The 57,671-nt window shown below is 71.2% G+C and carries 50 protein-coding genes (1 of these 50 cut by a window edge); 24 read left to right on the top strand and 26 right to left on the bottom strand.

Features of this window, described 5'->3' with window-relative positions; all coding sequences use genetic code 11:
- Positions 1-296: 296 nt before the first annotated feature.
- The 19 genes from ACQEVU_RS34860 to ACQEVU_RS34770 all read left to right on the top strand — a co-directional run bounded on the left by ACQEVU_RS34860 (position 297) and on the right by ACQEVU_RS34770 (position 23,369).
- Positions 297-743: a MarR family winged helix-turn-helix transcriptional regulator gene (locus ACQEVU_RS34860; protein ID WP_433331179.1), complete on the top strand. Its 447-nt coding sequence runs from the start codon at positions 297-299 to the stop codon at positions 741-743.
- 580 nt (positions 744-1,323) lie between these two features.
- Positions 1,324-2,040: a hypothetical protein gene (locus ACQEVU_RS34855; protein WP_433331177.1), complete on the top strand. Its 717-nt coding sequence runs from the start codon at positions 1,324-1,326 to the stop codon at positions 2,038-2,040.
- A gap of 338 nt (positions 2,041-2,378) precedes the next feature.
- Positions 2,379-3,104 (top strand): hypothetical protein, encoded by a 726-nt coding sequence (locus tag ACQEVU_RS34850; RefSeq protein ID WP_433331175.1) that lies wholly within the window; start codon positions 2,379-2,381, stop codon positions 3,102-3,104.
- A gap of 595 nt (positions 3,105-3,699) precedes the next feature.
- Complete coding sequence (locus ACQEVU_RS34845) at positions 3,700-4,584, top strand: hypothetical protein (RefSeq protein WP_433331173.1); 885 nt, start codon at positions 3,700-3,702, stop codon at positions 4,582-4,584.
- Positions 4,559-4,999 (top strand): hypothetical protein, encoded by a 441-nt coding sequence (locus ACQEVU_RS34840; protein WP_433331171.1) that lies wholly within the window; start codon positions 4,559-4,561, stop codon positions 4,997-4,999. Before ACQEVU_RS34845 ends, ACQEVU_RS34840 begins: the two co-directional genes overlap by 26 nt.
- The gene (locus tag ACQEVU_RS34835; protein WP_433331169.1) at positions 4,996-5,706 is read left to right on the top strand and encodes a hypothetical protein; all 711 of its coding nucleotides are present in this window, start codon (positions 4,996-4,998) and stop codon (positions 5,704-5,706) included. Before ACQEVU_RS34840 ends, ACQEVU_RS34835 begins: the two co-directional genes overlap by 4 nt.
- Positions 5,703-8,378, top strand: coding sequence for a hypothetical protein (locus ACQEVU_RS34830; RefSeq protein WP_433331167.1), 2,676 nt, complete (start codon positions 5,703-5,705; stop codon positions 8,376-8,378). The genes ACQEVU_RS34835 and ACQEVU_RS34830 overlap by 4 nt, the downstream gene beginning before the upstream one ends.
- Before the next feature lie 127 nt (positions 8,379-8,505).
- Positions 8,506-10,002: an SCO6880 family protein gene (locus ACQEVU_RS34825; protein ID WP_433331165.1), complete on the top strand. Its 1,497-nt coding sequence runs from the start codon at positions 8,506-8,508 to the stop codon at positions 10,000-10,002.
- Positions 9,999-11,642: a hypothetical protein gene (locus ACQEVU_RS34820; protein ID WP_433331163.1), complete on the top strand. Its 1,644-nt coding sequence runs from the start codon at positions 9,999-10,001 to the stop codon at positions 11,640-11,642. The genes ACQEVU_RS34825 and ACQEVU_RS34820 overlap by 4 nt, the downstream gene beginning before the upstream one ends.
- The gene (locus ACQEVU_RS34815; RefSeq protein ID WP_433331161.1) at positions 11,642-13,504 is read left to right on the top strand and encodes a type IV secretory system conjugative DNA transfer family protein; all 1,863 of its coding nucleotides are present in this window, start codon (positions 11,642-11,644) and stop codon (positions 13,502-13,504) included. Before ACQEVU_RS34820 ends, ACQEVU_RS34815 begins: the two co-directional genes overlap by 1 nt.
- Positions 13,505-13,574: 70 nt before the next feature.
- Positions 13,575-14,180: a hypothetical protein gene (locus ACQEVU_RS34810; RefSeq protein ID WP_433331159.1), complete on the top strand. Its 606-nt coding sequence runs from the start codon at positions 13,575-13,577 to the stop codon at positions 14,178-14,180.
- On the top strand, positions 14,177-14,731 hold the full coding sequence (locus ACQEVU_RS34805; protein ID WP_433331157.1) for a hypothetical protein: 555 nt from the start codon (positions 14,177-14,179) through the stop codon (positions 14,729-14,731). Before ACQEVU_RS34810 ends, ACQEVU_RS34805 begins: the two co-directional genes overlap by 4 nt.
- On the top strand, positions 14,731-14,991 hold the full coding sequence (locus tag ACQEVU_RS34800; RefSeq protein ID WP_433331155.1) for a hypothetical protein: 261 nt from the start codon (positions 14,731-14,733) through the stop codon (positions 14,989-14,991). The genes ACQEVU_RS34805 and ACQEVU_RS34800 overlap by 1 nt, the downstream gene beginning before the upstream one ends.
- On the top strand, positions 14,988-15,569 hold the full coding sequence (locus ACQEVU_RS34795; RefSeq protein WP_433331153.1) for a hypothetical protein: 582 nt from the start codon (positions 14,988-14,990) through the stop codon (positions 15,567-15,569). The genes ACQEVU_RS34800 and ACQEVU_RS34795 overlap by 4 nt, the downstream gene beginning before the upstream one ends.
- Positions 15,527-16,660, top strand: coding sequence for a M23 family metallopeptidase (locus ACQEVU_RS34790; protein ID WP_433331151.1), 1,134 nt, complete (start codon positions 15,527-15,529; stop codon positions 16,658-16,660). Before ACQEVU_RS34795 ends, ACQEVU_RS34790 begins: the two co-directional genes overlap by 43 nt.
- A 136-nt stretch (positions 16,661-16,796) precedes the next feature.
- A complete protein-coding gene (locus ACQEVU_RS34785; protein WP_433331149.1) occupies positions 16,797-17,534 on the top strand; it encodes a TnsA-like heteromeric transposase endonuclease subunit in 738 nt (245 codons plus the stop codon).
- The gene (locus ACQEVU_RS34780; RefSeq protein WP_433331147.1) at positions 17,531-19,522 is read left to right on the top strand and encodes a helix-turn-helix domain-containing protein; all 1,992 of its coding nucleotides are present in this window, start codon (positions 17,531-17,533) and stop codon (positions 19,520-19,522) included. The genes ACQEVU_RS34785 and ACQEVU_RS34780 overlap by 4 nt, the downstream gene beginning before the upstream one ends.
- Positions 19,519-20,655: a TniB family NTP-binding protein gene (locus ACQEVU_RS34775; protein ID WP_433331145.1), complete on the top strand. Its 1,137-nt coding sequence runs from the start codon at positions 19,519-19,521 to the stop codon at positions 20,653-20,655. The genes ACQEVU_RS34780 and ACQEVU_RS34775 overlap by 4 nt, the downstream gene beginning before the upstream one ends.
- Before the next feature lie 5 nt (positions 20,656-20,660).
- The gene (locus tag ACQEVU_RS34770) at positions 20,661-23,369 is read left to right on the top strand and encodes a TniQ family protein (protein WP_433331143.1); all 2,709 of its coding nucleotides are present in this window, start codon (positions 20,661-20,663) and stop codon (positions 23,367-23,369) included.
- Positions 23,370-23,401: 32 nt separating this feature from the next.
- Here ACQEVU_RS34770 and ACQEVU_RS34765 read toward each other — a convergent pair whose 3' ends face one another.
- Entirely contained in the window at positions 23,402-24,997 is a 1,596-nt protein-coding gene (locus ACQEVU_RS34765) for a glycosyltransferase 87 family protein (RefSeq protein WP_433331141.1), read from the bottom strand.
- A 293-nt stretch (positions 24,998-25,290) separates the two neighbouring features.
- Entirely contained in the window at positions 25,291-26,067 is a 777-nt protein-coding gene (locus ACQEVU_RS34760) for a hypothetical protein (RefSeq protein ID WP_433331139.1), read from the bottom strand.
- Between the two features lie 225 nt (positions 26,068-26,292).
- Between ACQEVU_RS34760 and ACQEVU_RS34755 the strand changes: the two genes are divergently transcribed.
- The 3 genes from ACQEVU_RS34755 (at position 26,293) to ACQEVU_RS34745 (ending at position 29,289) form a co-directional block, all read left to right on the top strand.
- Positions 26,293-27,717 (top strand): APC family permease, encoded by a 1,425-nt coding sequence (locus ACQEVU_RS34755; RefSeq protein ID WP_433331137.1) that lies wholly within the window; start codon positions 26,293-26,295, stop codon positions 27,715-27,717.
- Positions 27,714-28,472 (top strand): hypothetical protein, encoded by a 759-nt coding sequence (locus ACQEVU_RS34750; protein ID WP_433331135.1) that lies wholly within the window; start codon positions 27,714-27,716, stop codon positions 28,470-28,472. The genes ACQEVU_RS34755 and ACQEVU_RS34750 overlap by 4 nt, the downstream gene beginning before the upstream one ends.
- A gap of 133 nt (positions 28,473-28,605) precedes the next feature.
- Positions 28,606-29,289: a hypothetical protein gene (locus ACQEVU_RS34745; RefSeq protein WP_433331133.1), complete on the top strand. Its 684-nt coding sequence runs from the start codon at positions 28,606-28,608 to the stop codon at positions 29,287-29,289.
- A gap of 404 nt (positions 29,290-29,693) precedes the next feature.
- Here ACQEVU_RS34745 and ACQEVU_RS34740 read toward each other — a convergent pair whose 3' ends face one another.
- From ACQEVU_RS34740 to mobF, 3 genes are all read right to left on the bottom strand, one after another.
- Positions 29,694-30,515: a hypothetical protein gene (locus ACQEVU_RS34740; RefSeq protein ID WP_433331131.1), complete on the bottom strand. Its 822-nt coding sequence runs from the start codon at positions 30,513-30,515 to the stop codon at positions 29,694-29,696.
- A gap of 336 nt (positions 30,516-30,851) precedes the next feature.
- Complete coding sequence (locus ACQEVU_RS34735; protein ID WP_433331129.1) at positions 30,852-31,916, bottom strand: hypothetical protein; 1,065 nt, start codon at positions 31,914-31,916, stop codon at positions 30,852-30,854.
- Positions 31,917-32,331: 415 nt separating this feature from the next.
- Complete coding sequence (gene mobF, locus ACQEVU_RS34730; RefSeq protein ID WP_433331127.1) at positions 32,332-36,660, bottom strand: MobF family relaxase; 4,329 nt, start codon at positions 36,658-36,660, stop codon at positions 32,332-32,334.
- A 241-nt stretch (positions 36,661-36,901) separates the two neighbouring features.
- Between mobF and ACQEVU_RS34725 the strand changes: the two genes are divergently transcribed.
- Positions 36,902-37,264 (top strand): hypothetical protein, encoded by a 363-nt coding sequence (locus tag ACQEVU_RS34725; protein ID WP_433331125.1) that lies wholly within the window; start codon positions 36,902-36,904, stop codon positions 37,262-37,264.
- Here ACQEVU_RS34725 and ACQEVU_RS34720 read toward each other — a convergent pair.
- The 10 genes from ACQEVU_RS34720 to ACQEVU_RS34675 all read right to left on the bottom strand — a co-directional run bounded on the left by ACQEVU_RS34720 (position 37,254) and on the right by ACQEVU_RS34675 (position 45,635).
- Positions 37,254-37,394 (bottom strand): hypothetical protein, encoded by a 141-nt coding sequence (locus tag ACQEVU_RS34720; RefSeq protein WP_433331123.1) that lies wholly within the window; start codon positions 37,392-37,394, stop codon positions 37,254-37,256. The genes ACQEVU_RS34725 and ACQEVU_RS34720 overlap by 11 nt on opposite strands.
- Before the next feature lie 358 nt (positions 37,395-37,752).
- Positions 37,753-38,847, bottom strand: a complete 1,095-nt coding sequence (locus ACQEVU_RS34715; protein WP_433331121.1) for a hypothetical protein — start codon at positions 38,845-38,847, stop codon at positions 37,753-37,755.
- A 419-nt stretch (positions 38,848-39,266) separates the two neighbouring features.
- Positions 39,267-39,707, bottom strand: coding sequence for a hypothetical protein (locus ACQEVU_RS34710; RefSeq protein ID WP_433331119.1), 441 nt, complete (start codon positions 39,705-39,707; stop codon positions 39,267-39,269).
- Positions 39,704-40,099 carry a hypothetical protein gene (locus ACQEVU_RS34705; protein WP_433331117.1) on the bottom strand — a complete coding sequence of 132 codons (396 nt, stop codon included), beginning with the start codon at positions 40,097-40,099 and terminating at the stop codon, positions 39,704-39,706. The genes ACQEVU_RS34710 and ACQEVU_RS34705 overlap by 4 nt, the downstream gene beginning before the upstream one ends.
- Before the next feature lie 68 nt (positions 40,100-40,167).
- Positions 40,168-40,926, bottom strand: coding sequence for a phosphoadenosine phosphosulfate reductase family protein (locus tag ACQEVU_RS34700; RefSeq protein ID WP_433331115.1), 759 nt, complete (start codon positions 40,924-40,926; stop codon positions 40,168-40,170).
- 132 nt (positions 40,927-41,058) lie between these two features.
- Entirely contained in the window at positions 41,059-41,457 is a 399-nt protein-coding gene (locus ACQEVU_RS34695) for a hypothetical protein (RefSeq protein WP_433331113.1), read from the bottom strand.
- A 145-nt stretch (positions 41,458-41,602) separates the two neighbouring features.
- On the bottom strand, positions 41,603-42,238 hold the full coding sequence (locus ACQEVU_RS34690; protein ID WP_433331111.1) for a hypothetical protein: 636 nt from the start codon (positions 42,236-42,238) through the stop codon (positions 41,603-41,605).
- Between the two features lie 205 nt (positions 42,239-42,443).
- On the bottom strand, positions 42,444-44,084 hold the full coding sequence (locus ACQEVU_RS34685) for a ParB/RepB/Spo0J family partition protein (protein WP_433331109.1): 1,641 nt from the start codon (positions 44,082-44,084) through the stop codon (positions 42,444-42,446).
- A gap of 322 nt (positions 44,085-44,406) precedes the next feature.
- Positions 44,407-44,877 carry a hypothetical protein gene (locus tag ACQEVU_RS34680; RefSeq protein WP_433331108.1) on the bottom strand — a complete coding sequence of 157 codons (471 nt, stop codon included), beginning with the start codon at positions 44,875-44,877 and terminating at the stop codon, positions 44,407-44,409.
- Between the two features lie 263 nt (positions 44,878-45,140).
- Positions 45,141-45,635, bottom strand: a complete 495-nt coding sequence (locus ACQEVU_RS34675; RefSeq protein WP_433331107.1) for a hypothetical protein — start codon at positions 45,633-45,635, stop codon at positions 45,141-45,143.
- Between the two features lie 960 nt (positions 45,636-46,595).
- Between ACQEVU_RS34675 and ACQEVU_RS34670 the strand changes: the two genes are divergently transcribed.
- On the top strand, positions 46,596-46,946 hold the full coding sequence (locus ACQEVU_RS34670; RefSeq protein WP_433331106.1) for a hypothetical protein: 351 nt from the start codon (positions 46,596-46,598) through the stop codon (positions 46,944-46,946).
- Here the strand turns inward: ACQEVU_RS34670 and ACQEVU_RS34665 are convergent.
- The 11 genes from ACQEVU_RS34665 to ACQEVU_RS34615 all read right to left on the bottom strand — a co-directional run.
- A complete protein-coding gene (locus tag ACQEVU_RS34665) occupies positions 46,907-47,209 on the bottom strand; it encodes a hypothetical protein (RefSeq protein WP_433331105.1) in 303 nt (100 codons plus the stop codon). The genes ACQEVU_RS34670 and ACQEVU_RS34665 overlap by 40 nt on opposite strands.
- A 142-nt stretch (positions 47,210-47,351) precedes the next feature.
- Entirely contained in the window at positions 47,352-47,840 is a 489-nt protein-coding gene (locus tag ACQEVU_RS34660; protein WP_433331103.1) for a hypothetical protein, read from the bottom strand.
- A gap of 13 nt (positions 47,841-47,853) precedes the next feature.
- A complete protein-coding gene (locus tag ACQEVU_RS34655; RefSeq protein ID WP_433331101.1) occupies positions 47,854-50,760 on the bottom strand; it encodes a DUF3560 domain-containing protein in 2,907 nt (968 codons plus the stop codon).
- Between the two features lie 100 nt (positions 50,761-50,860).
- Positions 50,861-51,169, bottom strand: coding sequence for a hypothetical protein (locus ACQEVU_RS34650; RefSeq protein ID WP_433331099.1), 309 nt, complete (start codon positions 51,167-51,169; stop codon positions 50,861-50,863).
- Positions 51,170-51,349: 180 nt separating this feature from the next.
- Entirely contained in the window at positions 51,350-51,916 is a 567-nt protein-coding gene (locus ACQEVU_RS34645; RefSeq protein ID WP_433331097.1) for a hypothetical protein, read from the bottom strand.
- A 251-nt stretch (positions 51,917-52,167) separates the two neighbouring features.
- Positions 52,168-53,379 (bottom strand): DUF932 domain-containing protein, encoded by a 1,212-nt coding sequence (locus tag ACQEVU_RS34640; protein ID WP_433331095.1) that lies wholly within the window; start codon positions 53,377-53,379, stop codon positions 52,168-52,170.
- Between the two features lie 835 nt (positions 53,380-54,214).
- Positions 54,215-54,646 (bottom strand): hypothetical protein, encoded by a 432-nt coding sequence (locus ACQEVU_RS34635; RefSeq protein ID WP_433331093.1) that lies wholly within the window; start codon positions 54,644-54,646, stop codon positions 54,215-54,217.
- Positions 54,636-54,845, bottom strand: a complete 210-nt coding sequence (locus tag ACQEVU_RS34630) for a hypothetical protein (protein ID WP_433331092.1) — start codon at positions 54,843-54,845, stop codon at positions 54,636-54,638. The genes ACQEVU_RS34635 and ACQEVU_RS34630 overlap by 11 nt, the downstream gene beginning before the upstream one ends.
- A gap of 174 nt (positions 54,846-55,019) precedes the next feature.
- A complete protein-coding gene (locus tag ACQEVU_RS34625) occupies positions 55,020-55,688 on the bottom strand; it encodes a hypothetical protein (protein ID WP_433331090.1) in 669 nt (222 codons plus the stop codon).
- Positions 55,689-55,974: 286 nt separating this feature from the next.
- Entirely contained in the window at positions 55,975-56,748 is a 774-nt protein-coding gene (locus ACQEVU_RS34620; protein WP_433331088.1) for a hypothetical protein, read from the bottom strand.
- Between the two features lie 161 nt (positions 56,749-56,909).
- Positions 56,910-57,671, bottom strand: partial view of a methyltransferase gene (locus tag ACQEVU_RS34615; protein ID WP_433331086.1) — the 3' portion only. It continues 273 nt past the right edge of the window; 762 of the gene's 1,035 nt are visible here — the last part of the coding sequence; its start codon lies beyond the right edge, outside the window; the stop codon is at positions 56,910-56,912.

The following is a 57,671-nucleotide window of genomic DNA, read 5'->3' as shown; positions in this document are numbered from 1 at the left end:
CCTTCGGAGCGGGTTCATCTTCCGGATCACTGCCGGCAACGGTGTGACGGCTTGGCCCGCGGTGGGAAGTGACGGATCCGGATCCAGGACTTCCGGCAGCAGATGCTTCATGGTCATCGGCTTCGCCGCGTTGCACACTGCCCCTGACGCATCTGCAGCACTTATCGTCAGGAGACGTCGTGCAGCCACGCCAAGGCAGACCTGCTGCCAAATCTGCGACAGCCAGGCAGTCGACCGTCAGAACCTTGCAACCTCAGCTGGCGGCAACTGCCGCTCCAGCCACAGCTCCGGCACTCGTGCCGCTAGACCTGACAGCGGCAATGAACGCCTCACCCGCATCCGCCCTGATTCCGGCACTGGCACGGGTCGCCCAGGTCGCGCAGAACGAACTGCAGAAGAAAGTGCTCACGACCTACGGGCTGGACTGGAACGAATTCCAGGTGCTCCGCGTCGTTGAAGCGTTCCCGATGATTCGCAGCTCACAGGCCGCCACCAAGCTTGGCTTGCATCGCGCCACCCTCAGCGGCGTCGTCGCTCGACTTGAGGCCCGCAACATGCTCCGGCGGCTCGAGTCCGAAGATCGTGTCCGCGTCGACCTCATCCTCACACCACGCGGGTCGGACATATGGCGTCTCGTCAGCGCTGCCGTCTCAGAGCACGAGCGGGAGTTCGTCCGCAGGCCAACCGCGCGCCGCGCCCTCGTCGCCTTGTCACGCCACATCGGATCAATCACATCAAAATAGTCAGCGGCGAAGCAAAGCAGGATCCCCGCCGAGGGCAGCACCGTCGACTCGCCGTCCACGCCCTCGCCGTGCGCAAACGGCAGCACCTGCTCCAACACGGTCATCATCGCGGCGACACAGACCAGCCGCCGGACATATGTACGCAAGTCGATGTCGTCGCCGAAGGTGGCATTCACGAACCGCTTTCACGCCTCACCCCGGCGGCCGAGGTCGGGGCCGACCGCAGTGCTGCACCTATGCTGGTGCGCGCGGTACGGACGGGCACAAGCTGCCGGTGCGCAGCAGATCGACGATGCCGCGCGGAGTGCTCAACTGAAATCGGTGCGCGTCGAGCTCCGCCCAGCTGCGCGAGTTGGAAGACCCCGACGCTGTCGCCACACGGCGACGGTGATGTGGACGGGCAGCGTGCCCGGAATGCCGCGGGCCGGCACGTTCTACGGTGCGCATCCAGCATCTCCTTGTGAGTGGATTGCCGAACGTCCTGAGCCGTTGCGGCAGCGGCCGATAGCAACGCTCGCAGGCGCACCGTCACATGACACGGCCTGACGCGTCCAGTTACGTCCCGGCACGTTCCGCTGGCATGCGTCCGGCCGACATGATCGAAGGCATGGACCTTCTTGCACGGGAACTGCCTACCGGCTGGTGGGGCAGAGACTACGAGGCCGGTGTCGTCGACGGCATCCTCGAGGCGGCTACTACCGCCAACGGATGCGTACAGGCGTTCGCCGCCGCCTACCACGCCGAGAGCGCCGGCAACCAGGAAATCCAGGAGGCGCTGCTCGCGGCGGAGCGCAGTGTCACGGCTGGGATTCGACGCGCAGCTGCCATAGAACGCTACGGCGCGCTCACGTCCTACAGTGACGCGCTGCTGCGAGCCTGGGCGCGGATAGCGCTGCACCTGACCAGGGTGACGACGACGGCATGGCACCTGCAGGCCGCGGACCGCGCTGCCGCCACCGACGGCAGCCAGGCTTGGCTGCGAGAGGTTGAGCCGGTGTCCGCGTTGTACGCGACCCCGCCGCGGCTGCTCAGGTCGTTGGCGCCGATGCCGCCGTCGCCGGGCGACGCAACTGACGACTGGGACGCCGAACGTGACCTGCACATGTCGTACCAGCGGATCGTCGATGCGGTCCAGATCGGCCATGCGCACCGCACACCGCCGGAGCTGTTCGACCATGAGCTACCGGGCGAGTACGACGCTGTCGCCGGTCTGGGCCTGCTCGACCTAGCCGAAGCGCTACATGACTACGGTGCGCAATCGCTGTGGCTGCTGGCGGCGCAGACCACCATCCGATAAGCGCGCCCGACCAGCGGTACGGCTGGCCGGTTGTGCGAGCTATGACCGGCCGCGTGAGCACGGCACCGGCGAGGCCGAAGCTCTCAGGGTGGATGCCAACGCTCGTAGAACGAGGCGTTGGATGCGGTGAGGTCGTGCGCCGCCTCACCCCCTGAAGCCCACGACGATGTTCCGGCGCAACGGTCGCGGACGTGCTACGGCATCACAGGCGGCATCGGCCGACTGGACAAGCCGCGGAGCAGAGCACGGGGACCGATGCGCGCCGCGCGGCTGGTGACACCCGGCCACACGGGGTGGCACCTTCTGCGCCGGGCACGGTGCAGCTGACGTTCAATCACATGAACACGCATCTGTGTGACTGTCTGGCCGGCGTGTGGGGCACCTTCTTTGAGCGTGGCCTCGTCGATCGGCTGCTCGACGCCGCCACGGCGGCACGCGACACCGCTGAGGCGGTCACCGCCGCCGAGTCGGCGGTGTGTCGGTCGGACCGACAGGCCCAGCAGGCTGGGCTCGCGCTGGGTCGCGGCGGCCGGACCGCCTTGGCGTGGTCCGCCGCGCGGCAGCGACGTGCCAGCGGCCGTGCTCATCTTGCCGACCTGGCCGGGCAGTGGGGCGTGCACGCCCTGCACCTGGCTCGCGTCGCGGCGACCGCGCTGCGCATCGTCGTTGCCGACCCCGCAGCGCCGGTCACCAGCCGGCAGGTCGGCTTCGGATCGCTCGTCGCCGTCGCCGCCCTCGTCGACGATCCTGGACTGCTGCCCGCACCGCCGGGTGCGGTCCTGCATGCCGACCCTTCCGATGCGGCGACCCCGCCTTCGCTGCTCGTGTCGTACCAGCACGTCCTGGACGCCATCGGCGGTGGACCCGCCAGGCTGCCAGGACACCGGGGCTGTGCCGCCCCGTGCCTCGAAGCGTCGCAGCCGGGCGCACCGCTGCGGTTGGCCGCCGCGGTCCATGCGTACGGGTTCGAGGCGTTGCGCCAGGTCGCGTTGGTGACCTCGACGCTGGAGGAAGTCCGCCACTGCGCCGCCTACAGGCCAGCGCAGGGTCCTGACCTGCGCTGATGCGGAAGGCCACACCCCCGGCCACGTGGTGACACGTTCCGGTCGGGCGCCGTGGGCGGCAGTGTCGATGACGTGATCGCTGCGGGAGCGTCCGCGTCGCGGTAGCCGACCTGGCTGCTACGGGGGATGGCGGCCGCTTCCTGGCATGGCGACTCCGTTGCGCCGGGCCACCGGGGCCCGGCCGGTTGACCAAGCCGTTCGTCACCCGACGGCAGCGATCCGGCCCGCGCGGGGCCCACCCTCCCCGGCGTCCCGCGCGGGCCAGCCCGCAGTCCCTGAACTCCGCGACCGGCAGGCCGGTCGCGGTCTGGAACGTGCGCGCCGTGGCGATGCGCCACCCCGAGCGTCGCGGCCCGCACCTTCATTACCCCTTGATCCGGCCAGTGAACGGAGTGAACCGGTGGCATCGAGCACGCGCCGCAGTGGCACGCCAGGACCGCAGCCGGGCCGGTCGGCGGCAGCGCCGCAGCCGGTACCGCCGGTCCTCAGGCGGCGACCGGCCGGCGGCTCCACACGGCCGTCCGGCCTGGCACCGATACCGGCCGGGCCGCTGCCCGCAGGTTCTGTAGATGCGGCACGGCCGGCGACGGTGGTCGTGCCGCACGAGTTCGGTGGTGGAGCGGCGGCCGAACGGCTGTGGCTGCACGCCGCGACCTTGCCGCTGGGCAGCTGCCTGATCGGCGCCACCTCCGCCGACGGCGGGGTCGGCCGCTCCACGCTGATCGCTGCGCTCGGCGGCGTCCTCGCCCTCGCCGCGCCCGGCCCGGTGCTGGCGCTGGACACCACCGGCCGGTCATGGAGCGGACTGACCGAACGCACCGGCCCCGGTGACGGCACGCTCTGGGATGCAGTCCAGGCGCACCAGGCCGGAACCCTGTCCGCGGGGTTTGCCCCTGCGGTGCCGTGGACGCGGCGCGGCCCGACCGGCCTGCACGCGTTGACGGCCGAGCCGCAGCGCACCGCCACTCGTCGTCCGCCGGTCCTTAACGAGAGCGTCCAGGTCATCAGCGCGCTCGGCCCGCACACCAGCGCGGTGCTGGCGGAGCTGCCGGTCGCGGACGTCCGTGGCGTCTGGCAGTACCTGAGCGTCGCCACCTGTCCGCTGCTGGTGGCCCGGGCCAGCGTCGACGGCGTCCGCCACGCCCTGCACCTGCTGTCCCAGCTACGGGCCGGCGGTCTCGGCGCGGTCGCCGACCGGGCGGTTCTGGCCGTCGTCGCCGGCGTGCCGAAACCGTCGCGGGACGTCCGTGCCGCCTGCCATCAGGCCGCCGACCAGGTCGCCGCGCTGGTCCCGGTGCCGTGGGACGCCCACCTGGCTCGCCCCGAACCGGTCGACGTGCGCCGCTGCCGGCGGATCACCCGCCGCGCCCTGGTCGAGCTCGCAGCCGCCTGTCTGCCGCCGAACCCGCACGCCGGGACCCGCGAACAGCCCATGTCCGCCACCGCCCACCGCGGTGTCAGCGGCACGCCCACCCTCTGATGTGAAGGAGTTGATGTCGATGTTGTCCTACGCGGGGGCGTGGATCGCAACGGCCATCACCACCGGTGCTCCACAGTGGACACTGAGACTCGCGCCGACGCCAACCCCCACCACGGGAACGGATCCCGGTGGCGGGTTCGACTGGACGCGGGTCAAGCCCGACCCGGGCGCGGTGCCGAACACCGACATCTTCTACACCCTCACCAACGCCACCCTCTACATCGGCATTGTCGCCGCCGTGTGCGGTCTCGTCGCCGGTGTCATCGCCTTCGGTGTCGGCCCGATCTTCGGCGCTCATGTGGTGTCCGACCGCGGCAAGAGCATGATGTGGAAGGCCGGGCTGATCGCCATCATCGTCGGTTGCGGCGCGTCCACGATCGCCTGGCTGATCCAGACATCGGCGGTCCAGCAGTGACCGGATTCAAACCCGCCCGGGCGCAGCGCCCCGCCTGGCCGCGTACGCTGCTCGCCGTCGTCGCAGCGCTGGCCGCGGGGGCGGTCCTGCACGCCTGGCTCCGCCCGTCACCCGCCACGGTGACGTCGCCGCCCCCCGCCGCAGTGCCGGGCGACGGGATCCGGGTGGTGGATGGGGTTCCGGTCGGGTTCCCCGCGACACCGCGCGGCGCCGGTGACGCGGCCGCCAGGTTCGAGACGGCGCTGTCCACGGCCGGTGGCCTGACCCGGCAGGACGCGACCGCGCTGATCCGGCGGCTGTACCCGGACGCCACCGATGACGAGCTCGTGCAGCTGCTGCCGACGTTGCCGCGCGAGCAGGCCGCAGGGATCTGGCAGAGCACAACGGTGCGGGTATGGGCCGAACGCGCCGACGACACCGCCGCGGCCGTGCCCATCGGCGGGACCGTGCGGGTGCAGACGCTGATGGTGTCGCTGTTCGGGCCCGGCACGGACGGGATGACCGGCGTCGGCGACGGTGGCCCGGCCGGGATGTGGACGGTCCACGACCTGACGATGCGCTGGACCGACGGCGGGTGGCGGCTCGCCGGGCTGCAAAGCCCGGTGCCGGTCCCGCCGCCGGACGTGGCGGGCACCGTCCGGGACGGCACGCCCCGCGACGGACAGCTCCTTGCCCGTGTCCTCGGCCCCGACAGTTGGGCGCCGTGACCATGACCATGATCGTCAGCACGTCAATTCACCGGCCCATGGCCGACCCGGCGCCGCCGGTCAGCGCGACCGGCCCGCACGGGCTTCGGCAGCTGCCGTGCCGAGTGGTCGGGATGCTCCTCGCCGCCGCGGTGTTCGCGTTCGTCGCCGGCCAGCCGCTCACGGCCCGGCCGCCCCGCGCCCTCGCCGAGCTGCTCGCCGACAGCACCGCGACCGGCCACAGCGGGACCGGCAGCGACCGGGTGCAACTCCACACGCCCGCCGCGGTGTGGGCTGGCGCCGCCGGTCTGCGGCTGGCCCGGACGCGCCGCGTTGCCACTGCGCCGCCGCGGACACGTACCGGCACGCCGGCGGGACGTCGCCGTCGCCGCGGTCCCGAGGAGCCGCTCCGTGCTGGGGAAACGTCGGCGACCGAGACGGTGCGGCCGACGTGGCGGCGGTGGCTGCGCAGGATCGGGATCTGCGGTGCGCTGCTCGCCGGGCTGCTGCTCGTCCCGGCAGTGGCGCACGCCGACCCGACACCGGCACCGCCGTCGCCGAGCGCGCCCGCGCAGCCACCGACGACAGCGGCGTGCGGCGGCGGGGATCTGCCCGCCGATCAGCAGCGATGGTGCTTCGGCTGGGCCGTCTACACCGCAAACCCGGCGAAGAACGCCGTGTCGCACTGGACGACGGCATGCAGCCGCACCAAGTCCCCCGACGAACTCGCCACGTGCCAGACGGTGTCGCTGGAGTTCACCAGCAAACCCAAGGACGGTGCTCGCGCCACCCTCGCCGACGTGCCGGTCGGGACCAAGCCGGTGAAGGACATGGTCGGCTGCAAGCAGTTCACCGCCGCCGCGCAAGCTGCCGGTCGCAACAACCGCGAGGGTTTGCAGGAGATGCAGGTCTGGCTGGCCATGGCCAGCCGCTGCGACGCGATCGCCGCGGCGCTGCTGCCTGCCCTCGGCTCCACAGTGGCGCCGCCACCGCCGAAGGCCGACGAAAAATGCGACGTCTTCGATCAGCAATGCAAGATCGACAAGGCGGTCGGTGGTGCGGTCGAGCGGGGTATCGACGCCGGCATCCAGGGCGTCATCAACCTGATCGTGCAGGGTGTCGCTGTCGTGCTGGCGTGGCTGGCGTCGCAGGTGTTCACACAGACATCGATCGGCGCCCCAGACGACGCGTTCTACCTGGTCTACAACTCGACCGCAGGCATCATGTTGATCTTCGTCTTCGTGCTGTTCATCATCTCGGCGATCATCAACACGCTCCGCTTCAACGGCGGACCCAGCCCTCTCGCCAGCGTCGGCGGCCTCGTCCGCGCCGTCATCGGCATCGTGTTCGCCGGCGGGATCGCGTGGCTGATCGTCACCGCCTGGGACCAGGCGACCAACGCCCTGCTGGCGCAGAACGACAGCACCGCCTGGGACGCATCGATCTGGATCACCGCGCTCACGAACCTGTCAGCCGGGGCAGGCACCGGCGCCATCGCGCTCGTCGCTGGACTGTTCTCGCTGATCGGGCTGCTGTTCCTGTTCATCATCATGTTGTTCCGGGGCATGCTCACCACTGCCGCGGCCGTGTTCGGTGCCGTCGCGATGGCCGGCCAGGCGTCGCACGAGACCCGCTCCTGGGGCCGCCGCTGGTTCTGGACCGTCAACGCCCTGGCGATGAGCAAGTTCGCGATCGCCGCGTTGTGGATCTACGGCACCCGGGCCGCGTACGGGTCCAACGACATCACCACCGTCCTGCAGGCAGTGCTGATCATCTGGCTGATGGTGCTCGCCCCGGGCATCCTGCTGCGGCTCACCGCGATCTGGGACGGCTACCTCGCCGACGCCAACGGCCGCGGGTTCGCCACCGCAGCCGCCGCCGGGATCGGTGACCTCGCGGGCCGGGCTGCGGACTCGCTGATGGACCGCCGCAACGGCGGCGGCGACAGCAGCGGCGGCAATGCTGCCGAGGTGATGGCCGACAACGTCGCCGACATGGACGATGCCGGCAGCAACACCGACACCGGCGCCGACGACACCGCAGTCGAGGGTGCCGCCGACACTGCCGGTGAACTTACCGAGGACGCCGGGTCGAACGAGTCGGGCGAACCGGTCGGCGCCGTCGACAGCAAGGGCGGACCGGCCGCAGGCGACGACGGCGGCACGGCGAACAGCGACGAAGCCGACGCGATCGCCGACAACGCCGCCGGCGCCCAGACCGATGTCGCTGCCGCCACCCATGACCTGTCCGAGGCCGGCAAGGGCGGCGACCAGGACGGCAACGGTGGCGGAGTGCAGGTGCCGACGGACCCGACCGGTGCAAGCGGCACCGAACAGACACCCGGCGCCGACGACACCACCGGCAACGGCACTGCCGACCCGAACATAGCCGGTTCCAGTACCGGCGCGGCGGACGCGCCGTCGGGCGGCCAAGACGGCGCGGCCAGTCCGCCCAGTGCAGGTGACAGCTCCGGGCCGGCCGGCGCCGGCGCCACGGACCCGGACGGTGGTGCGTCACCCGCCCAGCCTGCCGGAGCGCCAGCCGGCGCGGACGGCGGCGGCTCGGGCAGCGCCACCGATGCCGGTGCGGGCGCCGATCCTCCAAGCGGCGGCGCACCTGCCGGCGGTGAAGGCGCGGCTGGTGCGGGTGGCGCCGGGGGCGGCTCCAGCGCCGCGGCTGCGGCCGCGGTCTGACACCGGCGCACCTGCCTGCGCAGACCACCGGCCGATCGATCCGGCCCGGCCAGCACCCATCAGCGACCGGCGTACGCCACACGGCGCGCCCCGCCAACACACGGACAAACGCACGGGGGAAGTACAGATGACACAGTTCAGTTTCCCGCCCAGGTCAAGCCGCGGGGCGGTACTCGGATTCACGTGGGCGCAGATCGGCACGGTCGTGGCCGGGCTGATCGTGGCGGTGATCGGGATCAATCTGCTCGCCGCCGGTCACTCCTGGTCGGCGACCGCCGCGTTCGCGGCGGCCGTGCTGCTGTTCGTCCTGGCCCTGGTGCGGCTGCGGGGGCGGCGGATCACCGAGTGGGTGCCGGTCATCGCCGGGGCGCTCGTGCAACGGGCGACGGGGCAGGACCGCTACCGCGGCGCCGTGTTCGCCGACGGCGGCGTCGAGCGGCATATGGACCTGCCCGGCCCGGCCGCCGGATACGCGTGGCTGCCGGCCATCGCCGCGGACGGTACCACCGCGGTCGGGTTGCTGCTGCACCGGCGCGAGAAGACGGTCACCGCCGCGCTGGCCTGTTCGGGCGCGAACTTCATCCTCGCCGACCGCGACGATCAGAGCCGGCGCCTCGTGGACTGGGCGCGGCTGCTGAACATCCTGGGTTCCGAGTTCGCCGACGCCGGGCTGGTGCGCTGGTCGGTGACCAGCCGTGCGGTCCCGGACGCCGGGAACCGGGCGGCGCGGTTCCTGCAGCAGCGGGCGGTCGAGCGCAGCAGCGTCGCGTACCGGTCCCTCGCAGAAGTGACCGCGGCCGGGTCGGCGATGGCGCAGCGGCACGACATCCACCTCGTGTGCGTCTTCGACATCGCCCGCATGTCGGGGCAGATCGCCGAGGCTGGCGGCACCGACGCAGCGATCGCGGCAGTCGTGCTGGACAAGCTGCCCGGCATCGCCGCGTCGGTCGCCGAGGCCGGCGTCAGCACGCACGGGTGGCTCACCCCGCGCCGGTACGCGGCGGTGCTGCGCACCCAGTGGGACCCGGCCGAGCAGGAGACCGCGGACCTGCGCACCGACGGCCCAGCCGAGGTCGAACCACGGCTGGCCGGGCCGGTCGCCGCGGAGGTGGTCGGCTGGGACACCTACCGCCATGACGGCGGCTGGTCCCGCACCCTGTGGGTCGCCCAGATGCCGCGCCAGCCGGTCGGGTCGACGTGGCTGACCCCGCTGTACACCCGCACCACCTGCCGGCGCACCATCACCCTAACCGCGCAACCCGTCCCGGCGGAACTGGCGAACCTGGCCTCCCGCCGCGACCAGGTAGCCCGGGCCGGCGACGCGGCGACGAAGACGAAACTCCGGCTCGTCCGCACGGCGCGGGAGGACGAGGAGGCCCGCTCGGTCAAGCAGATCGACCGGGAACAGGCTCACGGCCACGTCCGCTACCGCTACGCCCTGCTCGTCACCGTCACCGCCGCCACCATCGAGGACCTCAACCGCGACACCCGCGCGGTGAAACGCATCCTGTCGCGGGCCGGCTGCGACGCGGTCGTCCTCTACGGCGAACAAGACCAAGGTTTCGCCGCCGGGGCGCTGCCGCTCGCCCGGGGGCTCAAGCCGATCCGCGGGTGGGCCGCATGACCCGCCGGACCCGCACCCCCGCCGCGACGGTGCGGCGCGAGGGATCGCTGCGGGATCTAATCGAGCGCACCGCCGCCGAACACGACCTGCGCACCGCCACCCGCCGCCTCGAGCAGCAACAGCGCGCCCTGGCTGCGGACGAGGAACGGCTGACCGGGCTGCCGTCGGTCGACCGCCGCGGCGGATTCGGCACCGCCGCCGGGCGGGCCGGGGCGCGGCTCAACCTGCCACCGCTGACCACGACCTCAGCGCAGTTGTGCTCCGTGTTTCCGTTCGTTGTCGGCGAGGAGTTGCCGGTCGACGGGCCGTTCGTCGGCCTCGACGTGTACTCCCGCACCCCGTTCTGCTTCTCCTTGCACGAGTTGTACCGGGCGAAGGCCATCACCGCCCCGAACATGGTCGTGTCCGGCAGGATCGGCACGGCCAAGTCCAGCCTGCTCAAGACCCTCGCGTTCCGCGGCGTGCCGTTCGGGGTCAAGTTCTACGCCGTCGACATCCGCTCCGAATACGCGGAGCTCGCCCGGCTCTGTGGCATCAGTACGGTCCGGATCGGCCCCGGGCTCGGCACCACCATCAACCCGCTCGCTGCGATCCGCCGCGACCCGCTCATGCCGGTCCCGCAATGGCTGCAACTGCAACGCTCCCGCCGCCTGCTCCTGGTCGAAGGGCTCCTGGAGATCCAGGTCGGGGAGCGGCTGACCGAGGCCGAACGGTCCATGATCGAGTACGCCGTCGACGCGGTCACCCGCGCCGAGGACGGCACCGACCCCGACCGACAGGCCACCCCGACCTTGTCGATGGTCCTGCACGCGATGAGCCGGTCCGAGTTGTGGCGGCACCGCCTCGACGCCGTCAACTACCCCCTCGACGCGTTCACCGCCGACTCCCGCCGTGTCCGGCTCGCCCTGGAACGACTCATCCGCGGCGCCCTCGGCGGCGTCTTCGACAGCGACGACACCGCCACCCAGGCCCGCATCGACTTCACCCAGGCCGGCGCCGTGCTCGACCTGCAGGCGATCCGCTCCTCCGACCAGCTCACCGCCATGGCGATGACCTGCGCCCAGTCCTGGCTAGAAGCGGAACTGTCCCGCCCCGCAAGCGGCCCCAGGGTCTGCATCTACGACGAGTTCACGTTGGTCGCGAGGCATCTCGGCCTGGTCCGGCGGATGCGGGAACAGACCAAACTCGCACGCGCATTGGGCATCGGCAACATTCTCGCCTTCCATCGTTTCTCGGATCTTGCGGCGGTCGGGGAGGCCGGGTCCGAGCAGGTCCGCATCGCCCGCGGTCTCATCGAGGACTCCGGTGTCCGGGTCTCCTACGGCCAGGAACCCGGCTCCCTGGAGCAGGCCGCGGAGTTCCTAGGCACCAACGACACCGAGACCGACCTGCTGCGGCACCTGCGGCAAGGCGTCGGCCTGTGGCGCATCGGCAACCGCTCCATCGTCGTCCGCCACCAACTGTCCACAGTGGAACGCCGCATGGTCCATACCGACAGCCAGATGGAAGCCCTACCCGACACCAGCGACGACCCGGCACCGGACGAGCCCGCCACCGCCGGTGGCACCGACCCTGAAGGCGATGCAGGGCCGCCCGACCGCCTGACCGGGGTCGGCGCCACGGATCGGCAGGTGCCGTGATGCCCCGCCCGCCGCTGTCCGCCCCCGGCCATCACCTGCCCAAGCAGGGCCTGGCCCGCGGCGACATCATGGTCCGCCTGGCGATGCTCGCCATCCTCGCCGTGGTCCTGCCCACCATGACGTGGACCCTGTGGCTGGCCGGCCAGCTCGGCGGCGGCGTCACCCACCTCGCCTGGCCGGACACCCGTCCCGCCGACGCGCCCGGCGTCGCGTTCCGCCTCGCCGGACACCTCGGCGACCCAGCCCAGGCGTGGCCGGCCGCGGCGCGCGCCGACCTGCCGCCCGGGGTCGTGCTCTACCTGCTGTGGCTCGGGCTGTTCCTGTGGCACGCGTTCCTGATCGCCGTGCCCACTCTCGCGGCCGGGCGGCGGCTGCTACGCCGGCGCGGGTTCGCCCGCCGCACCGCGGTCCGGGCACTGCTCAGCCCGGCCGCGGTCCTCGCCCGCGTCGACGTCGTACGGCCCGGCCTGACCATCCGCGACACCGACACCCCGCAGCAACGGACGGAGAAGGAAGCCCGGCGCCAGGACCCGCACGAGGTCGGCCGGTTCCTCGGCACCGACGTGCTCACCGGCGAACCGCTGTTCCTCGCCAACGAGTACACACTGGTCGCCGCGGCCGTCGCCCGGTTCGGCGGCAAAACGTCGCGGTGCGTGATCCCGCGGGTGCTCGACGCCCGCGGCGCGGTCATCTCCACCTCGACCCGCCTCGACGTCGCCGCGGTCACCTACGCCCGGCGCACCCGGATCGGCCCGACACACGTCTTCGAACCGCAGGGCGAGATCCCGATCGCCGGCGTGGAGCGGCTGCGCTGGTCACCGATCGAAGGCGCCGAAGACCAAATCGTGGCGATGCTACGCGCGTCCGGATTCGCGTCCGGATCCGGCGTCGGCAGCGACAGCGTGGAGAACGGCAAGTACTTCCAGGACCAGGCCGCCTCCTTGATCCGCGGGCTGCTGCACGCGGCGGCCCTGGACGGCAAGGCCACAATGGTCGACGTCCTGGCCTGGTCGCAGAACCCGGCCGACGCCCGGCCGGAGCGAATCCTGCGCCACCACGGGGCCCACTCGTGGGCCGACAGGCTCGCCCGGCACCGGGAAACGACCGGCCGGGCCCGCGACACCATCCAGTCCGTCATGTCCGGCGCCCTGGACGCGTTCAACGACCCCCGCGTCCTCGCCGCGTGCTCGCCACCGCGAGGCCAGCAGTTCAACACCCGCGAATGGCTCAACGCCGCCGGCACGATTTACCTGGTCGGCACCCGCGACGCCCAGGCCCTCATCGCCCCGCTCCTCGGCGCCGTCACCGAAGACCTGCTCTACCAGGCCAAACGGGCCGCGCTCACCGCGCCCGGCGGCCGGATCGAACCCACGCTGTACCTGGTCGGAGACGAGATCGCCAACGTCGCACCAATCCAGTCCCTGCCGTCGCTGATGACCGAGGGCGGTGGCTCCGGCATCGCCATCGACCTGTTCATGCAGAACAAACAGCAACCCCTCGAACGGTGGGGCGAGAAGGCCGGCCGGGCGATCAACGCCTCCGCCAACGCCGAACTCGTCATCGGCGGCTCCACCGACGTGCAGGGCCTCAAAGACGCACAATCCCTCGCCGGGCAAATCCTCGAGGTGTCCTCCGGACACTCCTGGGGCGGCGGCCGAGCCTCCGTGTCAGAGAACGTCCGCCGCGAGAACCTGCTCGACCTCGCCGAGCTGCGCACCCTGCCCGAAGGGCGGGCCCTGGCCTTCGTCGGGAACCTGCCGCCGGTCGAGCTGCAGCTCACAGCATGGTGGGAACGCCCCGACGGCGCCGAGCTCACCGCCGACCGCGACGCGTTCCAGCGCCGGATCGCGAAGGCCGCCTGACATGGCCCACCCCACGCAACCCACCCCGGACAGCACGGACCCGGCAGGCTCCCCGTCACCGACAGGGGCCGTGGGCGGTGACGTGCCGCCGGAACTGCAGGCGGCGGCGATGCTCAGCGAGGGACTCGCCGAACTCGTCGAAACCGTCGGTGACCTCGCCGACTCCCACTTCGCCCTCCGCGAGCAGGTCCAGACCCTGGCCGAGCAGCTGCGGCCCGGCCCGGCCGGACCCGCACCAGCCGACCTGCGCTGGCGCGTCCTGGACCGGCCGACCGCGTCGCAGGTGTGGATCTGGCTCATCGACTGGGTCGGCTGGTGCATCGACCGGTACAGCCTCACCGAGGAAATCCCGGCGTGCTGGCCCAGCCACCCGCCACTGGTGGAGGAACTCACAGCCCTTGCTGCGGCCTGGCACATCGCCTACGACCCGCGGGCGGCATCCGACGCGCCGCTGCGCTGGCTTGAGGCGCTGGCCCGCGCCCGGCCCCGGCTGCGGGAGTGGGACGACCACACCCGCTGCCGCAACGGCGAACACCACGAGCGGCGCATCGACCTGACCTGGCCGGCCACCTGGCGCGACCAGGCCCTCGACGCCGCCGAACACGACCTCACCGGACGTGCGACGCCAGCGGCACCCGAGACCGGCAGCAACGAGGACGGCGGTGAGCGGCCATGAGTACCCGACCGGCAGAGATCACCACCCCGTACGGCTGGACCGAACTGTTCGAAGCGCTTCGTGCCACCCGCGACGCCATTCGGTGGATCGACGCCCGGATCGACCACTACCGGGACCTGCGCGCCGGCGACAAGCCCGCCGAACCGGCGACCACCGATCAGCCTGCGGCAACCGCCGAGTCTGCGCCAACTGGCGCAGTTGCCGTGCGCGTCGAGGTGTCCGAGCCCGAACCCGGACCGCGGTGGAACGGCGCCGACTTCGTCACCGCCCTCGCGGCGTTCGTCGACCAACGCATCGAACAACACCACGACGCGCGAGCTGACGACCCGTCCACCGAACCCGCCACGCCGGCCGGCAAGGCGGACACGAGCACCGAACCCGAGAAAGGCACAGACGCCATGCAACCCGATGAACAGCAACGCCGTGACGCCCTCGTCATCGAAGAACACGACCGCCAGCAACGCGATCTGCAGTCCGACGGCGTCCTGGACGGCGACGAGAACCCCGAACCCGGCGACGGCGGCACCGCCGACCTGGAGCTGGACGGCTGATGCGAACCACAGCCCTCTCCGCCGCCGTCCCCAGCCCGGACACCGGATACCAAGCCATACTGGACCAGATCGGCGCCGCCGCCGACAGCATCCGCCGACAGGTCGCCTCGGCCCGGCACGCCGAACCCGGACGCCGCATCCGCGCTCTCACTGACCTGGCGGCGCACCTGCACACGGCCGCCGACCAGCTGCAGGAGCAGCTGCGTCAGCAGGCCGACGACGGCTGGCCGCCGCTGCCGCCGACGGACGAGGCGCCATGACCGCCACCCCGACGGCCAGCAGCCGCCGCACCGCCTCCAGCAGCGGCGCGAACCCGCAGACCGGAACCACCAGTCCCGGTGTGCGGTTCGTCGTCGCGGTCGCGCTCCTCGCCGCCCTGGCGGGGTGCGCAGCCGGTCGTCCCAACCATCCGCGGGAACCGTCGATGCCGTCGGTGACCACGGCGCCGCACCAGGACGGCAACCCGGACACCAGCAGCGACAGCGACAGCGACGAGGAGGACGCGGGACCGGCCGCGAGCACCACGGTCACGCCACAGGCCGTCCAGGCCGCGGTCGCGTTCGTCACCGCGTGGGCGCGCCCCGGCCTGGACCAGCCGACCTGGCTCGCCGACGTGAGCCGGCACGCGATACCCGAGTACGCCGCCGCCCTGGCCACCGTCGACCCGGCCAACATCGCCGCCCACCGGATCGTCGCCGACGCGGTCCCACAGACCGCGACCCCCGACGCCGCCGACGTCGACATCCCGACCGACGCCGGCACCGTCCGGGTGGTGCTCGTGCTGCGCGACGGCCGATGGCTCGTCGCCGACGTCCGCCCCGTCCAGGAGTCTCCGTGAACCGCACCCGCGCGGCTGCTGCCGCGCTCGTCGTCGCGGTCGCAGCCGGGTGCATGCTGGTCTTCGGTTCGCTCGGCGGCGACAACCCGGCATACGCGTGCACCCCACCGACGGGCAGCGGCGCGCCGGTGGCCGTACGGGCCGACGGCTTCGAGGCCGTCGGCGTGTGGAAGCCGGACCGGGTCGCGAACGCCGCGATCATCGTCAAGGTCGGCGCCGACCGCGGTGTTTCCGCCCGCGGCTGGGTGATCGCGGTCGCGACCGCCATGGTCGAGTCCAGCCTCATCAACACGCCGGTCGTGACCGACCACGACAGTGTCGGGCTGTTCCAGCAACGTCCCAGCCAGGGCTGGGGCACCCCAGCACAGCTCATCGACCCGGTCTACGCCGCGTCGAAGTTCTACGACGCGCTGCTCAAAGTCGACGGCTGGGAGACGATGCCGTTGACGAAAGCGGCGCAGGCGGTTCAGCGCTCGGCGTACCCGACCCGGTACGCAGCCAAGGAACACGACGCCGAACAGGTCGTCGCCTACGTCACCCAGCACCAGTCGATCACCGAACTGCCCGGCGCCTCCCCGGCCGGCTGCGCCGGACCCGTCGCCCTGACCTCGTCCGGCTGGACGAAGCCGGTCGAGGCGAAAGTCGGCTCCGGCTACGGCCAGCGCGACGGCAAACTGCACGCCGGCGTGGACCTGATCGCTCCCCGCTACACCGTCATCCGGGCCGCGTCCGCGGGTGTAGTCGTCTGGGTCGCCTGCGACCGATCCACCGGCAACTGCGACGTGGATGGCAGCTCGAACGCGCGAGGGTGTGGTTGGTATGTCGACATCCGGCATGCCGGCGGCATCGCCACCCGCTACTGCCACATGGTCCGCCGGCCCGACGTCACCGACGGGCAGCAGGTTGCCGCCGGGCAGCCGATCGGGCTCGTCGGCACCTCCGGGCACTCGTCTGGCACCCACCTGCACTACGAGGTGCATCTCAACGTGCCGTGCAACACCGACCGGTGCACGTTGACCGGGAAAAACTCAACCGACCCGGTGATCTTCATGTCCGGTGTCGGTGTCGTCCTCGGCGAACCGGTCGTGTAGGTTCTCAATGAATCTTGCACTTTCTCATCGATCTGTCACTCGGTCTGTCACTTCGCGACATTCCGTTGAGAAGCGCTCGGCGCGGCTCGGGCGTCCGATATTCCTTCCGGTCGATCATTCGGCCATGTCTATCAAGTTGGAAGACCGCCTGTCGTCGGTGCAGGTGAGGTACCGTCCCGCTGCTGGTGACGACCTGGTTGGTGCCTCGCTTGGCCGGGTGTCGCCGGCGGAGTTGTTCGCGGCTCGGCCGGTGCGCGAGTTCTGCTGGTACAAGGGTCGCACGTTCTACTCGGGCTGGTATTGGTCGGCGACGACCGGTGGGTTTGTGGCCTACGAGAGCCGTCTGGAGTTGGCGCGGGTTCTGCTCGCGGACTTCGATGCTGGGGTCTGCGGGATGGCGGCGCAGCCGTTCCAGCTCGAGGAGGTGGTCGGCGGCAAGCGTCGCCGGCATGTGCCGGATCTGCTGCTCGAGCATGGCGACGGCCGGGTCACTGTGGTGGACGTGAAGCCGGCCTACCGGCTTGCGGATCCGGTCGTCGCCGCGGCGTTCGCGTGGACGGCGGAGCTGATGGCCCTGCGGGGCTGGGCGTTCGAGGTGTGGTCGGGTGCCGATCGGGTGCTGCTGGCCAATGTGCGGTTCCTGGCCGGGTATCGGCGGGCGTTCACGATCGATACGCGGTTGTGCGGGCCGGTGCTGGACCTCGCCGAGGCGCAGGTGAGCCTCGGTGGGCTGGAGTGTGCGGCGCGGTCGATCGCGCCGCCGGAGCAGATCCGGCCGGTGGTGCTGCACCTGTTGTGGTCGCACCAGCTGGGCAGCGACCTGTCGGTCGCGTTGGGCGCCGGGTCGCCGATCTGGCGGGTGGGGCAGCGATGAGCCGGGGGTTAGCCGGCAATGGCGCGGTGGTGAGCGTCCGGGTCGGTGCGCAGCTGCTGTTTGACGGCGATCTGGTGCAGGTCGTGGAGCTCGACGGCGCCGGCGTGACGGTGCGCAACGAGCGCACCGGGCAGTTCCAGGCGCTCACGCTCGGCCGGCTGGTGGCTGGCTGCACCTCGGTCGGCGCGCCGGTCGAGACGCTCGCCGCGGGTAGTGCCGGCGCGACCCTGGCCGGGCTGACGGCGGCGCAGCGCGGCGAGGTCGCGGCCCGGGCTGGGCATGTTCTGGAGCTGCTGGATCTCGACGGTTCGCGGTTGCGGGACCGGCTGGTGGTCAAGGCGGCCGAGCTGGGCGTGTCGATCCGGACGTTGCAGCGGTGGATCGCGGCCTACCGCCGCGACGGCGAGGCCGGGCTGGTCGATACCCGGGTGATCACAGGGTTGGGCAGGCGGGTGGACCCGCGGTGGGATGCCGCGGCGCGGGCGGTGATGGCGGCGAAGGTCGCCGACTCCACGCCGACGCGGGCCGCGTTGCTGGCCGCGGTGTCGGCGCTGCTCGTCGAGGAGTATGGGCCGGGGGTGGTGGCGCAGCCGTCGCAGGCGACCGCCTACCGGCGGCTGGCGGAGCTGGCGAAGGGCACCAACGCGGTCGCGGGCAGCGCGAAGGGCCGCCGGTCGATCGCCGACCGGCCGCAGGGCGTCTACGGCCGGCTCCGCGCGACCCGGCCGGGGGAGTACCTGGTGCTCGACACCCAGGACCTGGACGTGTTCGCGATGGAGCCGGTGACCTGCCGGTGGGTCCGGGCGCAGCTGACGGTGGCGCAGGATCTGTTCACCCGCTGCATCGTGGGGTTGCGGGTCACGCCGGTGTCGACCAAGGCGGTCGACGTCGCCGGGGTCCTCTACGAGGCCGTCGCCGGGCGCCCAGGACCGGCCGTCTGGCCGCGGGAAGCGGCGTGGCCTTATCACGGCGTCCCGGAGACCGTGCTCGTCGACGATGGGACGGCGCCGGAGCTGGTCTGCGCGCCTGAGACGATCGTGGTCGACCACGGCAAGGTGTTCCTGTCGGGGCATGTCCGGGCGGTCTGTACCCGGCTGGGGATCTCGATCCAGCCCGCGCAGCCGCACAAGCCGACCGACAAGCCGACGGTCGAGCGGTTCTTCCGCACCCTGCGCGAGGGCCTGATCCAGCATCTGCCGGCCTACAAGGGCCCGGACATCTACTCGCGGGGTGAGCGCCTCGAGGACGAGGCGTTCCTGTTTCTGCACGAGCTGCAGGACGTGATCCGGGAATGGGTCGCGGCCGTCTACCACCTGGCGAAACACGACGGTCTGACGGTCGCGGAGTGGCCACGGCTGCAGCTATCGCCGGCGGAGATGTTCGCGGTCGGGATCGGCAAGGCCGGGCGGCTGCGCATCCCGGCCACGCCGGAGCTGGCGCTGGACTTCCTGCCGGTGGCTGCCCGCTCGATCCAGCACTACGGCGTCGAGGTGCACGGGCTGCGCTACAACGGCCCGGCGCTGGACGGCTACCGCAACGCCCGCAGCCCCTACGGCGGCGCCCTGGCCGGCAAGTGGCCGATCCGGGTGAACCCGGACGACGTCCGGCACGCCTGGTTCCAGGACCCGGCCGACCAGCGCTGGCATCGCCTGGATTGGGAGCACGAGCCGATGCTCGGCACGCCGTTCTCGGCCGAGGCCGCCGCGCACGCCCGCCGGCTCGCCGTCGGCGGTGTGGGCGGGTTCGACCCGGCGAAGGCCCTCGCCGAGCTGCTGCAGCGTTGGGACACCGGCCTGGTCACCGACCGGCGGGAACGGCGCATGGCGGTGCGGCTGGCCACCGAGTACGCCGCCCTCCCGGCCCCACCACGGCCGGCGACGCAGCCGCGCACCGGGGCTGAGCCGGTCGTGGTGGTGGCTGGCGACGACGATGCCGAGGCCGACCTGGACGGCGGGTTCTACGACGACGCGTTCGAGGTGCTCGGATGACCACGACCGTTTCGAGTGCCGGGCTCTACACGCTGTCGCGCAAGGAGGGCTGGCGCCGCTGGACCGATGCGGCGTCGCGGGTCCGGCCCGACCTGCTCATGCGCCGGCAGCTCGGCCGGCTCGGCGCCGACGCCCGCGCCGACTTCGACGACGCCCGCCACGACTGGCACGCCAACTTCGGCACGATCAAGACCCCGCAGCTCGCCGCGATCCACGACGAGCTCGACCAGATCGTCGCCACGAACCGGCAGGACCCCGACCGGGTCCGCGGCGCCGCGGTCATCGACGCGCTGCCCGGGCTGGGCAAGACCACGATCGCGAACACCTTCGCCCGCGACTTCGACCGCGCCCAGCGGCGCCGGCATGGCGAACGCACCGACGACGGGCACGAGCACCTGCCGGTGTTCCGGGTCGGGCTGACCTCGCGGACCACGCTGCGCACGCTCAACCGGATGATCTGCGAGTTCTACGGCCATCCCGGCACCGACCGGGCCAACGCCGCACAACTGGCCAGCTTCGCCGTCGACTGCGTGCTGTCCTGCCACACCCGGATCGGGATCATCGACGACCTGCACTTCATCGACCCGAACCGCCGCGACGGCGTCGACGTGTCCAACCACCTCAAATGGCTGGCCAACGAACTGCCCGTCACGTTCATCTACGCCGGCGTCGGACTCGCCGAACGGCGCCTGTTCGCCGAAGGGCTCACCGGCGACAGCGCGGTCATGGCCCAGATCGCCCGCCGGTGGACCCGCCTCGAGCTCCCACCGTTCCACGTCACCGACCCAGCCGGGCGGCGGCACTGGCGCAGCCTGCTCAAAGCCACGGAACGGCAGCTCGTGCTCGCCGACGCCCACCCCGGCATGCTCACCGACCTCGACGACTACCTCTTCGCCCGGGCCACCGGCCACATCGGCTCCTTCATCACCCTGATCACCCGCGGCTGCTACAAAGCCATCCGCACCGGCGCCGAAACCCTCACCCAAGACCTCCTCGACACCATCCGGATCGACGAAGCCTCCGAAGCCGCCCGCCACCAGCTCCAGGGCACCCTGACGGGTGCCCGCCGGACCAGTCGGCCGCCGGCACCGCGAACCGCACCGGCGGACACGTCCACGGCGGGGAAGCGGTGACCATCGTGAACGCGACCCGCGCGCCACGGACGCTGCCGCTGCGGATCGACCTCGGCGACGGTGAGGCCCTCGACTCGTGGCTGCTGCGGCTGGCCCACCGCAACGGCATGCCGCTGCGCTGGCTGACCACCACGCTCGGGTTCGGTGACCGGCTCACCGTCTGGCGCAACTACGCCCTGACCTGGAACCTGCCGCCGGAACTGCTGCGCCGCATCGAGGCACAGACCGGCCTGCCCGCCGGAGCCCTCGAGGCCGCGGTCCTGGACCAGTTCGACCAGCTCGGGTGGCGGCCTATCCCCGGCTCCCGGTTCTGCCCGCCCTGCCTCGCCGAGCTCGACGGGCGGTGGCCGATCCGCTGGCAACTGCCCTACACCTTCGCCTGCCTGACCCACCACACCCTGCTCGCCGTGCTCTGCCCGGCCTGCCACCGCACCCCACGCAGCCTGATCTCCGAACGGACCGGACTCGCCCCGCCCCACCGCTGCACGCTCGGCAACACCCGCCACGCCTCCGCCTGCGACGCCGACCTGCAGACGCACCCAACCCACCCGCTCGACCCGGCCGATCCGCGGCTGGCCACCCAGGCCTGGATCAACGCCCGGCTCGACCACGCCGACGGCGCCGCGATCACCGACCTGCGCGACCTCGACACACTCGCGTCCTGGTTCCTGCACCGCATCCAGCCCGCCGAACTGCACCACCTCGGCGCCGACAGCGCCGCCGCGCTCACCGCCCACCGCGACGGCCGGCACGGCCTCAAACGGCACCCGCCCACCGCCGGGCTGATCGCCGCCGCGATGGCCACCCACGCCGTCAGCGTCCTCACCGCCGGCGACGCTCACCGCGCCCAGCGGGCGAAACCATTGCTGCGCAACGTCTACACCGCCCACCGCCCCGTCCAACCCGGCGACGGGCACCGGCCGACCGCGCGCGGGCCGATGCTGTCCCAGCGGCGCCTCGACCGGTTATCCGAGCCGCTGCGCCGCGCGATCCTCACCGCGATCGACCCGCTGCTACCGGCCGGGGAACGGCTGCGTTACCGCACCTGCACCACCACACCACGAACACCCGACACCCACGCCGCAGCCGACCGGGCCCGGCACGTCCCCCAACACCTCTGGCCCGACTGGCTGATCCGGCTCCTGGCACCGCGGGGCGCGCACGTCGCCGAGGTCGCCGCCAACATCCCCAAAGCGCTGCTGATCCCCGGCAACCCCGCCCGCAACCTCCACGCCACCGCCGAACTCGGCCCCTGGCGCGCCAGCACCGGCGTCTTCCTCTCCACGACCGCCCAACACCACCCCGACACCCTGACCGCGATCTGCGCCCTCGCCGACTACCTCGACACCCACGGATCACCGATCGACTACCGCCGCCGCCGGACCACCTTCACCGACATCACCCTTACCCAGCAGCAATGGCACGACCTGTCCTACCAGGCCGGCACCGACCCCGGCCGCGCCGGCCGCCACCTCGCCGCCCGCCGCTACCTGTTCCAGCTGCTCACCGGCGCCGACCTCACCAACCCCCAGCACCAACTCGCGACCACCACCGGTGTCGCCAGCAGCGCGCTGCAACGGTTCAGCCGCACCATGACCACCGCACTGCGCGACATCCTGGCCCGCCACGCCACCGACCTGCTGCACGCCGCAGGCATTGACGAACCCCTCACCTGGAGCCCACCCGCCGACTGCGTCGCCGGACTCGTCCTGCCCGGCCGCGAACCCGACGACATCGACCTGGCCACCGCCCAGACACTCCTCGACGTCGAGCACCTCGCCGTCGCCACCGTCGCGCGCCGACTCGGCGTCGCCGCCGAACACGTCCGCTACGCCCAACAACAGTTCCACCGCCCGGCGCCGGCACTGCGCTGGAACTCCCCGACAGCGGCCCGCCAGGCCCGGGACCGGGCTGCGGCCGAGCTCACCGAGGCGTTCTTCGACCGCGAATACCACCAAGCCGGCCGCACTCTGCGCGGCATCGCCGGCGCCTTCGGCATGCCTTACCAGGTCGTTGTCGAACGCGCCCGAGCCCATGCCATCCGCATCGGCGTCCGCCGCAAGAAGCCCGTCGCCGAACCACACGACACGCCGGACACGGCACCGGCACCGCGGACGGCCGCCCCAGCACCGTCCCGCACCACGCCGAGACCGACACTCGCAACCAACCCCAGGAATCAGGTCCGCATCGACCCCGACTGGCTGCGCGAACAAGCCGGCGCGCTGCGCCGGCCAAACACCGACATCGCCGCTGAACTCGGCCTCAGCCACGAAACCATCCGCAGACACCGACGCCGGCTCGGCATTCCAGCCCGCCCCTCCGGCGGCGCTGGCCACGCCGTCAACACCCGCCGCCACACCGCGCTGCCAATCGACCTCCGCCGGGCGGCCGAAGGACAACGCCACGGCTGGCAACGACTCCGCCGCTTCGAACAGATCGCCGTCCACCCCAGCATCAACGCCGCGGCCCAAGCCCTCGGCCTGCACCAGCAGAACCTGTTCCACCAACTCGACCGGCTCGAACACGACATCGGCGCCGCCCTCATCCACCGCACCACCAACCGCTACCAGCCCATGACCCTCACCCCACGCGGCCGGCGGCTCCTCGACCATCTGGCCCGACCCGACATCCGGCAACTGCTTGACCGTTACGCCGCGCAGCCATACCCCGCTCCGAACGAACCCGCCGACGTGACGAATGCGGCAGATCGATGAGTCCGCCGGTGTCGACGAGGGCCGCCGCGCGACTACTTCCACAGGTCGCGGGGCGGGTTCTCCAGCAGCCGCCCGCCCCCGTCATACTCCAGGAACTGGCCATACACGAGGTTCTCGCCGCTGAACGCGAACACTCGCTGCCCATCGCCCAAGTCCATGATCGGCACGAAGTGGATCGGAGCTCCGGGCGCGGTCCGCATCCCGAGCCGGACCACCTGGGCGCTGACCCATCCGTTGACGACGTGACGCCGCCCATCCGACCCGATGCTGTAATTGAGCAGCAAGCGGCCGCCCCAGCTCATGTCACACGGGCCCCCATCGCACGTCACGGTGCTGGCGGAGAACACGGTCCGGGTCTCGTCCAGCGAGAACATGCGCAGGTCCGGGTCGCTGCTGGCCGGCAGCGGCAACACCGCGAACACGAGCAGACCAGCCGCCACCAGCCCTGCCGTTCGCGCCACGACGGCGCGACGGGCGACGGGCGCGGGATCGTTGCGCCGATGCCGCACGAACGCGCCGAAGCCGATACAGCACACCAGCGCGGCGCCGAGGCCTCGCGCGTTGGCGAACAGGTACTGCAGTCCCGGCGTCGGGACCAGCTCGAACGCGATGTTGCCCAGGTTCAGCGTCATCGCCACGACCAGGAACACGCCGAACGCCCACCGGGCGCCGGTGGCCGAGGCGACCAGCAGCATGCCGGCCAACACGGTCCAGACCTGATGATGCGTCCACGAGACCGGGGACGCCGCGATCGTGGCACACCCGACGAGCACCGTGGCGTGGACCAGATGACCCTGGCCCGCGAGTCGCCGGGCCCGCCACAACGCCAGGCCGCAGATCACCACAACGAGGCCGACCCAGATCAACGGCCGCTCCTGCTGCTCCACGCCGGACCGGACCAGCAACGCGTTCAACGACTGATTGCCCAACGAGGCCAGGTCCCCGATCCGGGACGTGGTCAAGATCGTGCCGGTCCAGAACTGCCAACTGTCAGCCGGCAGGACCACCGCGGCGAGCACGCCAGCACCGACGAACGCCGCCACCGCCCGCATCGCGTCACGCCGCCGGCCAACCAGCAGCAGATAGACCACGAACAGCAGCGGCGTGAGCTTGACCGCCGCCGCGACCCCGATCAGGACCCCACGCCACCTCGGCGGGAGGAACTCCAGCGCATCCACCAGCGCGAGCAGCACAACAAACACCGAGACCTGACCGAGCCGCAGGTCACTCTGCATCGGCGCCGACAGGATCAACACCAGCGCGGCCGTCGCGGCGAACAAGCCGCGACGCTCGCCACTGTCACGCCAACGCCAGCTCACCACCACAGCGATCCCCGCCGCCGCGACGCAGACGGCGCACAACCACCCGACCTGAACCACCCGCTCCGGCAGCCAACCGATCGGCCAGAACACCAGCGCGGCAAACGGCGGATACGTGAACGGGTCTCCGTTCGCAGCCGCGTACTCATACAGCGGATGACCGGCCTGAGCCCACCGCACCGCCCCCCGATACACCTGCAGATCCGCGAGGCGATCAAACACCGGGCGACGCAACACCAACACGCTCGACAACACCGCTACGGCCACAAAGGCCGACCACAGCCCGCGCACACTCCACCGCTCAACCACCGCCGCAGCCTAGCCACGCCGTGATCCTCACATCGACCCGAACCGCGTGGCCGGAACCAGCAAGAGACACCCACTGCCACGGCGACGCCACGAACCACACCGCAGCGCCACGGCCGAACAGGACTCACCGCCCACGAAGGAAACGACATACCAGTGAGAAGAGAGAGGCGACAAACCGATGATCTGCAGAAGCCGCCCACGACGACCCGATCGACAGCTATCAACCTGCCTCGATCAGCGCTAGCCCATCCGGCGCCAGCGGGACAACCGGCATGATGACCGAACTTGGGCACTCAACGCGGCAACTGGCAGTCCTGCGCCACCATCTCCTGCCAGCGCCCGACCAAATCAACCTTCATCTCCACCGCGCGTCGAACGCCGTCGGCCGTGACCACCACCAACGCAAGCAGCAACGGCTGCTGCTCGATCCCGGCGGAACACGTCACATAGACAGTCACCGGAAACCGCGCAGCCGTGACCGCCGCGATCCGCTGCTGACCCCACACCAGAAAATCTCCGCCCCCAGGACCCGACACCTCAACCGGCAATGGGCCCCCGTTCGCGACCGCCACGCTTCCCTCGATCGAGACCCTGCCGTTGGACACCGCGACCGACGAAAGATCCGCTACCGCAACAAACAGCGAAACCCGCGCCGACTCCGACCTTCGCTGTTCCCACTGCGCCCAGGCACGCCCGAACACCGCTCCGATCAACCCGCCTATCAGCACCAGCACCACAACGCCAGACGCGGAAACCCTCAACGACGCCCAACGCCGCCACAGCCCGGCAGGCCGCCGCGACAACGAATCGTCAACCACATCAAGATCAATATGCCCGCTCGGCAGAGCCTGGCCATCCGGACCGCCCACCCGGCAAACACTATCCGGAACCCACCGCGCAGCGACCACCTGGGCCCCCGCAACCAGCCCGAGGGGCAGTTTCAGAGTCCCTGCACCACGCCTCGAAACCAATGCGTCGCGCGGCACGGTGCGGATCTTGAGCGACTCGTCCGGCCCGGCGCCCGGCCACTCCAAACCCATGCTGCGGCGCCACGCCACCGCGAGCTCCAACGCCAACAAGAAAACGACAGATCGATGAGAAGAAACAGGCGACAAACCAATGAGAAGCCGCGCACAAGGTCCAGGTCAGCAGACATCAGTCCGACAAGATCATCAGGAACCTACAGGTCGAACGATGACGCGGCACCCGACGCCCGGTGGCACACCGTCACACCAGACGTCCCGGCGTAGCGTACCGCAGCCGCCGGGCCGGGCACGGACATTGGCGGTGCTGCCGTGAGCGCGCGGATCGGTTTCATGCACACCACCGCCCTGTACATCGGGTCGCTGCTCGGGCCGGGTGTGCTCACCCTGCCTGCGCTGGCCGCCGCGATCGCCGGCCCTGGTTCGCTGCTGGCGTGGGCGACGCTGGTCGCGGCGAGCGTTCCGCTCGCCGCGACGTTCACGGCGCTGGCCGTCCGCTATCCGCACAGCGGCGGCGTGTCCGCGGTCGCCGGACGCGCCTACGGGCCGCGTGCGTTCGCGGTCATCGGGTTCTGGTTCACCGCCGCGACCCCGATGGCCGTCTACGTCGCTGCGCACATCGGCGGCCAGTACGTCGCTGCCGCCCTCGGCGGCGGCGCACCGGCCGCGACCGTGGTGACCGCCGCGATCCTCGGCACCGTTTTCACCGCCAACGCGTTCGCGCTGAAAACGTCCGGGCGGGTCCAGCTCGTGGTCATCGGCAGCCTCATCGCCCTGCTCGGCACCACCACCCTCACCACCGCCCGGCACATCAACCCCGGCAACCTCACACCGCTGCTGCCCGACGGGCCCGTGCCGGTCGCGCACGCCTGCGTGATCCTGTTCATCGCGTTCGCCGGGTGGGAAGCCGCCGCGCACCTCACCGACGGCGTCGCCAACCCGGCCCGCACGCTACCGAAGGTCGCCGCCGCCACCGTCGTCATCGTCGGCACCATCTACCTCGGCGTCGCCGCCACCACCGTCGGGGTCCTCGGCCCGGACGCCGGGACCGGCGGCGTGCCGCTGATCGCGCTGCTGGAACACGGTGTGGGCCGGGCCGCCGCACCGATCGCCGCGCTCGTCGCGCTGATGCTGACCTGCGGCGCCGCGAACACGTTCCTCGCCGGCGCCACCCGACTCGGCGTCGCCCTCGCCGAACGCGGCGCGCTCCCGGCCGGCATCGCCGCCGGCCGTGCGCACCGGCGCAGCCTCACCCTCCAAGCCGTCCTCACCGGCACCGTCATCGCCGGATCAGCAGCCCTGCACCTCGAGGTCGCCTCGCTCCTGCGGACGGTGTCGGTGCTCCTCGCCGCGGTCACCCTCGCCGGGACCAGCGCCGGAATCCTGCTGCTGCCACGCGGCTGGCGGTGGGCCGCCGCGCTCACCGCCACGATCGTGACCGGCGCCGTGCTCGGCGCCGCCGGGCCGCTGCTCGTCGTCCCGGCCGTGCTCGCGGTCCTCGCCGTCACCCGGCTGCGCCTCATCCCCGCCTCCGCCGCAGATCTCCCACCTCCAGCGAGTGCGGAACCCGAGCCGGGTCCGGCCCTGCCGGCGAGCGCGTGGCAGCGGCGGCCGCCGCACCGTAGCCGCCGACGCAAACCCCGCGGCCGCCAGCACCATCCCCCGCAAGGCCTCCAGCACGCCCGGGAACCCACGCACGGGAAGGCCCGGCAACCATCGTCGCGGAGCCGGCGATGAGTACCGGCCGGCCGTGGCCGGACCGGCCGGCGCCCGGAGTCCTCGCTGAGTTGCCGATCACCGCACCCGCGATCCTCCTCGACGCGCTGCGCTACCGCGGCGGTGACCAGTACGTCGCGGTCCACCTGGGACCACGCGGCGCGGTGTGGCTCGACGACGGTGTCCGCCGGGACGCAGGAGATCTCCTGGCCTGGCACCGGTTCGCCACCCATGCCGTCACCGAGCCGCTCGCCCGGTACGACCTCGGCGGCGCCGGACACGACGCGACCGAACGACTCCTCGTGGATCGGGACACCAACCAGCTCAGCATCGGCCGCGCCGAAGACGTCACCGAACTCCTGGCCCGGCAACCGCACACCCGCGACCGGCTCACCGGGCTCCGCACCGTCGACCCGGCCCCTGGCCGCGTCCTGGACCCTGATGTCCGCGCTGCCCGTACCCCGACCGGCCCCGGTTGGCAGGCGCAGGCTGCACGCGCCGGGCAGCTCCTTGACGCGCTCACACGGGCTCTGGACGGCAGTCAGCTCCAGCACAACGCTGCGGACGTGGTCGCCGGGATCGGCGCCCTCAGCGCCCGCACCAGCACACAGCTGCGCGGCACCGTCGCGGCAGGTACTGCGGCGGCAGCGCTCGATAACACCGCGGATCTGGACCGCCAGGATGGCACGGCGGTGCAGCCAACTGCGGCATGGTGCGCCACGGCAGCGGAGCCAGCCGATCACGCCGACCGGCAGCACGAGGTTGACCTGTCATGACTGCGGCAGGCGCCAGTCTGGCCGCCGGCAGGGCAGCCCGGCCGGGGCATCCACGTACTGTCACTGTGGCGATGCTGACAGCTGGGTGGCCCAGGTGACCGCGCCCGTCTGGCCGACGCCACCCGTTCCAGGCATGCCGGTGGAGGTTCCGCTGCAGGCACCGGCGACGCTGCTGCGCGCGCTGGGCTATCCCGGCGACTCGCAGTACGTCGCGCTCTACCAGGATCGTGGCGTGTGCATTGTCGACGACGGCGTCAGCACCGAAGACGCCGACCCGTACGGCTGGCACCTGTTCCGTAACCACATCCTCGTCCGCAGACTCCTGGACGGCTACCACCTCGGCGGCGACCACGACACCGCACAGCATCGCCTCGTCGTGGACCGGCTCACCGGCCGGCTCACCATTGCCCTGCCCGAGGACGCCGCCGAACTGCTGGCCAGCCAGCCCCGCACGCGCGACGCCCTCACCGGCGACATGAGTCCCGGCGACGCCGCCCGCTACCTCGACGTCGCCGCCGAAGTCGCCCAAGCCCGGATCGACGGTGCACTCACCAACGACACCTGGATGCAGTACGCCCGCGAGCTGCGTACCGCGCAACGCACCATGCTCGACGATCTCGACGTCGACTTCGGCGGCCGGCTGCTCGCCCAGATCCGCGACATCGCCACCACAATCGGGGACGCGACCCGCAGGCCGGACCCACCCCGGCCCAGCCGAGGGTCAGCATGGAACGACCTGGACCGCAAGCCCCGTGATCACGGACCCGCCGACCCGCACCAGCCAGACCCGCCCGGTCCGGAGCCGGACCTCAGTTGACATACGCCAGTGCCCCGTGTCCGACGCGGGCTGCTGCGCTGCCCCGGAGAGGGTACGCCGCACCGGAACGGCCGCCCCATCGCGAGATGGCTATGCCGCCTGCCGCTGGGTCGCCAGCTGGCCAGGCGTAGCCGGCCGGCCGCCACTTGTCCGCGAACACGGCCCTGCGGTCGCAAAGGAACGGGCACAGGATCAGGTCGGGACCGCTCAGTCGCGCGGCAGCGAGCAAGGCGCGTCATCGAGCCCGAGCGCTACGGCATCCTGGTGGCCGGCCGTGCGCAGGACCGTCCACACCCGCTGCGACAGCCCATTGCATGCGGAGACCAGCAGCAAGATCCCTCATCGGGCGATTATTAGTGGCTGTTCGTTCAAGTCGCGGCGCGTGGCAGGGCACGCTCTCGCCGTCAGTCCTCGCCGCCGTCGTCCGTACTTTCCAAGGCTCGCGCGACTAGCTCGGCGATCTGCGTTGGGTGCGCATACCAGCAGTATGGGAACCGGTGCCCCGTCGGTGAGAACTGATTCGGTTGGCCGGTCGGGGCGAACAGGTCCCAGCCGCCCTCGCTGCTCACGGTCAGGTGCCGCGCGTCGCCGTCGAACTCCCACGTCGTCGCGTTCTCCTGCACCGTCACCTGGGTGACCTCGTGTCCACGCTTGCGCAGCTCTAAAATGACGCCTTCGATCAGGTCGTCCATCCCGAGCTCGGGCGACTTGTCGCCCGGCACCGCGATGGCGTGCTCGCTGGTCAGCGGCAGGGTCTCCCGCAAACTCGCGGCCAGCGCAGCCAGTCCTGCCTTCGCGGGCTGGTGGTCGCCCTCGAGCTCGCCTCGGGCGGCCGCGGCGTCCAGCCACGCGCCGACGCCCTCGGCGACGCTGGCCAGGGCGTCGATGCTCTCGCGCAGCGATCCCACTACCGACTCGGCATCGCGGGTCGTGCGCAGCGCGAACGGTTGCTGCAGGGCCTCGCCCAGCAGGTTGGCAACGTCGGCGACGTGCCGGGCGCTGGCCACCGAGTAGATCGCCGTGCCGCTGCCCGGCCGCTGGGTCGCCTCCCGCAACCCGTCGACGTGCTCGTGATCGTGATCGGGCTCGCTGTAGATCCGGTCGTAGTCGTGCCTGATGTTCAGCACGTACTCCCCGAGCCATTTCACCGGCACTCCGGCGATCTCGCCCTCTTCGACCTCGGCGTTGTCGTCGACCTGCTCGACCAGCTCGGCTTCGTCGGTCATCCTCACGTCTCCCCTGTGCTGCATCTGTCGGGCGTCAAAAATCTGCCGGCTGGTGGTCTACCTACATTCGGGAGCGAGCCGGTCGAACAGGACGCGTCCACGCACCCATGCTAATGAGCACGCACGCCACTCCTGAATGTCCGCCGCACCGTGTCAAATCACACCACTGAGACCAGATCAGTTGTGGATCAGATCTACTGAGAGGCTCAACTGCGTTGAGAACTCACAGCGTGCCGGCGGAGCTGCCCGCACCGGAAGCTGTTATCCACAGGCATGCCGGCTTGTCCACAAGTTATCCACAGGATGTTGCACAGCAGGCAGACGGTGGACGGCTTGTCAGTCGAGTTCGGGTCCGGGTGGCTCTGGGGTGAGATGCGGCAGGTCCGGTGGTAGGTCCGCGGGTACTGCACCGGTTTCCGGCTCGGGTGTCGGGCTGGATGGCGTGGGTACCGGAGGTGCTGCCCCGATTGCGCGGCGGATCGCGGCGATGTCCTCGGCGATCTGCGCGATCTGCGCGGTCTGCCCGAGCAGGCGGGCTGTAGCGTCGGATGGGACGTCGACCGTCGGATGCCGCGCCTGCTGTGCTTGAGCGTGGACGGAGGCCATGAAGGAGCCCATGCGTGCGGACTGGCCGTCGACGACGGCCGCCGGGTATGGTGGGGGGAACATGGGTTGGGCGGCGGCCTCCGGGCCGCGCTGGGCCTGCCCGTGGGGGCCGCGATCGCCATCTGGTGGAGCGGCCCCTTCATTGTTCAGGACGAGCAGCTGGCCGGTGGCAGCCTCGTAGACAGTTGTGGCGTCGACGACCCGGTTGAACCACTGCGGCTCGTCGGCCGCGAGCGTCCGGCGCGCCGACCAGGCCACGACGTCGGCGAGCCACAGGCCCGGTTCGGTCCGGTCGTCGCGGTGGATCAACCGCATCCGGTGCGAGATCTGTTTGCCGGCCGCGAGGCTCCGGTAGGTGTCGCGGTCCCGGTAGTTGATTTCTGGCATTGGCAGGCCCTTTGCCGCCGCGGCGTCCCATTCTGCCGAGTCGCCGCGTACGTCGAGGATCACGTCGGAGACCCGGCTGCCGTGCAGGTCCTTTAGCAGCCGTTGCATCGCGGTTTGCCGGGCCAGTTCGTTGCCCTGGCTGATCGGGGTGTGCGCGACGACGATGCTCCACGACGCGTACTGGCTGACCACGTCGAGCATGTCCTCGAGGTGGCGGGCGTGGCCGCGATGGTGCAGCTGCGTGGCGTGAAACGGTTCGCCCCGCGCGGCGACCCGAGCCGCCTCGGCGATCACCTTGACGTCGTCGTGCTCGACCAGGACCGCGGCGAGCAGGTAGACCCCGGGGTGGCCGGGCTGCTGGATGTACGCCTCGTCGACGTAGGCGGTGGGACCGATCGGACTGCTCATCGGTGGCCGGCCGTCCGCTCACGGCGTACACCAGCCCGTACGGTGCGACAGTGCGGTCCGGCGATCGCGAGCACAGCTTCAGCCTTGCCGGTCCGGGCGGGTTTGCTGAACGTGTGGCCGGGTGTCACGTCGCGCCTGGTTCAGGCGGCGGCGCGCCTGCTGCCCGCTGCACGAATCGCGCGCACGGGATCTTCTCCCACCCGCGGTGACGGTTCCGGGTAGGTCTTCGGCGGTGCCAGATGTGCCGGCGACGCTGTGGTTCGGCCCGGGTCGTCGTTGTCGACGATCTGGGACGTGGTCCTGGGGCCTGTCCGGGCCGTTCCTCGCCGATCGCCGGCGCGTCACCGCGTGTGCAGGCCGTGGGTGCTTCCGGCGTGGCCCCCTCCGGGGGCCCGCGTTCGCTGCGGCACGTGTCTCACAGCCCCAGGTCGGTTTCGGCCGGTGCCGCAGCGGTGGTGTTCGCCTCGTCGATCATCTCGTGGCGGTCGCGGGCGGCAGCTGCGAGTGTGTCGAGCTGTTCGGGTACCGGGCGGGTGTGCGGCTTCGGGCGGGTGTCGTCGACGGCGCGGACCTTGGCGGTTTTGGCGTGGATGCGGTCGCGGACCTCGGCGATGCGCAGGAACGTGGTGTGGGCGCGGCGGGCGTTCTCGGCGGCGGCGGCGAGGCCGGCGTAGCGGACGGGCAGGTTGTCGTCGTACCAGGCGCGCCAGGTCCCGTGTTCGCGTTCGAGGTCGCGTACGACGGTCTGCTGGTACCGCAGGTCGCTGGTCGCGGTGCCGAGCTGCTGGCGAAGATCCGTGATCTGCTGGCGGGTCGCGGCGACGTCGATGGGTGCGGCGTGCGCGCGGGTGGCGGCGAACGTCCGGAGAGGCCCGATCTGCCACCAGCGTGGTACTGGGTGTGTCGTGGTCTGCTGGGTGGCGCGGGTGAGGGCGTGTTCGGCGACGGCGAGGTCGGTCCGCAGACCGCGGACGGTGTCTTCGGCGTCGACGAGGTCGAGGTGGGCGAGACGGAGTTTCCCGGCGACGTACGGTGGTTCGGCGCCGTCGGCAGCGAGCTGGGCTTGGACGTGGTGGCGCAGCTCGACGATGTTCGCGGCGCGGAGTTGCCCGGCGAGGGTGGCGACGCCGAGGGCGTGCGAGGCACGGTGCCAGGCGGTCCACCGGGCCAGGTCCCGCTGGTGCGGTTCAGGGCCGATCGGGTCGTCGCCGCGGTACTCGTACCGGTCGCGGTAGGCGACAACGGAGCCGGCGGTCTCGAGCCAGGTCCGGCGGCCGGCGGGATCGTCGTGGCCAGGGACGTCGCCGAGGGCTGCGGCCCATACGGGCCGGTGGTCGGCGGCAAGTGCGGCGAGGCCGGTGACGCGCTGGTCGGCGATGCGGGCGACCTGTTGCAGGGCGTCGACGATGTCGGGGTGGACGCCGGCGATGCGCGGGATGCGTTCGGTGTAGGTGCGGTACGCGGTGCCGACCGCGCGGCGGGGGTCCGGGACGTGCCGCTGGTACTGCCAGTCGATGCGCCAGGCGAGGACCTGGGCGACGCTGTCGGCGGTGTCGAGTTCGCGGGAGCGAGCGACGGCGGTGAGGATGCGGTCGGTGTCGTAGCCGGCGTCTTCGAGCGCGGCGAGCCGGGTGGCGAGGGCGGGCATCGCCGGGTCGACGGCGAGCCGCGCGGCGTGCACTTGACCCACGGCGGCGGCGAGGACCGCGATGTACCGCACGGCGTTGGCGCGGGCGGCGAGGTCGTCGAAGATCGGCCCGAGCTCGTGCAACGCGTCGAGTTCGGCGAGAAGGGTCCGTTCGGTCTCGGTGGCCGACCGGTCGGTGTCGTCGTGGCGCAGGATGTCGGCGAGGGCGGCGATCCCGGACACCGGCGGTTCGGGTGGCAGCGGCTCGGGCCGGTCGACGTTGGTGATGACGTGGATGACGTTGACGAGCTTGCCGCGGGTCGCCATCACGTACAGCTTCGCGCGGGTGACGGCTTCGTCGACGAGCGCGCGGCCGGTGTCCACGGTGCGGCCCTGGGCGGAGTCGACGGTAGCGGCGTAGGCCAGCTGCACGTGCTCGGCGACGTACGCGGCGGGCAGGAGCACCGCCGCTGCGGAGGTGGTGTTCCGCACGTGCAGGTCGCCGTTGGCGGCGACGTCTCCGACGCGCCAGGTGTCGCGGTTGGCGACCCATTTCCCGCCGGGGGTGCTGTCGTCGGTGGTGAGCCGCCGGTCGTTGCGGCGGGTCACGATCGTGTCGCCGACGCTGGCGCGGGTGCCGTTGGCCAGCTGCACGTGCCGGCCGCGCTGCACGACGCCGGCGCGGATGAGGATGGTGCGGGCCTGCGCGGCGAGTTCGGCCGCCTGGGCTTCGGTTTCGACGAGCATCAGCGACTGCAGCCCGTTGAGGGTGTCGGCGGCCCACCCATCGAGGAGCTGTTCGGTGAGCTGTTCGCGGGTGCCGGTGCGGATGCGGTTACGGCGTTCGTACTCCGACAGCACGGTTGTGTCGCCGTCGCGCAACCGCAGCGACGCGTCACGTTCCCACCGCTCGGCGAACCGGCGCACTTCGCGCAGTTCGGTGGTGTGCCCGAGGCTGGCGAGGTAGCGGAAGAGGCCACCGGGCCCGATCGCGGAGACCTGCGCGGGGTCACCGACGAGGACCAATTTGCCGCCGACAGGGTCGAGCAGGACGACGAGGTTCGCGAGGTCGCGCGAGGACACCTGCGACGCCTCGTCGACGATCACCCACTGCCCCGGCTGGAACCGCCACTGCTCCGGCGTGCTGCCCCTGGGGGTGTGGGTCTGGGCGTGCAACCACATCGCGATGTTCTCGGTCCTGATGCCTTGTGCGCCGTGTTCGCGGGTGGCGGCGGCGAGGACTTCGGCGGCGTTCTGCCCGACGGTGAGCCCGATGATGGGATGTCCCATCCGGTTGGCGACCTCACCGACCGCTCGTTGTAGGAAGGTTTTGCCGCTGCCGGCGGGCCCGACGATCCCGACGACGGTCCGGTCGTCGCCGAGCACGAACCGCAGCGCGTCGCGCTTCTCTCCGATCAGGTCGACGTCGGTGGCGACCTGGTCGAGCAGGGCCCGCGGTGCGGCGGCCGCGCCGGTGCGGGCGGCGTAGGCGATGACCTGCTGCTCGACGTCGAGGACGTCGCGGGTGGTGAGCCGCAGCGACCGGTGCCGGGTGTAGATCGGCTGCCGGTCGCTGGTGCGTCGCAGCGTCGGTCCGTACTGCACGAGCGCGGGTGGGGTGAGCACCCGCAGCCCACCGGCGCCGCTGTTGACCGCCTGGACGACGAGCCGCCGGACCCGCTGCCAGTCCTGTCCTGTTGCGTCTTCCGGGTTGACATGCAGGATGCGGCCGAGGGCGAGTTCGAGATGGTCGACGCCGAACACGGCCCGGTCCGCGGTCACGTCGGCGACCGCGCGGGCGACGGCCAGCTGCGGGTCGCAGCGGACCGCTTCCTCACGGACCAGGGCGGCCTGCTCGTCGTCGGTGACCCCGAGCTGGGCGAGCGCGGTATCGACGTCGCGTTCGCTGATCTGGCGCGGGTCGGCGGCGAGCCGCCGGGCCCGGCGCAACGCCCGCACCGCAGCCTGTCCGACGTCGTCGCGGGCCGGCCGGGCGATGAGCCGCCGCACATCGCCGGCGGTGTCGAGGCCGGCCTGGCGGTCTTCGCGCCGCCAGCGGCGCATCGCGTCCGCGGTGGACTCGGTACGGTCTTTGACCGGCCTGGTGGCCAGGGTGGCGGTCTGCGCGGCGCGCCGCCATCGCCGCATCGACAGCGCCCGCCCGTCGCCGGGATGGTCCGGGCCGTGCCCGGCCAAGGCGCTCTCGATCGCGGTGCGCCGCTTGGAGTACTGCTCGATCGACCGGACCGGGATCCCGACGACTTCCCGGATCGTCGAGCCCGGGCGGGCGGCGAACCGCACACCGAGCCGCCGGCCGAGCTCCACTTCCAGGGCGCGTTCGTAGGCGACGCGGGCGCTGATGCTGGCCTGGTAGAGCGCGCGGCCGTCCAGGGCGAGCCACTGCACCGACCCGTCCGCGTTGGTGACGCGGACCTTCGCCGAGATGACGATGTGGGAGTGCAGCTGCGGGTCCCCCTCACGCGACATCCTGTGGTCGAACACCGCGGCGACGAGCCCGTCCGTGTCGGCCTGGACCGTCCCGCCGGACAGCCGGGTGAACGCCGCGTGCCGGCGCAGATGCGCGAGTGTCGCGCGGACCGCGCTGTGGTGCGCGGCCATCACCTGCGCCCGGACCCGAGGGCCGCCGAACGCCAGCAGCAACTGCACCGACTTCACCGGGGCGACCGTGACGTCGTACCCGGACACCGGCCGGCGTTCCGGCGCGGTCCAGATGTCCAGCCACACCTTCGCGATCTGCTCGTACGTCGCGTCCTTCGGCAGCCGCGCCCACGCCTGCTCGACCAGTTCCGCGCGGTGTGCGTCGGTCATCGGCTGGTACTGCCGCCACACCTGCCCGAGCTGCCGCCCGGCCCGCGGATGCCGCCCCTCGCCGATCAGGCGTTGCAGCTCTTCCGGTTCGACGAAAGGGCCGACACCGAACATTTCTTGGGCCTGCCCGGCCCACCATCCCGGCGCTTCACCGGCCGCTTTGTCGCCGCCGTAGTAGGCGGCATCAGAATTGTTCGGTGCTGGCCGGAAATCATGCTTTCCAGTCGCGATCTGGTTCAGGAGATAGTTCACCCCCGGACCTGGATGAATCTTCGCGATGGACAGCATGGAGCCAGCGTACGAGCGCTGCGACCGCGTTGCGCCTCCGAGTATGCAAGGGGGTGTGCTCGTGGGAGGTGGGGTGCCAGAGTGGGGTCAGAGAATATGCAGGTCACGCTGAGGCGAGCCAATTCCAGGGTGTTGTGTCAGGCGTGTGATGGGGTCATTATTGGCCCTATTGCAGGCATGGCTGGGTGGTGTGTTGTGGGGTTAGCGTCGGGGTATGGCGAGGGCTGGAACGAATCAGGCAGTGGGGGTGTTGCAGGAGCGGCACCGGGTCGAGCTGGCGGCGGCGGGTGCGGTGGCCGCGTCCGGGAAGCGGTTGGCGGCGGCGTCGGCGGCGCATGATGTCGCGGTCGCGGCGCTGGCGTCGGTCCTGGGCGGGGACGAGCACGCGGCGGAGGTCCTCGGGGTGGAGGTGGCGGCGGTCGTGGCGGCGCGGCAGCGGGTGTCGGTGGCGGCGGTGCGGGCGCATGTGGACCGTCTGCGGGGGCGCGGCCGTGCGGGCCGCCGGTCGCGGGGAGCGGACGTCAGCACCGCTCGGACCGGCGATGGCGCGGCTGTCGGGCCGGGGTCGGCTGTGGTCTCGGCGCCGCCGGCGATTAGCGGGTGATGTACAGGTAGGCGAGGGCGCCGAGCATCGTGACCAGGAGCGCGGCTAGGGAGAGGCCGACAGCGGCGGCGACAAACCCAAGTCCGGCGATGCGACGGCCGGTGCGACGGCGCTTGTCTGGTCGCGTCATACCGCTTCGCCGGGGGCTGCGTCGGCCCGCGGGAACGGGTCGGTGAGGTCGTGGCGGATCGTCGGTGCGTCGATCATGGTGCAGATCGTATGGCGGATCGCCGTTCGTTGGCCTTCGCACCGGGAACAGCCCTCGGTCCGGGGTGCGCGTGGCCGCCGGATGCCCGGTGTCGTCGTACCGCTGCGGCGGCGCAACGAACGGCGTAGTCGCAGGGCCAGGGCCGGCCGTTCAGGCCAGGCCCTGGCCCGAGTCCCGCGGGAGCAGCGGTCTGGACCACGACGGGCCGGGGTCCAGAAGACTGGTGACGGTTCGCGCGAGCGGCACGGCGGGCTCTCCGTTTGGGCGCTGCAGGGGCGGTTCAGTCGGCAGCGCCGAGGGTGCTGGCCAGCCGGTGGATGGTGCCGCGCTTCCATCGACGGGCCTTGACCTTGCCTTCGCTGGTGTAGGTGACGGTGTCGGCGGCGGCGAGTACTGCGGGGGGCAGGCTGGAGACGTGGCTGTAGCCGAATGCGCGGGCGACTTGGGCGGCGCTGAGCTCGTCGTCGGGGTCGCCGCTGGTGTCGATGACGCGGTTGCGTGCGGTGGAGCCGGGGGTGCGGCCTCGTGGGAGCGGGTTGTTGCGGAGTTCGACGGCGACGTGTCGGGGCCAGCGGCGGCCGCGGGGGGTGTCGTCGACGTTGTGTTCTGGGCTGTTGGCCTCGAGGAGCCGCTGCCAGAGTGGCATGTTGTTGATCGCGTTGGGGTTGGTGTAGCCGTACAGGTCGACGACGATCTGGGTTTTGGTGAGCAGTTCGTTGGGGTCGTCGCCGGAGGTGGTGATCGGGGCTGGGTGCTGGGCGTCGACCTGGTCGGCGCGCCACTGCTGGATGTCCTGGGCGTCGTACCAGCGGCCGTGGTGGCGGGCCGGGAAGTTGATCGTGTCGGCGGCTTTGATCCATTTGTCGACGTGGCCGATGGTGACGCCGGCGAGCGCGGCGACGCCGGCGCGGTCGAGGTAGAGCCGGCCGTCGAGGACGGTGGCGCCGACGGCGAGCTGGGTGAGGGCGTAGTGCCAGACGGTGGCGCGGGTCCAGACCCGGCGCACGAATCGGCCGCTGGTGTCGTGCTGGGGTGTGGCGAGGTCGAGCAGGCCGCGTGGGAGTTTCTCGGGGCGGCGGTGGATGATCCGGCCGGCCTCGGTGGAGCCGATCTCCTCGTCGGGGTCGCCGTGGTCGTCGTAGGGGATGGTCTGGGTGAGGGCGAACTGCCACAGGCCGACCCGGCGCCATTGCGCGGGGCCTCGAGGGCCGGGTTCGGCGCGCTGCAGCACCTCTTCGGGGAGCGGGTCGAGCCGGAGCACCCGGGTGGCTTCGGCGGGTCCGACGAGGTCGTCCGGGTTGCCGAGTTCGGCGGGGTCGCCGAGGTGGCCGGCGATGTCGAAGGGCAGGGTCGCCGTGGTTGGTGCTGGGCTCATGGGTCGATCGTGCCGCATGCCGTGGCGGGGGTGCGATGCGGGCCGCTGCGGGATCGTGGGCTGGTTGGTCGGGCCGTGGCGGGTGGTTCGTCCTCGCTGGGTGTGAGTGGTTACACTCATTGGACGTCTCCTCGGGTTGATGCGTCCTTTCGGCGCGGTGGTGCCCGGGGGGCGAGCTGGCCGACGACTTGCCAAGCACTCCCTTTCGGAGTGTTGTTCGTCGGCCAGCGCGCGTTTGCGGGCTGATCGGGTGGGTCCGCGAACTTCAGCTACTGGCTGCACAGCCACCGGGCATTGCCCGGTGGCTGTGTGCCGTTTGCGGGACGGGCTGAAGGCGCTGTTGTTGGTGTACGGCGGCGGCTTCGGCCGCGGCACCAGGCCGAGGTGAGTGTCTCGTTCTGGCGCCGGCGGCGCGGTGGTCAGGGCCGGGCTGGGTATCGCACGGTGGTGGTTTCCTCGTAGGCGAGTGCTCGCTCACGTGCCCAGGCCAGTGCCCGGTCGAGCGTGGCATGGTTGCCGCAGCTGCCGGTCTCGCTGCTGAGCATGATGTCGCGGGTCTCGCCTGGTGCGCCTTTCCACCGTCCCCACCAGGATGGCGGCAGGCCGAGATGTGCCAGGAGGTCGTGGAACTGGTCTTCGGCCATGCCGAGCACCATGGCGTACCGCTCGGTGACCTGGCCGGGCCGCCGGTGCCACTCGGCGCCGCCGTCGGGCGAGTGGCCGGCGCCGTGTTCGTCGACGCCGAGCAGCGGCGTGCCGTCGACGAGGACGGTGAGTGTGTCGTCGCCGTTGACCGCGAACGTCTCGACGCGCCCGCCGGGCGCTTCGACGCGCACGGCGCGGCCGGCACGGTTGGTCATCGGTTCTCCTGGGTGTCGTAGACGGATTCGCCGGTGCTGTTGAACTCGCCGATCAGGGGCAGCAGGTGGTCGGGCATGGTGCTGCTGTCGATGTGCACGTAGACGCCGTCGGTGCGGCGGCGGATGGACAGGTCGACGCCGTAGACGGTCATGACGACCTGTTCGCCGCGGTCGTCGGTGCCGGGTTCCGGCGGGAAGGTGTGCAGGGCGATGGCGTCGACGAGCGCGCGGGTGGCCGCGGCGGTCTCGGCGGCGCTGGTCATGACGCTGGCACGGTCGGTGGCCTCGTCGAGGTGGTCCAACGCGGCTCGCAGCGCGGCGAGCGCCGGGGTGACCACCGGCTCGCTGATGGCGTCGTGCTGGCCGTTCATGGGCGTGTCGCTTTCTGGCATGGGGGCAACGTCGTGACGTGCTGCTGTGGTGCGGGCCGCCGCGCTGAACCGGCCCGGCCCGGGCCGGTTCATGCCGCTGCGCCGGCGTCGGTGATGCGCTGGCATAGGACGGTGAGCGGGAGGCGGTGGCGGACGCGGTTGCGTTGTTCGGTGAGGATGGCGACGTCCCCGAGGTCGGCGCGTAGCTGTGCTTCGGCGGCTGCGGCCGCGGCGAACTGTTCGGGGAAGACCCGTGCGGCGTGGGTCCACTGGCCGATGCCGGCTCGGATGCACAGTCCGTGGCAATTGTTGTGATCGAACCCGAGTTTGTAGAGCTCGGGCGGTTCGATGCCGAGGGTGCGTGCCCAGTTGAGCTGGTCGGTCTTCGTCAGGTGCGGCTCGTCCAGGAGCGGGAACCGTACGGTCCAGGGTGCCCAGCCGGCGGTGATGCCGGGGGCGCGGCGGCGGTCGCGGGTGGATGCGTCGAGTCCGATGTAGAGGATGGTGTTGGCGGGGTCGGCGTTGGCTTCCAGCCACCGGCGGCAGGGGACGATCTTGAGCCAGTAGGTGCATGGAGCTACGCGGGAGTTGCCGAGGTAGCGGATGTCGCGGAAGAGCTGGAAGGGGGTGCGGCCGTCGGCGACGCGGGTGAGCGGGACGCCGAGCTGGGCGGTGGTGTCGTCGAGGAACCGGTAGAGGTCGGGGTGTTCGGCGCGGACGTCGGCGAAGAGCAGGACGAGGTGGTCGGTGCCGTGCTGGGCGGCGACGCGCTGGGCGGCGGCCCAGCTGGTGATCCCGCCGCTGTACTGCACGACGTGCAGGGTTGGCGGGGTGGTGGTCGTGGTCATGTGTCTCTCGTTTCGGTGGTGTGGTCGGCGCGGCTTGCCGTCCGCGCTGGGGCTGAGTCGGGTCTGCTTGTGTGGCGGTGGCTGGGCGGGGCGGTGGGGCGTTGGTGTGTTTCGAGCGGCCCTGTGCTGGTGTCAGCGAGCGTGGGGCAGGCGCTGTGCGGCGGCTTCGAACAGGACGTCGTGTAGGGGCCTGGCTCCGGTCATCACGTATGGGACGGCTCGGCCGTCGACGACGATGGCGTAGATGGGGATGTCCGTGTCCAGCGGATCTGCGGTGATGGCCACGGTGATCTCGTGATCGGCGATGGTGGTAGTGAGCGTCTGCCACTGCTCGTGCCGGGGTCGGTCGCGCTGGCTTTCGGCATAGTCGACGTGGGTGGGTGCGGCGCCGAGATGGGCGGCGAGCCTGGCGAGGAGCGCCGCGTAGGGCTCGGTGGGGGCCGTGGCGCCGGCCTGGTCGGTCAGGTCGATTCGGTGCTGGACTGCGGGTTCCTCGGTACGCCAGCGGGGTGCGGTGACATCGGGATGCACGTCGGCTCCTGATTCTGGTGGTGGCCCGGCTGGGCAGGGAGCGGCCGTGGGCCGCTGGGTTCGCCCCGGCCCGCCGGGGCCCGCGGTGTGCGGCCGGAGGCTGCGGGGTGACGGCTGTCGCGACGATGCCAGCCGACGCTTGTGGTCATCGTTGGTAGACGTCGTGGCCGTCGTTGTGCGGAACGCACCAGGTGTAGTCAGCTTCGCCGGTGGTGAGGGCGTGCAGGAGGGTGTGGCGGCCCCGGAAGCGGCCCCAGGCTGGGCCGGGGCAGTCGATGTGGTGGGGGCAGGGGATCTGGAGCCAGAGGCTGCGGTCGCCTGCTTCGCTGTCGGGCTGGTAGCGCAGGGTGAGGCTGCGGTCGGTGCCGTTGATGGTGCCGAGGACGCGGCCATGCGTGTCGGGGATGTCGGTCCAGTTGATGAGCAGGGGGAGCGTGCAGCCGAGTTCGTCGACGGCGAGCCGGTGGGCGTCGCGCCAGGCGGGCGGCTGCCCGTCGGGTGCTTCGGCGATGAGGTCGGCGAGCGGGAGGGTGTTGAGGCGGTCTGTGATGAGGTTCTCGAGGAGGTCCTCGGGGATTTCGGCGAAGAACGCGAGTTCGTCAACGACGCGCGGGGCGTCGGTGACTGGCTCGCCGAGGCCGATCAGGAGGTAGGTGAACGCCTCGGCTCCGGGCAGGTTGCGGCGGACGTGTGCGTGGTAGGTGGCGTGCTCGGCGTCCCAGCCAACGGTGATGCTGAGGTCGCTCGCTCCGGCTTTCGGGGCGAGGTTGTAGCGGCTCATGGTGGCCTTTCGATCGGTGGTTCGGGGAGTGCCAACTCCCATCTAGAATATTATTCTACACTACGCTAGCTTGCGAGGCGAGCGGGTTTCGGCGCTGAGGTGGGGACCTCCGTGCGGCCGTCACCACCTTCCGGCCGCACGGAGGTCCCCCGGTCAGGGGCGGGGTATGGCAGGCCGGTTTCGGCCTGCCATACCCCGCCTGGGGTTACGCGGCGAGATCCGCCACGTCCTCCGGCTCGCCGTCGAGCGGTTCGGCGGTCGGGTCCTCCAGGTCCTCCGGCTCGTCGTCGGCCGGGTCGGCCGGGGTGGGGACGAGCGTCAGGTTGGGTCGCGTGGTGGCTGCCGTAGTGCGGCGGGTGCGGGCGGCGTTGGCGTCGACCATCTCGCGCTCGACCCGGCCGAGGCTGTAGCCGTTGGCGGCGTACAGCTCGAACGTGGCGGACATCAGGCGCGAGGGGTTCTTCCACGACCAGCGGGCGATGCTGGACTCGACGGCGGCGGCCACGGCGGCCACTGCGATGACGGTGCATCGGGCGTCGGTCGGCCGGTTGGCGAGGAAGTTGCGCTCGTGCTGGACCGGCTTGCCCGGGTAGAGCAGCGTTTCCAGCGTGCTGAGCGCGTCCTTCCAGGAGCCGTGGACGATGCCCCAGTTGCTGGTCAGGGCCAGGGCGAGGTAGCGCGCCGCGCCCTTGGGCGCCTTGTTGCTGGCGAGGAAGTCGATGAGCCACTTGCGGCGGACCTCGTTGGCTGCTTCGAGGTCGCGGTTGTTGGTGATGGTGCGGCGCCGCTCGGTCTTTTCCTTCTCGGTCATCTTGCGCGGCGGGTTGGTGCCGACCTTGGTGTGCTTGGCCTGGCGCCATGCCAGGCAATACGTGGTTTCGGATGGCCCGTCGTAGCCCTTGGTGAGGTAGACGGCGTGGAACGAGCACGATGCGTGCGCCTCGGCCGTGACGCGCTGACCGTCTGCCGTGCGCAGCTCGCGCAGTTCAGCGGGGTTGCGGTCGCTCCACTCCGGTCGTCCGGTGAGGAGCCGCACACCCGCCTCCACCAGTTCGGCGCGCCTGGCCGTGTACTTCGCGTCGGCGTCGCGTTGGCGGCGGATGACGCCAGCCTCCCGCCAGAACTCGTGCTCGCCTTCGTTTGCGGCTTTGAGCAGCCGCTGCTGGGCGTCCTCGTCGCCGGCCTCAATGATGTCGGCGAGGTGCTGGTTCTGGTTGAAGCTGAGGCCGATGGCTGCGGACTGCTCCGCGACGGTCCTGGGCAGTCTGGCGAAGGCGCGGGCCGCTCGGACTTCGTCGGGCTGGTAGCCGATCTTCCGGGCGATGTCCTCGTCGGGCAGGTCGACGGCGAGGGCGAGTTGTTCGATGCCGCGCGACTTCTGGGTGTCGGTGAGGGTGTTGCGGTGGACCTGGCGCAGCGCGGTGATGAGCTGCCGGTCCTTGGTCATCAGGTCGTCGCGGACGATGGCCAGGATGTATTCGAGCCCCGCCTCCACGGCGGATCGGTAGCGCTGCTCACCGTCGATGAGCAGGTAGTAGTCGTCGGGGAGGTCCCCGACGCGGTACTGCTCGCCGTTGACGGGCACGGAGGCGTCGTCGGGGAGGGTGCCGACGACGACCGAGCTGATGAGGCCGTCGGTGCCGTCGTCGCGCAGGTTGTCGACGATGCCCGGCAGCGCCGCCGCGTCGTCGCGCAGGTTGTCGATGTTGATCACGATGTGGTCGAGCCGCACTTCCAGGTGCGGGAACCGCGACGGCCGGGTCGCGGGCCGGTCGTCGCTGGCGGTGTCGGCTGGCTGGGTGGTGGGTTGTTCCTGGTCCGCGATGGTCGCGGTGGCTGGTGCCACGGTGATGCTCCTTCGATTCGGTGGTTGCCGACGTCGGCGCGGCTTGCCTCCGCGTTGACGTCGGTGGTTCGCGTGGTACGGCCGTGAGGTCCGGGAGCGGCAGCCCGGGGCTGCGCGCTCGATGCGCGCGAGACCCGGTTTCGCTCACGGAGGGCGCCGTTGTCGATCGGCGTCCGTGGGAGTGGTCCTCTGTGCAGTTGTCAATCAACGATGTTTGCCTGCCGGGGCGTCTCCCCGGCAGCTATTATTCTGCACGCTAAACTCTCGGTTGTCCACCTGTTGCCGCCCGGCCGCTTTGGTTCGGCCGGGCGACAGCCAGGGTTCAGCGGGCGGCGATCGCGTCGGACGTGGTGTAGACGGTTTTGCCGGTGTCGTCCCACCGTACGGCGATCGGGTAGCTGTCGCGCTCGCCCATGATCATGCCGGTTCGGCCAGTCCGGGTGTGGCGGATCGGCTTGCCGACGATCAGGCGCGCGGGGCGGGTCCAGGATTTCGGCGCGGCTGCCATGACCAGGGATCGCTCTCCGCGTAGGCGGGCGATCGCGGCGATCGCGTCGCGGAGCGTTGCGCACGCGATGTCCTGGATGCTGCCGGGCAGCCACACCCGGTACGGGGCTTCGTCGGCGGTGGGTGCGATGTCACAGGGGTTGCGGAAGCCGTGGGCGGTGAGGTAGATGACGAGCGCGAAGCCTTCGGGCGTGGTGAGGGTAGCGGCGATCCGCCAGCGCCGTTCGTCGTGGCGGGCGGCGATCTTGACGGTTGCGTCACCGATTGCCGCGAGAGCGTCGGCCACGTGCGGCGATCGGGCGGCGATGGCGGCGGCCTGGTCCTCGGGGTTGATGTATCGGACTGCTCCGGTGTCGCTGCGGCGCGGTGCGTTGGCCTTGTTGGCGGGCTGGCTGTGGTTGGGTCGGTATCCGGCTGGCCTGCGGGGCTTGCGGTGGCTGAGGTGGGTGACGTTCGAGGTCATGGCTTCGGCTCCCTGGTGGCGAGGCGGGCGGCTGGACTCCGGGTCTGCCGCCCCGGGCGCCGTGCGCCCGGGGCGGCGGTTTGGTGTCAGCCGGTGAGGACCCGCGCGAGGGAGCCGTCGCCGATAGCACGGGCGAGCTTGACGGTCCTGTCGGCGCTCTTGGTGACCCCGCGCCAGGTGGTGCCATTGGGGCCGTGGGCGATGGTGAGGCGCATCGTGTGGACGAACGAGGTGACGAGGGCGGCGGCGAGCGATGCATCCTCGTGGGGGTGGCTGCCGAGGTCGGCCAGGAAGCGGGGAACCTCGGTGCAGGCCATCCACTCGACCTGGTCCCACGTGTGGATCGGGTCGTCGTCGAGCATCCGCATGCCGTGGCAGAGGTCGGCGCCCCACAGGGCGGTCATGACCTCCTGCTGCACCTCGCGGATCAGGCGGAACCGGCGCGGGTCGGTGGCGATCGGCTCGGCCGGGGCCTCCTCGGAGTCCAGCAGGTGCCGCAGGCCGCCGAACAGCAGCAGGTCGAGCATGGCGACCGTAGCGATGGGCTGGCGCGCGCCGCCCGGGTTGCCCGTGAGCTTCACGGTGGTGGTTCCTTTCGGTTGGTGGTGTCGGTTCGGGGGCTTGCCTCCCCCTCCCTTACATCTATTATTCTACACGCAAACTGGGGTGCTGTCCATCCCTGAATTCCGCCGAAACCTTTACCCCGCAACGATTCCGGCCAACGGCGACGGTGCGCGGGCTGGCCGTGCGTCGCCGTGTCGGGCTGGGTGTGTTGGCGCTGTGCGTGGCCCCGTGCGGACCGTGCGGCGAGCCGACCACCCCGCAGCCTGGCGGGCCTTGCCGTCCAGCCCTTTTCCGGCCGGCGGGGGCGAACGCAGTTCGTCCCGGTGTCGGGCGGCGGAGCCAAATCCGACGCGCGCCCTTCAGAGCGGAAAAGATCTTGGGCAGCTTTTCCGCCCAAGATGTTTTCCGCGTGGCGGGTGGCGGATTTGGTGGAGCTGCCCGTCACCGGCACACTTCCGGCGCAGCCCGGTGGCCGGAAAAGGGTTGGGCTGCGCGGCCGTAGGCCGCACCGGTTTCCCGGCCCGTGAGGGTCGGGGTGCGGCCACAGGCCGCACCGCACCTTCCTGCCTCGGCGGCCCGGGGCCGGCGCTACCAGGCCGACCGTGGCGAACGCCAGCCGTCCGTAACTACCGGCGCAGTCGCAGGGGTAGGGCCGGCTGTTCAGGCCAGGCCCTGGCCCGAGTCCCGCGGGAGCAACGGTCTACACCCCCCACGAACCGAGGCCAAAACAGATCTTCAAAGACGCCGCCAAGGGCACACCGGCCCGACCCGCAGCTGACACCGCGAGCGCTGGCGATCGGTGTCGTAGTAATCATGCCGCTGCTGCGTTGCGCGTGGTCGAAGCTGCGGAGCGGTTGAGGCGGGAGAGTAGTTCAGCCCGCAAGGCGAGCGCGTACGGGAGGCAGGTGGCCTCGGTTTGCGGCCTGGGCTGCGGCACGGGCACGATCGGCAGGTCCGGGGCGAGTGAGCGTAGTTCGATGAAGTCAGTGATGGTACGGCGCTGGTGCTCGGCGAAGGTCAGGCCGGTGCGGGAGGATCTGCGGCTGGAACATCCAGTCCCGTGGGGCGGCCCACAACAGCCAGCCGATCTCGGTGCGGCGGCGACGGACTGCGGCGAGGCATTGCCTGGGCTGTGGGTGGATGTGGCCGCCGTGGTGCTGGAGACGGCAAGTCTCTTTCTGGCGTGGGGTTGCTGGTCGGTTGTGTGCAGATCGCGTTTCGGATCGCGGCTGCGCCCGATCACCGGCGCTGAGCAGTTGTTCAGCGCCGGTGAGCGCCTGGGTGCCGGCTATGGGGTGGCCGCGGGGATGGTGATCTCGGCGCCGTAGGCGTCGCCGTGCAGCACGCCGTTGTGGAGGATGTGTTCGCTGGTCAACGCGACGGTGAGGACGAGGGGCCAGCCGAGTTCGTCGTCCTCGGTCAGGACGGTGTCGTTGGGCAGGGTCACGCTGGAGAGGAAGTAGCCGCGGCCGGGGTGGGTCTCGGCGTGGCCGAGTGAGCATGCGACGGCTGCCGGTTGGAAGGTTATGACGGCGGCGATCATCGCGGCGCGCAGGGCGTGTTGGACCTGTTCGATCTCGGCGGTGGTCATGCCGGCCATGGGTTCCACGCGGGTTCTCCTGTTTCGGTGTCGTGATTGGTGTGGTGCGGGCGCCGGCCGCGTGCCGAGGGGCGCGCGGCCGGCGCGGTGCGGTTGTCGGTTCAGTGCTGGGCGGGGTCGGCTGCCCGGCGGCTCAGCCGAGCGCGGCCAGGATCATTGCGATGGCGTCAGGGATGGGCGACTTGGGCAGCGTCTCGCCGAGCTGGATCAGCTGGCCGTCGCTGATCGGGCCGCCGGCCCACTCCTCGATCACTTCGCGGGGGATCACGAGGCCGTCCGGTGGGTAGATGATCAGTGGGGTTTCCTCGATCGCATGCCGGTCGTCGGTGACGCGGACCCGCCACCGGTCGGCGGGGTCGTCGTCGTCGAAGCACTCCAGGTCGCCGGTGTAGGTGTAGGCGTCGCCGAGTGCTGCGACGATTGTCGTGATGTCGGTGGATACGCGGTCGCCGTAGACCATGTGGCCGATGTCGTTGGAGGCGTCGCTAATCTCGGTGTAGTCGCCGGTCGTGGGCTGTGTGATGACGACCTGGCCGACTTGCTCGCGCAGGGTGCGCAGGATCTCGTTCGGAACACGGGGGCGAATCTCGATGCGGCCCGTGACGGTGGCCTTATCGCTCATGGTGGGGCTCCTTCTAGGCTTCTGCGCAGGGGAACGGCACGCCGTCGAGGGCGCAGACGTCATTGCCGGCGGTGTCGGTGGTCAGCGTGTGCTGGTCGGCTTGGTCGGCGGCCGTCGTGGTGGCGGGTTGCGGGTCGTCCCATGCCGCGTCGACCAGGTCGGCCCAGCCGTATCGGTCGTACTGGGTGTGGGCCTGGTCCCAGACGCGGACTCGGCCGCGGGCGTCTCGGAAGGTGTGTGGGTCGGGGTCGGCTCGACCCGCGAGGTAGGAGACGACGGGCGTGGGCGCCGGGTGTTGCGGGTGGGTGGGCTGGTCGTCGTCCCATTCGGTGTTGGCCAGGTGCGCCCATCCGTGGCGGCCGTGGGCGAGCACCCGGACGCGGCCGGTCGGGTCCTGGACGGCGTGGGGGCGCGGGGTCAGCTGGTATTCGATCTCGTAGCGGCCGGCCGGCTGTGGCTGTGCGTTCACCGGGTCGGTGCCGGTGCCGGTGCTGGGCTGGGCTGGTGGCGTGGTTGGCAGCGGGGGGTGCCGAACCGAACGCTCGGCTGCGGGCCTCGGCGGCGGAGCCGCCCGCTTGGCGGCGTGCCGGTCGGCGACGTCGGACCAGTACGCGTCATTGCGGCCGTGGAAGCCGCCGAAGCACACGGCGCCGTCGGTATGCGGGTGCGGGTCGTGGCCGTTGCTGCCGCTGGTGCAGAGCGTGATGTTGTCGCCGAACCGGCCGAGCAGTTCCCCGTGGTGCCACACCGAGACTTCGCCCTGGGTGACGCTCGCCCGGTGCCGCTCGATCCGGACGGCTGGCGCCTCGGAGCGCGTGTCGTGGACACGTCGGGCCGCGTCCGGGTCGGCGGCGTCGTGCTCGATCACGGCGGCGTGCTCAGCGTGAGCGTCTGCCGCGGCGGCGCGTCGGTCCTCAGCCTTCGTCTCGCCGGCCGTGTCCTGTTCGCGCTGGTAGTTGGCGAGCAGGCGCCGGTACACCATCCGGATCCCGTTGTGCAGGTCCGGTGTCGGCGGCTTGGCGCAGCCGGCCAGCATGGCGGCGATCGTTTCGTCTGTCGGGTCGATCGTTCGGGGCGGTTCCGCCCGGAACGTGTCGGCGGCGAGTTTCGCGGCGAACATTTCGATCCGGCGGGCGCGCCTGTCGCTGTCCCGTCGGGCGGCGTCCGGGTCGGCGGCGGCCTCGGCGAGCTGCTCGGCGGCCACCGCGGCGACCACTGCCGGGGGTACGGCGACGGGGTGCCAGTTGCCCCGATCGTCTTCGGTAAACGTCTGCTCGGCGGCGGGCGTCTGCGGTGTGGGGGCCTGGCCGGTTTCCCATGCGCCGGCGCGGTGCACCTCGAACCATGTTCCGGTGCGGAACTGGTGGGCGGTGCCGTCGGTCAGTGTGATGGTGACGAAGGTGCCGGCCTCGCGTCGGTCCAGCACGTCTGACACGGCGGCCACTGGGCCGCAGAATCCCTGATGCAGCCTCGGTTTCCCGCCCGCGAAACCGCCCCCGTCGTGCTGGCCGACGATGAGGTCTCCGGGCTCCACGAACGGCATTCCGTCGCGCATCGGCCAGGCCCGGCCGGCGCGGGCGGTGGCGGTCTCCCGGTCGGTCGGGAACGTCCACGCGGGCTTGCCCGGTTCGATCTCGATGCTGTCGGCTATCTCGTGTGGCAGCGCGCCTGCGCTGAGACGCTCGTACACCTCCAGGTAGCGCACTGTCAGGTCGCGGTGTTCGCTGGCGGGGATGCTGTCGAGGATCGCGGCCAGCTCCCGGTTTGGGGCGTCGGTGTCGATGCCGTGGACGAGCCGTACCGCCATGCCGACCCAGCGTGCGGACCGGTATTCGTCGGTGCCGTAGTTGTGTTGGTGAGCGTGTTCGGCGGCGGCGTGCAGGTCGCGCCAGCGGGCGACTTTGCGGGCCTGCTCGACCGGCCACGGTTCGCCCGTGGGGGTGTCCCATTGCAGGCCGTCGCGGCGGCGGCCGTGGATGGCGTCGTACGGGACTGGGGTCGGCTTGTCCTGGTCGGTGTGCCAGTCGTAGCGGCGGCGCACGCTGACGGATTTGCGGTTGACGCGGGCGACCTGGCACCAGCGTCCGCCGACGTTGGCCCAGTCGCCGGCCTTGAAGTCTTCGGGGGTCCAGGCGGTGAAGGTGCCGGCGGCGGCCATCGCGGCCAGTTTGCCGCGCAGGTGTGCGATCTCCTCGCGGTCGCGGTCGATCCACCGGCGCAGGTCTTCGGCGTGCTCGCCGGTCGCGGCGGGGTGCTCCTCCTGGTAGATCACGTCGCCGCCGGTGTTCTTGTGCTCGCGGACGTAGCCGGACAGCGACCGCTGGAACCCGCGCACGTCGGCTTCGAGCTTGTCGATGCGGCGCATGATCGCGCGGGGGTCGTTGCGGTGGGCGGCGTGCGCCCGGGCGCCGGCGGCTCGGCCGGCGGCGTGTTCGGCGCGGTCGGCGGCCTCGCTGCCGGCGCGGCGGTGGTTTTCGGCGCGTTCGAGGTCGCGGGTGTGCCTGGCGTAGGAGTGGTGGCCGGCGAGTCGTGGCTGGCCGGTGGGGATGCCGTCGAGGATGGCGTGTTCGGCGTGGTAGCGGCGGTCGGCCTCGGCGGTGTGTCGGTCGGCGCGGGCGTCGTAGCGGTCGGCGCGGTCGGCGGCGCGCTCGTCGAGTGCGCCGCGGCGCTCGGCGGCGGTGCGGGGGGTGTTGTCGATCTCCTCCGTGACGGTGCGCCCGGCCGCTTGCAGGGCGACGCGGGTGCGCGCGATGAGCGGCCGGTTCACGTCCCTGTCGCGGCTGCCCGGCACGTAGATGCCGATGTTCTGGCTGGAGCGCCAGCCGAGCTGGTGGACGATCTCCCACACGCCGTCGCCGGGGTGGGATCCGTGGATGAGGGTGCCCTCGGCGTGTGTGTGGCTGATGGTGATGGTGGACATGCTGTGTCGCCTTTCGGTTTGGTGGTGTCGTTCGGGGTGCCAACCCCTCCCATGCGAATATTATTCTACACGCTCAGGTGGGGGGTGTCTACGCCGGGTTTCACGGAATGCCTTGCGGCGTAACGGTTCCGTCGGTGCTGTGGTCTGTCTGCGCGGGTCCGGCGGTGGATTGCGCGGGGCTGCGGGTGGTGAGGGTGGGCAGGGGGAACAGGGGACGTTGGCCGATCGGTGCGCGGGCGCGGCGGCGTGCGCGTTCTTCGGCTTCGGCGAGGTCGGCGCGGTTGCGGATGGCTTCGGGGATGGCTGTTTCGCTTAGGTGGCGCCAGATGTTGCGGCATTTGCGGCAGGTTGCGGTGTCTGGTGAGGCGAAGGGCCGTTCGTCGATGGGAACGTTGTGCCAGTCGGGCATGAAGACTTGGCACAGCGCGAAGTGTGGGGCGGACCAGTTCGTGATGTGGAGGAGTGAGCGTGGGGTGCGGCGTTGGGGCGGGGGAGACGATGACCTGCCATCGGCTGCCGGCCAGTTTCATGCGGTGTCACCTCGCAGCGGGCGGGTGGTGTGGGCTCGGGTTGTGGCTGGTCATGCGGGTTACGCTGCGGGATTGGGGCGGCGTAGCGGCGTGACGTTGCTGCGCTCGGTGGCTGGTAGCGCGCGGGGTTGCGGGGCGGGCATGCCGCAGGCGTGGCAGGTGGGGCTGTCGGTGAAGTCGTGCGGGGCGTTGGTCCCGGTGAGGGCGCAGGGGCGTTGCTGGAGTTTGACCAGACCGATGGTGCCGAGGCAGCGGGCGCAGTAGCCGTAGGTCTCGTCCGGTGGTGCGGTGAGCGGGGTTCGGCAGTTGGCGCATTCGAGGCCGGCTTGGCGGATCGCTGCGGCGGCGTGCTGGGCGGCGGCGCGGCCGGCGGCGCTGTTGGCGGTGCGTAGCAGTGCCTGCCATGCGGTGGTGCGGCGGATGCGTGCCCATTCGTCGCCGGTGAGTTCGCGGCGGTGTCCGGCGCGGGTGGGGGCGAGATGGTCCTCGATGGTGGTGGGCCCGTAGATGGTGCAGGTCAGGCCGTACGCGTTGGCGAGAGCGGTGATGAGTTCGGCGGCGTCGGTGGGGGTGAAGCTGGTTGGCAGGCGCCTGCCGTCGGGCAGGCGTGGGATGGGCGGCTGCATGGTGGTGTCCTGACTGGCTGGTGGTGGTGTGGTGGACGGCCGTACGTGACGGGTGCGGCAGCCCGCACCCGCGCGCTCGATGCGCGCGGGTGCGGTCCGGGGGTGCACGGATGGTGCGGTGACGACGTCCGTGGATCGCGCGCTAGATGCGCGCGAGACGCGGCCTAGCGCGCCGGTGCCTGCGCGGGGCGCCCCGGGGCCGGGGCCGGGTTGAGGGTGGGCGCCGGGTCGGGCGCCCACCCTGCGGGCGGTTACCGGTTGACGAGGGTGAGCAGGCGGCGGTGCGCCTTGCTCTTCATCTCGTCGTTGGTGCCCTCGATCATGGCGGTGCCGCGAGCGGCGAGGTCGCGGCCCTTGAGGGAACCGGTCGGGCGCTGCGTGGTGGCCCAGTCGAGGTATTCGGTGATCGCGCGCTCGGCGGCGTAGCCGGTGCGGCCGAGCTTCTCGGCGTTGCGCTCCCACTTCGCGGTCAGGGCGTTGAGGCGCTCCTGGTGGTTGCGTACCTTCCGGGTCGACGTCTCGTCGGGCGCGGGGTACAGGTCCTGGATGACCTTCCGGAACTCGTCGATCTCGACGGAGGTGCGGGCCAGGGCCTCCTCTTCGGCGGCCCATCCGTCGTAGTACTTCAGCGACAGTTGCAGGGTGCGGCGGGCTTCGGCGATGCGGCTGGTGGCGTTCTTGGTGTGCCGGACGCTCCAGCGGGTTTTCGCGTCGCGGATGGCGAAGCGTTCGGTATTTCCGCACTCGATGCGCCACGGGGTGACGACGGCCTCGAAGTTGGACGATCCGTCATGGCTGTTGATGACCGCGACGTACGGCCGGATTTCGTCGTTGATGCCCTCGGCGTCGATCACGACCGACTGGGGCAGGCGGATGCTGACGAAGACCTTCCGGCCCTCGCGCAGCGCCCCGGCGGACTCCCACCGGACGCTCATGTCACACACGAGGTCCTGCAGGAACTCGAACGCCTGGCGGTTCTGGACGATGTGATAGACCTTGCCGACCACGCCGAGCGGTGCGTTGGTGTCGTCGCGGTAGTTGACGAACTGGCCCGGGACGGTCAGCGGGACGGTGGACCCCTCGGGCGTGAATGTGACCGGCCGCTTCTTCGCGAGCCAACCGATGCCGCCGTAGCTGAGGGCCTCGTCGATGTCGTTGGTGCCCTCGGGGATGACGTTGCCGAGCTCGTGCCACGCGGGGCGACCGGCGACGTAGAGGGCGGCTTTGCCGGTGGTGGTGTCGAGACCGTGCTGCGGGAGGATCTGCCCGTCGGACTGGCGGAGCAGGATCTCACCGTTGTCCCAGCTGTCCGGGTCGGTCACCTGGAACCGGCCGTTGCCGAGGTCGCGGAGCTTGCCGTCCGTGACGCGCTGGTCGAATGCGGCCTGCGCGCTCCGCGCGGCCTCGATCTGCTGGCGACGTTCGGCGGTGAACTGCTCGTTACGGTCGAGGGTGATCGTCACGGTGGTGGTTCCTTTCGGTTGGTGGTGTCGGTTCGGGGGCTTGCCTCCCCCTCCCTTACGTCTATTATTCTACACGCGATTTGCCGTGGCGTCCACCCCCGAATTCCGCCGAAACCCTTACCCCGCAACGACTCCCGCCAACGGCGACAGTTAGCGGGCTGGCCGTGGGTCGCTCTGTCCGGCCAGGTGCGGCGGGCGCTGTGCGTACCCGGCGCGGACCGCGCCCGGAGCCGACCACCCCGCGATCAGGGCAGACCTTGCCGTCCAGCCCTTTTCCGGCCGGCGGGGGCGAACGCAGTTCGACCTGGTGACGGGCGGCGGAGCCAAATCCGACACGCGAATAGCGCGAAAAAAATCTTGGGCATGCTCTTCGCCCAAGATTTTTTTCGCGCCGCGTGGCGGATTTGGTGGAGCTGCCCGTCACCGGCACACTTTCGGCGCAGCCCGGTGGCCGGAAAAGGGTTGGGCTGCGCGGCCGTAGGCCGCACCGGTTTCCCGGCCCGTCAGGGTCGGGACCGCGGCCTCTGGCCGCCCCGGCCGCGAGGCCGGCCAGCCGCTACAGCACGGCCGAAGGCCGTCCCGTACAACATCACAGCGTGGGCGAAGGTCCGCACGGACTTCCCGCTCCGCCAGCTTCGCCGCAACTATCCACGCAGTCGCAGGGTTAGGGCCGGCCGTTCAGGCCAGGCCCTGACCCGAGTCCCGCGGGAGCAGCGGTCTACACCCCGACGAACCGAGGCCAAAAGGACCTTCGGAAACGCCGCAACCGCACACCGGCCCGACCCGCACCTGATACCACGGGGGCGCCGGCGGTTTTGGGTCTCGTGTGTGTTGGCTACTGGAAGCGCTCGAGGTCCCTGGCTCGGGCGATGGTCCGGGCGATGTACTCGGTCGCCTCGGTCAGCGACTTGGCGATCGCGTTCTGCAGCAGGCTGCCCCATGGGATGCCGTCCGGGCCGAACAGGCACCACCATCGGCCGTCGTAGCCGTACTCGACCGACCACCGGCCGCCGTGGGCGTCGTGGTAGGTCCATCGAGTCCCGTACCGCCCTTCGTCGGGAGGTTCCCGGCGCCAGGTGACGGCGAGCGTGACCTCGTCACCGTCGGTGGTGAGGTGCATTTCGGCTGTGGCAGTGGCCCGGTCGCGGGCGATCCGGCAGGTGCCGGCGGCGCTCCAGGCTCGTTCGGTGGCGGAGCGGAGTTCGCCGTCGGCGCCCATGCGGTAGTGGGTGAGGGCCATCTCGTCGCGCGCAGGCTTAGCGGTCAACGATCGGGGTTTGCGGGCAGCCGTTCGGGCAGGTCTGGATGCCGCCCTGGACCCAGAATCCGTGCGCGCACGTGTTCCGGTCGCTGTTGGGCGCCGCGCCGGGGCCAGCGTCGCTTGACGGCTCGCCCAGTTCGTTGTACTGATCCGCGTCGCCGGCCGCGGGCGTGTAGAGCGGCGCTGCGTTGGTCGCGTTGGTCATCTCGGCTCCCGGGTTGTCGTGTGTTAGGGCATGCCGATGCCGATGAAGGCGCCGGGGTGGCCGCGGACGATGGTGAGGTCGTGGTGGGTCAGCGCGAGGAGTTCGAGGAGGAGGTGAGGGTGGTCGCCGGCGAGGCGGAATCCGTTGTCGTCGCAGCCGCGGCCGGTGGGGATTTCAGGTTGGTGCCCGGGTTCCTGGATGGCGCCGACGTAGGCGTGGGCAGTGTCGGGGTGGTAGCGGAACCAGAGGATGGCGCCGTCGTCGGCGATGATGCAGACCTGGCCGGGTTCGTTGTCGTTGCTGGTGAGGATGCGCTCGACGCGTGCGGGGCCGGTGCGGAGGGCTTGGTCGGCGCGGGCGCGGAAGGCGGCGGGGTCGGTGATCGCCGCGGGGCCGCTGGTGGCCGTGCTCGGGGTGGGGGGGCTGGTTGTCGGGGGCGGTGGTGCGTGGGGTGGGGAGGGCGAGCCAGATGGTGCGGGCGATCTGCCATTCGGTGTCGTGGTTGCCGGTGAGCTCGAACGGGATGCGGTTGTCGTCGATCTCGATGGCGTACACGCGCAGTGGGGTGCGGGAGAGCGGGTGGTTGGTGTCGAAGCTGGTGATGAGGACGGTGTGTGCGGTGATGGTCAGTTCGTAGGTGGCTGCTTTGGGGAGGTGCCGTTGGTCTTGGCGGTTCTCGCGGTAGATCGGCGGGTCGATCTGGGTTCGCAGGACGGTGGTGAGGTGCTGTGTGATGGTGCGGCCGAAGGTGTGTGCGCCGAGTTCGCCGACGGTAGGGGTTGTGGAGATCGGCATGGTGTATGCGTCGTCGGCGAGTCTCGGCGGCGGGGGCGTGGTGAGCATCGGTTGCTTCCTGTCTGCGTTGGTTGGTGTGCCTGGGGCGCGGCGCGCCTGGGCCTGGGTTGAGCAGTGGGTGAGCCGTGGCGGCCGTAGGCCGTGGTGGTTGACCCGGCCCGGCAGGGCCGGGTCTGCGGCCGTAGGCCGCCGGCCGGCTTGCCGGCCTGATTGGGCAGCGCGGCCGGAGGACGCTCCGGCTAGTCAGGCGCTGTGCGGCCCCCGCGGGGCCGCTCCGGTTAGGTGCCGGGGCCCGTGGCGCCGGCGAACAGGGCTCGCCGGCGCCGGTCGGCGGCTATGGCTGGACTGATGTCGCGCGGCGGACTGCGTAGCGCGTGATCGCGGTCTCGTCGGTCGGGCACACGAACTGCTCGGGGAACCCTCGCCGTCCCCAGAACGGCAGGGTGACGAAGTAGCTCCGGCCGGCGTAGTAGGTCCGGCCGTCGAGGTCGGGCGGGTACGCGTCGCCGACGCTCTCGATGGTCGCGGTGGCTCCTTCGGCGAATCCGCGGGTGATACGGACGCTCAGGCCAACCGGGTAGTTGGTCGTGAAGTCCACGCCGATCGGGCAGGCAGGGGCGCAGGCGACGAACGGGCACCGGTCGTCGTCGTAGTTGATGCTGCCGTGGTCGTGGGTGATCACGCCGCAGGTGGCGCAGCGTGCGTCGGGGTCCTCGATGAGATGCCGGACGGCGACGGCGCGCAGCTCGGCGAGGCAGTCCGGGTCGGCGGCGTGGAAGGGGGCGAGGTCGCGCAGCAGCACGGCGGGCGAGTCGTAGACGGGGACCTGTCCGCTCTGCAGGTCGGTGCGATCGGCGCGGATGCGGTCGAGCGCCGGGGTCACGTAGAACCGGCTGGCCGGGATGACGAGCGTGTTCAGGGCGGCGGACTCGTCGAGGCGGACCGGGCGTGCGGTGTTGGTGCCGGTGATGTTGCGGACCGTCTTGGCCAGGCCGTCGCGGGTGGCGGAGGCGACGGTGCCGAGCTCGAAGTGGTGGGCGCGGGTGCCGCTGTCGGTCTGTTCGGTCCGGCGGATGATGACGAGGTCGCCGCGTGCCGCGTGCTTCATGGTGGTGCCGCCTTCCGGTTGGTGGTGGACTGCCGGGGAGTGCCAACCCCCCTGGTGACTATTATCTTACACGCATTTGGCCTCGTTGTCCAGCCTGCGCCTTGTCGGTTGCGCGGGTCGCTGTGGTGCGCGACCCGCGCAACCGAGGTGCGGGCGAAGCGTCAGGCGGGCCGCGCGGTCCAGTAGGGCCGGGCCTGGCGCAGGGCGCGTGTCACGCGCTGTGTGTCGTGGCCGCATTCCAGGCACATGCCGATGGTGGGGCCTTCGCAGCCGTGCTCGTGGGCCTCGATGCTGGATGCGGCGGTCCACAGCGAGGCGTCTTCACTGCCGTCGTCGTGCAGCCAGAGCAGCCGGTCACAGCCTGCGCAGGTGCCCGCGAAGCGCAGCACCCGCGTGCGGGTGCTGCCGTCCAGGTGCTGGTACTGCTGCACTGGGGCATGCTGGGCACCGGTCGGGCCGAGGTCGAGGTAGCGAACGGGGACCGGGGCGCCGGGGGCACGGCTGAGCAGCCACGAGGGGCGGCCGTCTGGGGTCGGGATGGGCCGGGTCAGGCGCAGGATGGCGACCTTCGCGGGGAATCCGCGGGTCTTGTCGCGTCCGACGAGGTCGGCGACATCGACCAGGTCCGCGACGCCGTGGGCGTCGACGAGCGCGCGCAGTTCGCGGCCGGCGCGGCAGGTGGGCACGTGGTCGGGACGGGCCATCATGTAGGGGACGACGGCGACCAGGCGGGCACCAGGACGCAGCAGCCGCCAGGCGGCCAGGACGTGCGCGACCCACAGATTCGGTTTGCCGGGCGTGGACCACGGCGGGTTCACGATGACCGCATCGGCGTGGCCGGGCAGCTGCTCGGCGGTGTAGTCCTCGAAGGTGGTCGGGTGCACGCTGACGGTCCAGCGGTGGTGACCTGGCTGGCTGGCCAG

Source organism: Dactylosporangium sp. CA-139066 (assembly GCF_050936175.1).
Lineage (GTDB): Bacteria > Actinomycetota > Actinomycetes > Mycobacteriales > Micromonosporaceae > Dactylosporangium.
Note: the sequence above shows the minus strand (reverse complement) of the source record. Positions and strands in the feature narration are given on the sequence as shown.

Excerpts from the sequence above, each read along its gene's own strand:
- ACQEVU_RS34855 (WP_433331177.1), top strand. The coding sequence starts at position 1,324 with ATGCGTCCGGCCGACATGATCGAAGGCATGGACCTTCTTGCACGGGAA.
- ACQEVU_RS34720 (WP_433331123.1), bottom strand. The coding sequence starts at position 37,394 with ATGACGCGACCAGACAAGCGCCGTCGCACCGGCCGTCGCATCGCCGGA.
- ACQEVU_RS34745 (WP_433331133.1), top strand. The coding sequence starts at position 28,606 with ATGCCGGTGGAGGTTCCGCTGCAGGCACCGGCGACGCTGCTGCGCGCG.
- ACQEVU_RS34740 (WP_433331131.1), bottom strand. The coding sequence starts at position 30,515 with ATGACCGACGAAGCCGAGCTGGTCGAGCAGGTCGACGACAACGCCGAG.
- ACQEVU_RS34645 (WP_433331097.1), bottom strand. The coding sequence starts at position 51,916 with ATGCAGCCGCCCATCCCACGCCTGCCCGACGGCAGGCGCCTGCCAACC.
- ACQEVU_RS34735 (WP_433331129.1), bottom strand. The coding sequence starts at position 31,916 with ATGAGCAGTCCGATCGGTCCCACCGCCTACGTCGACGAGGCGTACATC.
- ACQEVU_RS34655 (WP_433331101.1), bottom strand. The coding sequence starts at position 50,760 with ATGTCCACCATCACCATCAGCCACACACACGCCGAGGGCACCCTCATC.
- mobF (WP_433331127.1), bottom strand. The coding sequence starts at position 36,660 with ATGCTGTCCATCGCGAAGATTCATCCAGGTCCGGGGGTGAACTATCTC.
- ACQEVU_RS34710 (WP_433331119.1), bottom strand. The coding sequence starts at position 39,707 with ATGACCAACCGTGCCGGCCGCGCCGTGCGCGTCGAAGCGCCCGGCGGG.
- ACQEVU_RS34815 (WP_433331161.1), top strand. The coding sequence starts at position 11,642 with ATGCCCCGCCCGCCGCTGTCCGCCCCCGGCCATCACCTGCCCAAGCAG.
- ACQEVU_RS34780 (WP_433331147.1), top strand. The coding sequence starts at position 17,531 with ATGAGCCGGGGGTTAGCCGGCAATGGCGCGGTGGTGAGCGTCCGGGTC.
- ACQEVU_RS34630 (WP_433331092.1), bottom strand. The coding sequence starts at position 54,845 with ATGACCAACGCGACCAACGCAGCGCCGCTCTACACGCCCGCGGCCGGC.
- ACQEVU_RS34795 (WP_433331153.1), top strand. The coding sequence starts at position 14,988 with ATGACCGCCACCCCGACGGCCAGCAGCCGCCGCACCGCCTCCAGCAGC.
- ACQEVU_RS34700 (WP_433331115.1), bottom strand. The coding sequence starts at position 40,926 with ATGACCACGACCACCACCCCGCCAACCCTGCACGTCGTGCAGTACAGC.
- ACQEVU_RS34625 (WP_433331090.1), bottom strand. The coding sequence starts at position 55,688 with ATGCTCACCACGCCCCCGCCGCCGAGACTCGCCGACGACGCATACACC.
- ACQEVU_RS34690 (WP_433331111.1), bottom strand. The coding sequence starts at position 42,238 with ATGAGCCGCTACAACCTCGCCCCGAAAGCCGGAGCGAGCGACCTCAGC.
- ACQEVU_RS34820 (WP_433331163.1), top strand. The coding sequence starts at position 9,999 with ATGACCCGCCGGACCCGCACCCCCGCCGCGACGGTGCGGCGCGAGGGA.
- ACQEVU_RS34790 (WP_433331151.1), top strand. The coding sequence starts at position 15,527 with ATGGCTCGTCGCCGACGTCCGCCCCGTCCAGGAGTCTCCGTGAACCGC.
- ACQEVU_RS34620 (WP_433331088.1), bottom strand. The coding sequence starts at position 56,748 with ATGAAGCACGCGGCACGCGGCGACCTCGTCATCATCCGCCGGACCGAA.
- ACQEVU_RS34775 (WP_433331145.1), top strand. The coding sequence starts at position 19,519 with ATGACCACGACCGTTTCGAGTGCCGGGCTCTACACGCTGTCGCGCAAG.
- ACQEVU_RS34705 (WP_433331117.1), bottom strand. The coding sequence starts at position 40,099 with ATGCCAGAAAGCGACACGCCCATGAACGGCCAGCACGACGCCATCAGC.
- ACQEVU_RS34665 (WP_433331105.1), bottom strand. The coding sequence starts at position 47,209 with ATGACCACCGCCGAGATCGAACAGGTCCAACACGCCCTGCGCGCCGCG.
- ACQEVU_RS34660 (WP_433331103.1), bottom strand. The coding sequence starts at position 47,840 with ATGAGCGATAAGGCCACCGTCACGGGCCGCATCGAGATTCGCCCCCGT.
- ACQEVU_RS34650 (WP_433331099.1), bottom strand. The coding sequence starts at position 51,169 with ATGCCCGACTGGCACAACGTTCCCATCGACGAACGGCCCTTCGCCTCA.
- ACQEVU_RS34825 (WP_433331165.1), top strand. The coding sequence starts at position 8,506 with ATGACACAGTTCAGTTTCCCGCCCAGGTCAAGCCGCGGGGCGGTACTC.
- ACQEVU_RS34800 (WP_433331155.1), top strand. The coding sequence starts at position 14,731 with ATGCGAACCACAGCCCTCTCCGCCGCCGTCCCCAGCCCGGACACCGGA.
- ACQEVU_RS34805 (WP_433331157.1), top strand. The coding sequence starts at position 14,177 with ATGAGTACCCGACCGGCAGAGATCACCACCCCGTACGGCTGGACCGAA.
- ACQEVU_RS34750 (WP_433331135.1), top strand. The coding sequence starts at position 27,714 with ATGAGTACCGGCCGGCCGTGGCCGGACCGGCCGGCGCCCGGAGTCCTC.
- ACQEVU_RS34850 (WP_433331175.1), top strand. The coding sequence starts at position 2,379 with ATGAACACGCATCTGTGTGACTGTCTGGCCGGCGTGTGGGGCACCTTC.
- ACQEVU_RS34670 (WP_433331106.1), top strand. The coding sequence starts at position 46,596 with ATGAAGTCAGTGATGGTACGGCGCTGGTGCTCGGCGAAGGTCAGGCCG.
- ACQEVU_RS34715 (WP_433331121.1), bottom strand. The coding sequence starts at position 38,847 with ATGAGCCCAGCACCAACCACGGCGACCCTGCCCTTCGACATCGCCGGC.